Here is a 55,058-nt window from a genome sequence, read left to right as displayed (position 1 = left end):
CCCTCGGGGCGTGCCCGCGAAGGGCCGCCAGGCGGCGGAGCGGGAGGCGTGCGAGTGGGCGGGCGGAGCGAGGGCCTGTGGCTGGACGCGGCGGACCTGGGGGCGGAACTGGGCGCGCGCGCCACGCTCGTGCAGTTCTCCAGCGCCTTCTGCGCCCCTTGCCGGGCCACCCGGCGGGTACTCGGCGAGGTGGCCGGCATGGTCCCCGGCGTCGCCCACGTCGAGCTGGACGCCGAGGCCCGGCTGGAGCTCGTCCGCGCGCTGGACGTGCTCAAGACCCCGACCGTGCTGGTCCTCGACGCCGAGGGCCGCGTCGTGCGGCGGGCCGTGGGCCTGCCGCGCAAGGCGGACGTGATCGCCGCCCTGGGGGAGGCGGTGTGATCATCGCCACGCCGTCGGTGAGGCGTTCTCCACAGCTTCCGGATCCCGGGACGTATTTGACTGTGTGTACCACCCATCGTCACCCTGCCCGTATGCCCTCGCTCCCCCCTCCCCGGACCGAGGCGCACGGCGGAAGGACATCCCGCATGACGGCCACATCCGACCTCGCCGCGCCCCGGACCGCCGCGGGCGGCGACCTCCTGCGGTCCGTCTTCCGGCGGCACGCGGCCGGCGTGGCGGTGATCACCGCGCGCGGCGACGCGGGTCCGGTCGGCTTCACGGCCACCTCCCTCACCTCCGTGTCCGCCGAGCCGCCGTTGCTCTCCTTCGGCATCGGCACCGGCTCCTCCAGCTGGCCCACGGTGTCCGGCGCCGAGTACGTCGGGGTCCACCTGCTCGGCGAGCACCAGCAGGAGCTGGCCGCCACCTTCGCGCGCAGCGGCGCCGACCGCTTCGGCGCGCCCACCGTCTGGCGCGAGGGTCCCGAGGGCGTCCCCGTGCTGGACGGCGTCCTCGCCTGGCTCGTGTGCCGGGTCGTCGGCCGCGTCCCCGCGGGGGACCACCGCATCGTGCTGGGCGAGGTGCTCCTCGGCGACCCGACGGGTGCGGGCCGCCCGCTGCTGTACCACCAGGGGCGCTTCGGCGGTCTGCGCGACTGAGGGCTCCCCGGGCTCCTTCGGGCCCCGTCGTCCTCCTTCTGCGGAACGGTCGAGTTCCGGTTACGCTGCGTTGCGAAGGTCACAGTTCAAAGCGCTTGCTTAGCGGGAAAGAACTGGGTGTACTGACGAGTAACGTTCCGGGTGGAAGCGTGGATCGCCCCGACCGGAATCGGCCGCTTGAGGCGCCTATGCTGCCTGCAAGCAGGCAGCACTGAAATGACGATGCAGTAGGAGAGCCGGCGTGAGCTTGAGGATCGTTGTCACTGTGAAGTACGTGCCCGACGCCACTGGCGACCGGCGCTTCGCCGATGACCTGACCGTCGACCGTGACGATGTGGACGGTCTGCTCTCCGAGCTGGACGAGTACGCGGTCGAGCAGGCGCTGCAGATCTCGGAGAACTCGGACGACGACGTGGAGATCACCGTCCTGACGGTGGGTCCCGAGGACGCGAAGGACGCGCTGCGCAAGGCGCTGTCCATGGGCGCGGACAAGGCGATCCACGTCGAGGACGACGACCTGCACGGCACCGACGCCATCGGCACCTCCCTGGTCCTGGCGAAGGCGATCGAGAAGGCCGGCTACGACCTGGTCGTCTCCGGCATGGCCTCCACCGACGGCACCATGGGCGTCGTCCCCGCGCTGGTCGCCGAGCGCCTCGGTGTCCCGCAGGTGACGCTGCTGTCCGAGGTCTCGGTCGAGGGCGGCGTCGTGAAGGGCCGCCGCGACGGCGACTCCGCCACGGAGCAGCTTCAGGCGCAGCTTCCGGCGGTCGTGTCGGTCACCGACCAGTCGGGCGAGGCGCGTTACCCGTCCTTCAAGGGCATCATGGCGGCCAAGAAGAAGCCGGTGGAGTCCTGGGACCTGTCCGACCTCGACATCGACGAGGACGAGGTCGGTCTCGAGAACGCCTACACGGTCGTGGAGTCGGCGGCGGAGCGTCCGGCGCGCACCGCGGGCACCATCGTCAAGGACGAGGGCGAGGGCGGCAAGCAGCTCGCCGAGTTCCTCGCGGGCCAGAAGTTCATCTGAGCCCCGCTGGTTCCGCAGACCGCCCCTCACATCTCGCAAGCAGGAGAGAAGAAGTCCCATGGCTGAAGTTCTCGTCTACGTCGACCACGTGGACGGTGCCGTCCGCAAGCCCACCCTGGAGCTGCTGACCCTGGCCCGCCGCATCGGCGACCCCGTCGCCGTCGCGCTGGGCGACGGCGCCGGTGACACCGCCGCCGCCCTCGCCGAGCACGGCGCGGTCAAGGTCCTCACCCACGAGGCCGCCGAGTACGCCGACTACCTGGTCGTGCCGAAGGTCGACGCCCTCCAGGCCGCCGTCGCGGCCGTCTCCCCGGCCGCCGTGCTGGTGCCGTCCTCCACCGAGGGCAAGGAGATCGCCGCCCGTCTGGCGCTGCGCATCGGTTCCGGCATCATCACCGACGCCGTCGACCTGGAGGCCGGTGACGAGGGCCCGGTGGCGACCCAGTCGGTGTTCGCCGCCGCGTTCACCACCAAGTCCCGCGTCTCCAAGGGCACCCCGGTCATCACGGTCAAGCCGAACAGCGCGGCCGTCGAGGCGGCCCCGGCCGCCGGCGCGGTCGAGGCCCTGTCGGTCACGTTCTCCGACGCCGCGACCGGCACCAAGGTCACCTCGCGCACGCCGCGCGAGTCGACCGGCCGTCCGGAGCTGACCGAGGCCGCGATCGTGGTCTCCGGCGGCCGTGGCGTCAACGGCGCGGAGAACTTCGGAATCATCGAGGCGCTCGCCGACTCGCTCGGCGCGGCCGTCGGCGCCTCGCGCGCCGCGGTGGACGCGGGCTGGTACCCGCACACCAACCAGGTCGGCCAGACCGGCAAGAGCGTGTCGCCGCAGCTGTACATCGCCTCCGGCATCTCGGGCGCGATCCAGCACCGCGCCGGCATGCAGACCTCGAAGACGATCGTGGCGATCAACAAGGACGCCGAGGCCCCGATCTTCGACCTGGTCGACTACGGCGTCGTCGGCGACCTCTTCGACGTCGTCCCGCAGCTCACCGAGGAGATCAAGACCCGCAAGGGCTGAGCGTCCTTGCCGGAGACCGGCCGAGGCCCCCGCGACCGTCCGTGGTCGCGGGGGCCTCGTCGTGTACGCGGAACGGCGGGGCCCGCCGGGCGTCGCCGGGGGACGGTTGACCGGGGCAGAGGCGACAGATAACTTCGCTCTACGGATTATTGATTCCGTTCAGCGGAAAATAGGAGAGTGTGGGATGGGTCAGCAGGAGAAGGTGGCAACGAGTCTCGCGGGCGCCGTCGGCGAGGAGATCAGTGCCTCCCTCGCACCGGTCGACGCGGAGCTGGAGCGCCGCTACCCCGGGGACCCGGGCACCCGCCAGCCCGTCCACACCGTCTACGTCCCCGGTGACGTCTTCGCCGCCGACACGATCCGCTCCTGGGGGGACCGGGCGCTCACCGCGCTCGACGAGCACGCCCCCGACGCCGCGTCCTTCGCCGCCGTCCTCGGCCTGTCCGACGAACTCGCCGAGCCGGTGTACTCCCGGGTGCGCGCCAAGCTGGAGCGGGAGCCGATCGAGGACCTGCGCATCGACTTCGAGGACGGCTACGGCAACCGGTCCGACGCCGAGGAGGACGAGGCCGCCGCCCGCGCGGCCCGGCTCGTCGCCGAGGCCTACGAGCAGGGCACCGCGGCCCCGTACATGGGCATCCGCATGAAGTGCATGGAGGCCCCCGTGCGCGCCCGGGGCATCCGGACGCTCGACGTCTTCCTCAGCGGCCTGATGGAGGCCGGCGGCCTGCCCGACGGGCTGGTCCTCACCCTGCCGAAGGTGACGTATCCCGAGCAGGTCACCGCCATGGTGCGGCTCCTGGAGGCCTTCGAGAAGGCACGGGGCCTGGAGCCCGGCCGGATCGGCTTCGAGATCCAGATCGAGACCAGCCAGTCCATCCTCGCCGCCGACGGCACCGCCGCCGTCGCCCGCATGATCCAGGCCGCCGAGGGCCGCGCCACCGGACTGCACTACGGCACCTTCGACTACAGCGCCTGCCTCGGCGTCTCCGCCGCCTACCAGGCGAGCGACCACCCGGCCGCCGACCACGCCAAGGCGGTCATGCAGGTCGCCGCCGCCGGCACCGGCGTACGCGTCTCGGACGGCTCCACCAACGTCCTGCCGGTCGGCTCCACGGAGAAGGTCCACGACGCGTGGCGCCTGCACTTCGGTCTCACCCGCCGCGCCCTGGCCCGCGCCTACTACCAGGGCTGGGACATGCACCCCGGCCACATCCCCACCCGGTACGCGGCCGTCTTCGCCTTCTACCGCGAGGGCTTCGAGCAGGCCGCCGCCCGCCTCGCCCGCTACGCCAACCAGGCGGGCGGCGACGTCATGGACGAGCCCGCCACCGCCAAGGCACTCAGCGGCTACCTGCTGCGCGGCCTGGACTGCGGTGCCCTCGACACGGGCGAGGTCGCCCGGCTGACCGGCCTGACCCGCGCCGACCTGGAGAGCTTCTCCTCGCCCCGGCGCGGCGACCTCACGGCCTCGGCGCAGTAGGCGCCCCGTCCGCGTCGGCCGACCGTCCGGGCCCGGAGCGCACCAGCCGCTCCGGGCCCGGACGCCGTCACCCGCCCGTGCGGACGCCGGCCGGCCGCACGGGCGCGGTCTCGGCCCGCCCGCTGCCCGTGCCGCGCGGGGCGACCTGCGCACCGTGCGTCCCCCGAGCCGGTCCCCGTGCGACCGCGTCCGTCCAGGCGGCCCCGGCCGGCCCGCGGGGGGACTCGGCCGGAGCCGGGGTCCGGCACGGCTCGCCGGACCGCTCAGTCCGCCGGCGGCAGTTCGCCCGAGCCGCGGGTGATCAGACGGGTCGGCAGTTCGACGCGCTCGGGGGCGAGCAGGGTGCCGTCGAGCTGCCGGAAGAGCCGTTCGGCCGCCGTGCGGCCGAGGGCCGCCGCGTCCTGGGCGACCACGGTGACGCCCGGCCGCAGCAGGTCGGCGAGCTCGATGTCGTCGAAGCCGACGAGGGCGACGCGCCGGGTGTGCTCGGCGAGGACGCGGATCACGGTGACCGTCACCCGGTTGTTGCCGGTGAAGATCGCGGTCACCGGGTGGTGCGGGTCGGCGAGCATCTCCTCGGCGGCCCGGCGCACCCGCTCGGGGCCGGTGACGCCCAGCGACATCCAGGAGTCCTTCACCGGTATGCCCGCGTCCTCCATGGCGGCCCGGTAGCCGCGCAGCCGCTCGGCGGCGGTGTGGATGCGGGGCATGTCGCCGATGAAGCCGATCCTGCGGTGCCCGTGCGCAATCAGATGGGCCACGCCGTCACGGGCGCCGCCGAAGTTGTCGGAGACCACCACGTCCGCGTCGATCCGCCCCGCGGGACGATCGACGAACACCGTGGCCACGCCGGCCTTGAGCTCGGGCTCCAGGTACCGGTGGTCGTCCCCGGCGGGGATCACCAGCAGCCCGTCCACGCGCCGCGCGCACAGCGCCAGCACCAGCTCCTGCTCGCGGTCCGGGTCCTCCGCGCTGGAGCCGTTGATCAGCAGGGCCCCGTGGGCGCGGGCCACCTCCTCCACCGCACGGCTCAGCGGCCCGTAGAACGGGTCCGCGAGGTCCTCCAGCACCAGCCCGATGCTCGCCGTACGGCCCTTGCGGAGCACCCGCGCGCTGTCGTTGCGGCGGAAGCCGAGCGCGTCGATGGCCTCCTGGACGCGCCGCTCGGTCTCCGGGGTGACCCCCGGCTCCCCGTTGACCACCCGGGAGACGGTCTTGAGCCCGACCCCGGCGCGGGCGGCGACGTCCTTCATGGTGGGGCGGTTGCCGTAGCGGTTCCCGGGAAGCCGGTCTGCGCGGCGGGGCGTGTCGGCCACGGTGCGGTGTCCTGTCCTGTCGTTCACGGGATCGCGTCGGCTCCTGTCGTCCACGCCGGACGCGGTGCTCGTGCGCTTGTATGAGGATGTGGCGTCGAGCATAGAGCCTGGACAACGTTGTCAGATGCGCGAGACACTGACCACCGCACTCTTCGGTCCGCGTCCCCACCGCACGGCCGGCCTGCTGCTCCCGTTCGCGTCCCTCGCTTTCCCGACTTTCCGCACTTTTCTGATTTTCCTTGTTTTTGCTGCTTTCTTCACCTTTCCTTCGGTCGACGGGGAGATCCGACTCTGATGCACACCGACCTCGTGGCAGCGCTGGACATCGGCGGCACCAAGATCGCCGGGGCGCTGGTGGACGGCCACGGCCGGATCCAGGCCCGCGCGCAGCGTGCGACGCCCGCCCAGGAGGACGGCGAGACCGTGATGCGGGCCGTGGACGCGGTCCTCGCCGAGCTGGCCGTGTCACCGCTGTGGGAGCGGGCCAGGGCGGTCGGCATCGGCAGCGCCGGACCGGTGGACGCCTCCGCGGGCACGGTCAGCCCGGTCAACGTGCCCGGCTGGCGCGACTTCCCCCTCGTCCGGCGCGTCCGCGCCGTCGCCGGTGACCTGCCCGTCGAGCTGATCGGCGACGGGGTGGCGATCACGGCGGCCGAGCACTGGCAGGGGGCGGCCCGCGGGCACGACAACGCGCTGTGCATGGTCGTCTCGACGGGTGTCGGCGGCGGTCTGGTCCTGAACGGCGCGCTCCATCCCGGCCCGACCGGCAACGCGGGACACATCGGGCACATCAGCGTGGACCTGGACGGCGACCCGTGCCCGTGCGGTTCGCGCGGTTGTGTGGAACGCGTGGCCAGCGGCCCCAACATCGCGCGGCGTGCGCTGGCCGACGGCTGGCGGCCGGGCCCGGACGGCGACACCTCGGCCGCCGCGGTGGCCGCCGCCGCCCGCCTGGGCGACCCGGTCGCCGTGGCCTCCTTCGAACGGGCGGCCCAGGCGCTGGCCGCCGGCATCGCCGCCGCCGCCACCCTCGTGGAGATCGACATCGCCGTGGTCGGCGGGGGAGTGGGCAAGGCGGGCGAGGTGCTCTTCGGCCCGCTGCGCAAGGCCCTGGCCGACTACGCGACGCTGTCCTTCGTGCGGCGCCTGACGGTCGTGCCCGCCCGGATGGGCACGGACGCGGGACTGGTCGGGGCCGCCGCGGCAGCGCTCACCAGGACGGCGGGCGTGACCGCGGCGGGGGTCTGAGCCGCGGCCGTGGATCGGCGGGCCGGTTCCGCGCCCGGCCGGAGCGGCACCGGCGCGGCCGGCGTACGCCCTCAACTGGGCCTGGTTTCCGTGGCAGGGTGAAGCGGGCAAGCCACAGGGGGCCAAGACAAGAGGGGGACCTGTGACCGTCGTCTGGATCAACGGCGCGTTCGGTGCGGGGAAGACCACCACCGCACGGGAACTGATCGAACTGATCCCGAACAGCACGCTCTTCGACCCCGAGGTCATCGGCGCGGCACTCGCACACCTGCTGCCGCCCAAACGCCTCGCCGAAGCGGGCGACTTCCAGGACCTGCCGATCTGGCGGCGCCTCGTGATCGACACCGCGGCCGCGATGCTCGCCGAACTCGGCGGAACCCTCGTGGTCCCCATGACCCTGCTGCGCCAGGAGTACCGCGACGAGATCTTCGGCGGCCTCGCCGCCCGCCGGATAGCGGTCCGGCACATCCTCCTGGCTCCGGCGGAAACGATCCTGCGGGAGCGGATGGCGGCCCGCGAGGCGCCCGAGGCGGCGGACGGGGAGATACGTGTACGGCAGTGGTCGTACGACCACATCGAGCCGTACCGGGCCGCCCTCGCCTCCTGGCTGACGGCCGACGCCCATCCGGTCGACACCAGCGCCCTCACCCCGTACGAGACCGCAGCCCGCATCGCCGAGGCCGTCGGCACCGGGGCGGCGCCCGCCTGCGACATCGTGCAGACCCCCGAGCCCACCGGCGAGACCCTGGCCGCCGGCGTCCTCCTCTTCGACGAGCAGGACCGGGTGCTGCTCGTCGACCCCACCTACAAGCCCGGCTGGGAGTTCCCCGGCGGCGTCGTGGAACCCGGCGAGGCGCCCGCCCGCGCCGGGATGCGCGAGGTCGCCGAGGAGACCGGCATCCGTCTCGACGAGGTGCCCGCCCTGCTGGTCGTCGACTGGGAGTCACCCGCGCCCCCCGGCTACGGCGGCCTGCGCCTGCTCTTCGACGGCGGCCGGCTCGACTCCGCGGAGGCCGGCCGGGTGCTGCTGCCGGGGCCCGAACTGCGCGACTGGCGCTTCGTCAGCGAGGACGAGGCCGCCGCCCTGCTGCCCCCGGTCCGCTACGAGCGTCTGCGCTGGGCCCTGCGGGCCCGGGAACGCGGGGCGGCACTGTACCTGGAGGCGGGCACACCGGTCGGCTGACACCGGCCGGCCGCGGCGCACGTCCACGCCCGGGGCGCCTTTCCGGGACGACCGCGGGGACGGCGCGCGTCCCGTGACGAAGGCCGTCCGCCGTCGTGCGGAGCGCGAACGGGCGGCGCGCTCAGCTCGCCGCGTAGTTCCGCAGGAACAGGGCCTCCGCCACCGACAGCCGCTCCAGCTCCTCGGGGGACACGCTCTCGTTCACGGCGTGGATCTGCGCCTCCGGCTCGCTCAGGCCGATCAGCAGGATCTCCGCCTCCGGGTAGAGCGCCGCGAGGGTGTTGCACAGCGGGATGGAGCCGCCCTGTCCGGCGTACTGCATCTCCTGGCCCGGGTACGCCACCGCCATCGCCTCCGCCATCGCCTGGTAGGCCGGGCTGGTGGTGTCGGCGCGGAACGCCTGGCCCTGGCCGATCTGTTCGACCTGCACCCGTGCGCCCCACGGCGTGCGCGTCTCCAGGTGGGCCCGGAGCAGCTTGGTGGCCTCGGCGGCGTCCACGCCCGGCGGCACCCTCAGGCTCACCAGCGCCCGGGCGCTCGCCTGCACCGACGGGGTCGCGCCGACCACCGGCGGGCAGTCGATGCCGAGCACCGTCACGGCGGGGCGCGCCCAGATGCGGTCGGCGACCGAACCGGAGCCGATCAGCTCGACGCCGTCGAGCACCTTGGCGTCCCGGCGGAACTGCTCCTCGTCGTAGGCCAGGCCCTCCCAGGTGCTGTCCGACGCCAGACCGTCCACGGTCGTCGAACCGTCCTCGGCGCGCAGCGAGTCCAGCACGCGGACCAGCGCGGCGAGCGCGTCGGGGGCCGCGCCGCCGAACTGGCCGGAGTGCAGGTTGCCCTCGAGCGTGTCGACCTTCACGCGGAGCAGCGTCATGCCGCGCAGCGTCGAGGTGACCGTCGGCAGACCGGCGCGGAAGTTGCCGGCGTCGCCGATGACGATGGCGTCCGCCGCCAGCAGCTCCGGGTGCGCCTCGGCGTACCGCTCCAGACCGCCGGTGCCCTGCTCCTCGGAGCCCTCGGCGATCACCTTGACGTGCACCGGCACACCGCCGTTCGCCTTCAGCGCGCGCAGCGCGAGCAGGTGCATCAGCACGCCGCCCTTGCAGTCGGCCGTGCCGCGCCCGTACCAGCGGCCGTCGCGCTCGGTCAGCTCGAACGGAGGCGTGTCCCAGCCCGCCTCGTCCAGCGGCGGCTGCACGTCGTAGTGGGCGTAGAGCAGCACGGTCCTGGCACCCTCGGGGCCGGGCAGGAAGCCGTACACCGACTGGGTGCCGTCCAGCGTGTCGAGCAGTGCCACGTCCTCGAAGCCCTCGGCGCGCAGCGCGGACGCTATCCAGTCGGCGGCGCCCGCGCTCTCGCTGCGCGGGAACTGGTCGAAGTCCGCCACCGACTTGAAGGCCACCAGCGCGGTGAGCTCCTCCTTCGCCCTGGGCATCAGGGAGGAGACGGTCTCGGCGACCGGATTCGACGACATGGGCACGCTCCTTGTAGGTGCGACGTTGTACCGATCGGTACATGAGCGGGCGCTGCTGACGAGTGCCCGCGCGTACCGCTGTGTACGGGTGATCGTGCGGGGTGCGGACACCTCCCGGTGTGCGGGTGGCGTCCGCCGCCGATCCTCCCACAGTGGCCTGCGGCGATGCCCGCCGTAGGATGCGGGGGTCAGGTGCGGCATGCGGTTTGATCGGAGCAGTAGACCATCGTGAGCAGCGAGAACTCTTCGGCGGACGACACGCGTCAGGTCTGGGACGTCGTCGTGGTGGGCGCGGGACCGGCGGGGGCCTCGGCCGCCTACGCGGCGGCGGTCGCGGGGCGGCGCGTGCTGCTGCTGGAGAAGGCGGAGCTGCCCCGCTACAAGACGTGCGGCGGCGGCATCATCGGCCCCTCGCGCGACACCCTGCCCCCCGGCTTCGACCTGCCCCTGCGGGACCGCGTGCACGCGGTGACGTTCTCCCACAACGGCCGCTTCACCCGCACCCGGCGCTCCAAGCAGATGCTGTTCGGCCTGGTCAACCGGCCGGAATTCGACCAGCAACTCGTCGAGCACGCCCAGAAGGCGGGCGCCGAGCTGCGCACCGGGGCTACGGTGACGCGGGTCGAGCAGCACGGGTCGGCCGTGCCGGACCGGCGCACGGTCGCCGTCGTCCTCCAGGGCGGAGAGACGGTGCTGGCGCGGGCCGTCGTCGGCGCGGACGGCAGCGCGAGCCGGATAGGCGCGCACGTCGGGGTCAAGCTCGACCAGGTCGACCTCGGCCTGGAGGCGGAGATCCCGGTGCCCGAAACGGTCGCCGACGACTGGAAGGGCCGGGTGCTCATCGACTGGGGGCCGCTGCCGGGCAGTTACGGCTGGGTCTTCCCCAAGGGGGACACGCTCACCGTCGGGGTGATCTCGGCGCGCGGTGAGGGAGCGGCGACCAAGCGGTACCTGGAGGACTTCATCGGCCGGCTCGGACTCGCCGGGTTCGAACCGAGCATCTCCTCCGGCCACTTGACGCGCTGCCGCGCCGACGACTCGCCGCTGTCCCGGGGCCGGGTGCTGGTGTGCGGGGACGCGGCGGGGCTCCTGGAGCCGTGGACGCGCGAGGGCATCTCGTTCGCGCTGCGCTCGGGGCGGCTCGCGGGGGAGTGGGCGGTGCGCATCGCGGAGGCGCACGACGCCGTGGACGCGCGCAAGCAGGCCCTGAACTACGCGTTCGCCGTCAAGGCCGGGCTGGGCGTCGAGATGAGCGTCGGCAAGCGGATGCTGGCGGTCTTCGAGCGCCGCCCGGGGCTCTTCCACGCGGCGCTGACCGGTTTCCGCCCCGCCTGGAGGGCGTTCAGGGACATCACCCAGGGCTCGACGTCGCTGGGCGAGCTGGTCCGCAGCCATCCGCTGGCGCAGCGGGCCCTGTCGGCCGTGGACCGGCGCAGCACGGAGCCCGCGGCCGGCGAGACCGGCTCCTGACCTCGGCCCGGCGCCCCGGGCGGCCGGCGGCGGGGGCCGGTGGCACCCGCGCAGGGCACGGGCGTCGTGGGCGGGCGGGCCGGCCGCTCCCGCGGCACGGGAGCGGACCTCCGCGCCCGCCCCGGGCAGTGGCCCCGCCCCGGGCAGTGGCCCCGCCCCGCCGACGGCCGCGGACCGGCCTCCGGGCCCGCCGAGCGGTGGGCCCGCCCCGTGTCGCCGCCCGCCGTCGCGGACCGGCCCCCGGGTCCTTTGGGCCGCAGTCCCGACCCGCCTCACCGGCCGTCGCCGTACTCCCCCGGGAGTACGTGCGGTCACCGCGCGCGGGTGACGCCGCCCGGTGCGCGCGGCGTCTAGCGTGGCGGGCATGGACGGACAGCACGAGCACGGGGGCGGGCCGCCACGGTGGTGGCGGTACGGGCCTGCGTGGTGGGACCACCGGGGCGACGAGGAGCGCGGCCCCCGCCCGCCCTGGCTCTCCACGGCGCTGATCACGGCCTTCGTGCTGCTCGGCTCGGACTTCGCCGCCCACGCCCAGGCGGGGGAGCGGACCCCGCTCGATCCCTTCGCCCGCCTCCTGCTGCTCGTGACCGGCCTCGCCCTGCTGGGCCGGCGGCGGTACCCCGTGGCCGTCGTGTCCGGCACGGCCGCCACCACCCTGGTCTACCTGGGCGCCGGATACCCCTACGGGCCGGTGTTCCTGGCCGTCGCGGTGGCCTGCTTCAGTGCCGTCGTCGCCGGGCACCGCGGGGCCGCGTGGGCGGCGATGGCCGCGCTGTGGGCCGGGCACGTCCTGCTGGCCCACTGGCTCTACCGGTGGCTGCCGCCGTCCGGGGACCCGGCCGCCTCCTGGGGGCAGGAACTGGTCGTCGCCACCTGGGTGGTGGCGATCGTCGCGCTGTCGGAGCTGGCCCGGACCCGGCGCGAGCAGTGGGCGCGGGAGCGGGCCGAACGGACCCGGGCCGCCAAGCGGCGCGCGGACCGGGAACGGCTGCGGATCGCCCGCGAACTGCACGACGTCCTCGCGCACAGCATCTCCGTCATCAACGTGCAGGCGGGCGTCGGTCTCGCCCTCCTGGACAGCGACCCCGAACAGGCCCGCACCGCGCTCACCACCATCAAGGACAAGAGCAGGGAGGCGCTCGGAGAGGTCCGTCAGGTCCTCGACACCCTCCGCGCGCCCGGCGACGCACCGCGCGCACCGGCTCCCGGCCTGGACCGGCTGCCCGAACTGGTGGACCAGGCGGCGAGCGCCGGGCTCACCGTGGAGGTCGAGGGGGAGCCGCCGCGCCTGCCGCCCGGCACCGACCTCGCCGCGTTCCGGATCGTCCAGGAAGCCCTCACCAACGTCGTGCGGCACTCGGGTTCGCGCCGCGCCCGCGTCCGCCTCGCCGGGGGCGGCGGCACCCTGCGGCTGCGCATCGACGACGACGGACCCGCGACCGGCGCCGACGCCGGGGGCAGCGGCAACGGGCTGGCCGGAATGCGCGAGCGGGCGGCGGCGCTCGGTGGCACCATCGAGGCGGGCCCGCGTCCCGACGGCGGCTTCCGGGTGCTCGCTTCCCTGCCGCTCACCGTGCGGCACGCCGAGGAGGAGGACCGGTGATCCGCGTACTGCTCGCCGACGACCAGTCACTGGTACGGGCCGGCTTCCGGGCGCTGCTGGACGCGCAGCCGGACATCGAGGTGACAGGCGAGGCCGCCGACGGCGAGGAGGCGGTGCGCGCGATCCGCGAACTGCGCCCCGACGTCGTCCTGATGGACATCCGCATGCCCGCCCTCGACGGCCTGGCCGCCACCCGCCGGGTCACCGGGGACGAGGGGCTGAAGGACGTGAAGGTGGTCATGCTCACCACCTTCGAGCTGGACGAGTACGTCTTCGAAGCCATCCGCTCGGGCGCCTCCGGGTTCCTGGTCAAGGACACCGAGCCCGACGAACTCCTGCGCGCCGTGCGGGCGGTGGTCGCCGGGGACGCGCTGCTCTCACCGGGGGTGACCCGCCGCCTGATCGCCGAGTTCGCGGCGCGCTCCAAGGAACCCGCCGCCGCCGACGCGCTGTCCCGCCTCACCGAGCGGGAACGGGAGGTGATGGCCCTGGTCGGCATCGGCCTGTCCAACGAGGAGATCGCCCGCCGCCTGGTCGTCAGCCCTCTCACCGCCAAGACCCACGTCAGCCGCACCATGGTGAAGCTGGGCGCCCGCGACCGTGCCCAGCTCGTCGTGCTCGCCTACGAGTCGGGGCTGGTGCGGCCGGGCTGGCTGGGCTGATCCCCGCGCCCGAACCGGACCAGCACGCTCACCACCCGGGCGACGAACACCACGACGGCCGGCACCGCGCCCGTGCCGACCAGTCCGCCCCGCACGCCGGCCGGCGGCCCGAAGGCGTGGGCCGGCCCCGCCACGGCCCCGGACAGCACCGCCGCCGCGAACGCCGCGCTGCACAGCGCGTGTCCGGTCTCGACGGTCACCGCATCCCGCTCGCCCCGTACCGGCGGGCGTCCCGCCCGGCCTCAGGTCACGGCCGACCTCTCCCGCCACAGCGCGGCGAGCGAGGCGTCCCCGGTGACGTGCGGGAACGGCAGCCGGTTCCACAGCGACAGATACAACCGCTCCGCCGGTCCGGCCACTTCGCAGTCGGCGTCGCCGGTGTCCCCCCGCTCGGCCGCGGGCGGCTCCGCCGAGAGCCGTACGGTCCACACGGCGCCGCCCGGGTCCGTCGCCCGTACCCGCAGCACACGGGGCTCCGCACTGCGGACCCCGCTCTTCGCGCGGGCGTGGAAGCCGCGCAGCAGCTCGTCGATGCCGTCCACGGCGAAGCCGGCGTCGATGCCGGCCGGATCGCCGCCCCTGGCCGACTCCGCGTCGAACCGGTGGACGGTCGTCTCGTGCGCCTGCCGTCGTGCCCAGAACGCCAGCGGCGACGGCGCGGGCAGGAAGTGCCAGCACTCCACGTCGGGCGCGGCACCGGCGAGGGTGCCGACGAGCTGCCGGTGCCCCTGCCGGAACCAGGCCACGAGTTCGGCGCCGTCGAGGTCCGGCGCCCCTCCGTCGGGTTGGTACGAGGTGTGGCCCTCGGCGACGAACGCCGCCGCCCAGCGGTGCACCGCCCCGGTGTGCCGCAGCAGGTCCCGCACCTGCCAGCCGGGGCAGGTCGGCACCTCGGCGCCGGTCCCCGCCTTCTCCGCGGCGGCGGCCAGCAGCTCGCCCTCGCGGTCCAGTGTCTCGACGAACGTGATGGTCTCCATGGCGGAGAGTCTGCACGATGGAGCGCGCTCCGAGGGAGGGCCGCCGTCCCGTCCCGGGCCGGCCGCCAGGGCACGGGGGCGACGAGCGTCGCCACGGCCACCGGCACCGCGACGCCGGTGAGCGCGGCCGGCCGCGGGAACCGGCCGGCCGCGCGGCACCTCACCCGCGGTGCGCGGCGATCAGGTCCCGGTACCAGCGGTAGCTGTCCTTCGGTGTGCGCCGCTGGGTGTCGTAGTCGACCCGCACGATGCCGAAGCGCTTGTCGTAGCCGAACGCCCACTCGAAGTTGTCCAGCAGCGACCACACGTAGTAGCCCCGCACGTCCACCCCCGCGTCCATCGCCGCCCGCAGGGCCGTCAGGTGGTCGCGCAGATAGGCGACCCGGTCGGTGTCGTGCACCGCGCCGTCGACGGCGACCGTGTCGTCCTCCGCCGAGCCGTTCTCCGTGATGTGGACGGGCGGCAGCGCGTCACCGTACTGCTTCTTCAGCCGGACGAGCAGGTCGGTGAAGCTGTCGGGGACGACCGGCCAGCCCATGGCGGTGTGCCGGACGCCGGGAAGCCGCACCTCCTCGTAGCGGTTGTCCGTCGCCACCCTGCGCGCCGGGTCGGCCTCGCGGTGCGGGGCGTCGGCGACCACGATCGGCCGGTAGTAGTTGATGCCGAGGAAGTCCAGCGGCTGGGAGATCAGCTCCAGGTCGCCGTCCCGCCGGAAGTCCTCGCCGGTGATCAGCTCGCCGAAGGTCTCCTCCTCCGTCGCCGGGTACCTGCCCGCCAGGATCGGCTCGGTCCACACCAGATTGTGCTGGGTGTCCGCGCGGACCACGGCCGCCAGGTCGGCGGGGGAGCCGGTGGCCGGCAGGTTGCGGTCGAGGTTGAGCGTGATGCCGGCCTCGCGCACCCCGGCCGCCCGCAGCGCCTTCACCGCGAGACCATGGCCGACCAGCAGGTGGTGGACGGCGGCCAGGGCACCCCGGCCCTCCTTGGCCCCGGGGGCGTGACGGCCGACGGAGTAGCCGAGGAAGGCGCTGCACCACGGCTCGTTCAGCGTGATCCAGCGCGGCACCCGGTCGCCCAGGTGCTCGGCGACCACGGCCGTGTACTCGGCGAACCGCTCCGCGGTCTCCCGCACCCGCCAGCCGCCCCGGTCCTCCAGGGCCTGCGGCAGGTCCCAGTGGTAGAGGGTGGCGGCCGGCTCGACGCCCGCCGCGAGCAGTTCGTCGACGAGGCGTGAATAGAAGTCCAGTCCCTCGGTGTTCACCGTGCCCGAGCCCTCGGGGACGATCCGCGGCCAGGCGATCGAGAAGCGGTACGAGTCCACGCCCAGGTCGCGCAGCAGCGCCACGTCCTCCCGGTAGCGGTGGTAGTGGTCGCAGGCCACGTCGCCGGTGTCGCCGTTGGCCGTCAGGCCGGGGGTGTGGCTGTAGGTGTCCCAGATCGACGGACCGCGGCCGCCCTCCCGCGCGGCGCCCTCGATCTGGTAGGAGGCGGTCGCGGCGCCGAAGACGAAGCCGGGCGGGAAGCGGGGGAAGTCGCTCATACGGGAAGGCCCCTCTCCTGGTGTGCGGTGGTCACTTGACGGAACCGCCGGTGATGCCGGCGGCGATGTACTTCTGGGCGAGGACGAGCAGGATCGCCGCCGGGACCGCGGACAGCACGGAGGCGGCCATCACCGAACCCCAGTCGCCGACGTGCGCGCCGATGTACTGGTAGATGCCCAGCGTGACCGGCTTGACCTCGTCGGTGGTGTTCAGCGTGAGCGCGAACATGAAGTCGCTCCACGAGAACAGGAACGCGAACAGGCCCGAGGTGATCAGGGAGTTGCGGCTCATCGGCAGCACCACCCGCAGGAACGTCCGCACCGGTCCGGCGCCGTCCATCTGCGCGGCCTCGATCACCTCGCCGGGGATCGACACCATGAAGGACCGCATCAGGACGATGGAGAACGGGATGCCGAGCGAGGCGTCCGCCAGCATCAGGCCGAAGTAGGAGTTGACCAGGCCCAGGTCGACGTAGGAGTTGTAGAGCGCGTTGGCGATGACGATGCCCGGCACCATCTGGGTGATCAGCGTGCCGAACACGATGGTGCGCGAGCCGCGCAGCCCGAACCGCGCCAGCCCGTAGGCCGCGGGCGCCGAGACCGCCAGGCAGATGACGACCGCGCCGAGCGAGACGGCCAGCGAGGTCAGCAGGTGGCCGCCCTGGTCGCTGATCGCCCTGGAGAAGCCGGACAGGTCCAGGCTGCCCGGCACCGGGTCGACCTGGAGCAGCCCCGACTCGGGCTGGAGCGCGGTGTTGAGCATCCAGTAGAGCGGGAACAGCATCACGCACAGGACGAGCACACCGGCGACGGTGGAGCCCCAGCGGCGCCGGGACGCGGCGGGAGTGCGGTCGGCCATCGTCGGTCACTTCCCTTCGGAGCGGTTGGCCCGCAGGTAGAACACCGCGAACACGGCGGAGATCAGGATCAGTACGTTGCCGACGACCGCGCCCGCGCCGAAGTCCAGCTGGACGAACGAGTTCTGGTACGTGAGCGTGCCCAGGGTCTGGGTGGAGTCGGCGGGACCGCCGTCGGTCAGGGCGAGGATCAGGTCGAGGATCTTGACCGTCGACATGAAGCCGAGCACGAGCACGACCGTGATGACCGGCTTGAGCATCGGCAGGGTCACGGAGCGGAAGGTCCGCCAGGCGGAGGCGCCGTCCAGGGAGGCCGCCTCGTGCAGCTCCTTCGGGATCTCCTGGAGACCGCCGTACAGGATGACCATGTTGAACGGGATGCCGATCCAGATGTTGACCAGGACGACGGACAGCAGGGCCATGTGCGGACTGGTCAACCACGGTGTGTGTCCGCCGAGACCGAGGGTGTCCAGGAACGAGTTGAGCACGCCCGTGTCCTGGTCGAGGATGCGCCGCCAGACGATGCCGGACACCACCATGGGCACCAGCCAGGGCAGCAGGATCAGCGAGCGCAGCACACCGTTGAGCGGGAAGCGCCGGCTGAAGAACACCGCGAGCGCCAGTCCGATGCAGAACTGGCCGAGCAGCGAACCCGCGGTGAAGACGAGCGTGTGCCACAGCGCCTTGCCGAACAGGGCGTCGTGGAAGACGGTGGACCAGTTGTCGGTGCCGTTGAAGGGCGCCTCACCGGTGAAGAAGGTCTTCGGCGTGTAGTGCTGGAAGCTCATCACGACGTTGCGGACGAGCGGGTAGCCGAAGAACAGCAGCATGAAGACGACGGCGGGGGCGACGAACCCCCACTGGGAGAGCCTGCGCCGGCGCGTGGTCCGGGCCGGGTCCGGCACGGCCTTCGCGGACGCCTCGGCGGGTGTCTGTGCGGTGACGGTGGACGTGGTCATGGGTGCGCTCCCTCAGTTCCCGCTCGTGGCCCGCTGCTGGGCGCGCTTCAGGGCGGCCTCGCTGGACTGGCCGGTCAGGGCGGACTGGAAGGCGCTCTGCAGGGCGAGCGACACGCCCGGCCAGCCGGCACCGAGCTTGGCGGTCCGGGACCGGGCGGTGGCGACCTGGTCGGCGAGTGCGTCCAGCTCGGGCACCCGCTCGCGCCACACGGCCGCGGCCTTGGCGTTCGCCGGGACCATCCAGCTGTTGAGCGCGTAGGTCAGCTGCTCCTTCTCGCCGGCCAGACAGGCGACGATCCTGCCGGCGGTCTTCTCCCGCGCGTCATCGCCCGTTCTCGGCACGGTGAGCACCGCACCGCCCAGCGGACCCACCGAGTCGTCCCCGGCCTTCGGCACCGGGATCTGCGCGATGCCCCAGTGGAGAGACCTGTCGGTGTTGAGGGTCTCCACCTGCCACGGACCGTTGATCATCATCGCCGCGTTGCCGGCCATGAACTGGTCGTTGACGTCGGCCTGTGTCCAGTTGACCGTCGACTTCGACAGCGACCCGTCCTTCAGCAGGCTCTTCCAGTAGTCGAGCGCCCCGGCGACCTGCGGGCTGTCCAGCTTCGTCTCGTCGCCGCCGTTGGACCACATGAACGGCGTGAACTGGAAGACGCCGTCCTCGGCACCGCCCGCGCTGAGCGCCAGGCCGTACTGCTTGCCCCGCGTGAGCGTCCTGGCGGCCTCGCGCAGCTCGGCCCAGGTGCTGGGCACCCGGACACCCGCCTTGTCGAGCACGTCCTTGTTGTAGAAGAGGGCGAGCGTGTTCACGGACCGGGCCGCGCCGTAGTACGTCCCCTCGTACGAGCCGAAATCGACGATGCCCTCGGGGATGCCGTCGGTGCTCAGTCCGAGCGTCCGGAGGTCGACGAGGCCCCCGGCGTCGGCGAACGTGGGCATCTCGGAGGCGTCGAACTGGACGATGTCCGGCAGCGACCCGGACGACGCCATGCGCAGCGCCTTCGTCATCACCTGCGCCGCGGGGACGCTCTGCTGCTCGATGGTGACGCCCAGCCGCTCCCCGCAGCGGGCCATCGCCTCCGCGTCCCAGCGGTGGTACGACTCGTCGGTCGAGGAGTTCATCACGGTGTACACGTCGGCGTCGCGCTGCTGCCCGCAGCCGGTCAGCGCCGTACCCGCGACCAGGACGGAGACGGCGGCGAGCGGGGCGAAGACTCTGCGTGAGCGTTCGTGCCCTCGATGCGCGGCGTTGAAGCGCTTCGACATCATGCGGCCCTTGCTGTCGTACGGTCCGGCTTCCTTGCCGGACTGTTTTGTTTGTTGTGATGACTAATACGTCAGGGGTGGGCTGCGGCGCTAGGGGCAAGTGCCCCCCATCTCGTCGCCCGCCGCGTGAAGGAAGTGTTCTTTTCGGTAATCGTGCCTGTTCAACGTGGTTCTCATCGCGAGGGGGCCTCGGTTTCCCGATGTGTTCTGTGTACGATCAAAACGCTGTGGGAGGGCCTTCGCGCACCCACTCGACCGCTCCCGCCCCACCCAAGGAAGATCATGAAGTTCACCGACGGCTTCTGGCTCATCCGCGAGGGCGTGCATCTGTCGTACGCCACCGAGGTACGCGCTGTACGCACCGAATCGAAGCGCTTCACCGCCCATGCCGCCGTGAAGAAGGTGACGCGGCGGGGCGACACGCTCAACGCCCCGCTCCTCACGGTCGAGTGCTTCTCCCCGGCCGAGGGCGTCATCGGCGTGCGGGTCACCCACCACGCCGGCAAGCACCGCCCCGGCCCCGACTTCGCCCTCACCGGCACGCCCGACGGCGCGGGCGAGGTGCGCCAGGACGGCACGGTCACCGAGCTGACCAGCGGCCCGCTGACCCTGCGCCTGGACGGCGAGGGCCCCTGGGGCCTCACCTTCCACGACGCCGACGGACGCGAGCTGACCCGCGCGAACGCCAAGAGCACCGCGTTCGCCACCACCGGCGACGGCGCCCACCACATGCTGAGCCGGCTCGCCCTCGGCGTCGGCGAGCAGATCTACGGCCTCGGCGAGCGCTTCACCCCGTTCGTGAAGAACGGCCAGGTCGTCGACGTATGGCAGGCCGACGGCGGCACCAGCAGCGAACAGGCCTACAAGAACATCCCGTTCTACCTCTCCTCACGCGGCTACGGCGTCTTCGTCAACCACCCCGGCGCGGTCTCCTTCGAGGTCGGCTCGGAGTCCGTCGGGCAGGTCCAGTTCAGCGTCGAGGACCAGACGCTGGAGTACTACGTCGTCGCCGGGCCCACCCCCAAGGACGTCCTCGCCCGCTACACCGCCCTCACCGGCCGCCCGGCCCTGCCGCCCGCCTGGTCCTTCGGCCTGTGGCTCACCACGTCCTTCACCACCTCCTACGACGAACGGACGGTCACGTCGTTCGTCGACGGCATGGCCGAGCGCGGCATCCCGCTGACCGTGTTCCACTTCGACTGCTTCTGGATGCGCGAGTACCAGTGGTGCGACTTCCAGTGGGACCCGGAGGTCTTCCCCGACCCGGAGGGCATGCTCGCCCGGCTCAAGGCCAAGGGCCTGAAGGTCAGTGTCTGGATCAACCCCTACATCGCCCAGAAGTCCCCGCTCTTCGACGAGGCCGCCGCGCTCGGGCACCTGGTGCGCCGGCCGAACGGCGACATCTGGCAGTGGGACCTGTGGCAGGCCGGCATGGGCCTGGTCGACTTCACCAGCCCCGCCGCCCGCGAGTGGTTCGCCGGCAAGCTCAAGCCGTTGCTGGACCAGGGCGTGGACTGCTTCAAGACCGACTTCGGCGAGCGCGTCCCCACCGACGTGGTGTGGCACGACGGTTCCGACCCGGAGCGGATGCACAACTACTACACCCACCTGTTCAACCGGACCGTCTTCGAACTCCTCGAGAAGGAGCGCGGACAGGGCGAGGCCGTCCTCTTCGCCCGCTCCGCGACCGCGGGCGGCCAGCAGTACCCCGTCCACTGGGGCGGCGACTGCTGGTCCTCCTTCGAGGCGATGGCCGAGTCGCTGCGCGGCGGCCTCTCCCTGTCCCTGAGCGGCTTCGGCTTCTGGAGCCACGACATCGGCGGCTTCGAGGGCACGCCCGACCCGGCGGTCTTCAAGCGCTGGCTGGCCTTCGGCCTGCTCTCCTCGCACAGCCGCCTGCACGGCTCCTCGTCGTACCGGGTGCCGTGGGAGTTCGGCGACGAGGCCGTCGACGTGGCCCGCCGCTTCACCCTGCTCAAGCACCGCCTGATGCCCTACCTGTACGGTGCCGCCGCCGAGGCCCACCGCACCGGCGTGCCGGTGATGCGGCCCATGGTCCTGGAGTTCCCGCAGGACCCGGGCTGCCGCACCCTGGACCGTCAGTACATGCTCGGCCCCGACCTGCTGGTCGCCCCGGTCTTCACCGAGGACGGCGAGGTCGAGGTCTACCTCCCCGAGGGCACCTGGACGCACCTCCTGTCCGGCGAGCGGGTCACCGGTCCGGCGTGGCGCACCGAGAGGCACGGTTACGACAGCCTCCCGCTGTACGTCCGCGAGGGCGCCGTCCTGCCGCTGGCCCGGGACGACCGGCGTCCCGACGGCGACTGGCTGGACGACCCGGTCCTCCTGGTGCACCCGACCGCCGCGCCCGGGTACGCCGCCGAGGTCACCGTGCCCGACCTGCTGGGCGCGCCGGCCGCGACCTTCCACGTCCGGCGCGAGGGTGACGCCCTGCGGGTCACCGCGAGCGGCACCGACCGTCCGTTCACCGTGCGCGTCGCGGGCGGGGCGAGCGCGGAGGGCAGCGGCGAGGTGACCGTGCCCCTGGGGTGAGGCGGCGTCAGCGGGGGAGGCCGCCCAGCGCCGTCAGCAGCCGGTCCACGTCGTCCGCGCTGCTGTACGGCGCGAGTCCGACCCGGACGCCGCCCTCGTCGCCCAGCCCCAGGCGGCGGGCGGCCTCCACCGCGTAGAACGACCCGGCGGGGGCGTCGACCCCCCGCTCGGCCAGCAGGCGGCAGACCTCGGCGGGGCTCAGGCCCGCCACGGTGAACAGCAGGGTCGGCGTGCGCCGCGCGGCCCGGGAGTACACCGTGATCCCGCCGAGCTCGGCCAGTCCCCGCTCGATCCGCTCGCGCAGAGCGTCCTCGTGGGCCTCCAGCGCCGCGAAGGACGCGAGCAGCCGCTCCCGCCGCCCGCCGGGGGTGCCGGGCACCAGATCCGCGAGGAAGTCCACCGCCGCGCGGGCGCCGGCCAGCAGCTCGTACGGCAGCGTGCCCAGCTCGAAGCGCTCGGGGACGGCGTCGCTGGACGGCAGCAGCTTGTCCGGGCGCAGGGTCCGGAGGAACTCGGGCCGGGCCGCCAGCACGCCCAGGTGCGGACCGAGGAACTTGTACGGCGAGCACACCAGCGTGTCCGCGCCGAGCGCCGCCAGGTCGACGGCGGCGTGCGAGGCGTAGTGCACCGCGTCGACGTGGAGCAGTGCTCCCGCGCCGTGCACCAGGCGGGCGAGGGCCGGCAGGTCGGGCATGGTGCCGATGAGGTTGGAGGCGGCCGTGACCGCGACCAGCCGGGTGCGCGGGGACAGCACCGCCTCGACGTGCTCGGGGAGCAGCTCGCCGGTGGCCGGGTCGAAGTCGGCCCACCGCACGGTCGCGCCCACCGCCTCGGCCGCCTGCGTCCAGGGCCGGATGTTGGAGTCGTGCTCGAGGCGGGTGACGACCACCTCGTCGCCCGGCCCCCATCCCTTGGCGAGTGTCCGGGCGAGGTCGTACGCGAGCTGCGTGGCGCTGCGGCCGAAGACGACGCCCCGCGGGTCGGCGCCGAGCAGGTCGCCCAGGGCGGCACGGGCCCGCGTGACGATCCGGTCCGCGTTGCGCTCACCCTCGGTGACCTGCCCCCGATTGGCCAGGGGAGCGGCCAGGGCCTCGGCGACGGCGTCGATGACGGGCTGCGGGGTCTGGGTGCCGCCGGGCGCGTCGAAGCGGGCGGTGCCGGACTTGAGGGCGGGTGTCTGCGCGCGGATCGCGTCGACGTCGAGGGCCATGTGCACTCCAACCGGTGGCGGGGACTCCCGCCTCATGATCGCAGCAGCGCGGCGGCCGGACCAGGTCCCGGGGGCGGGACGGACACCGGGTCAGGACTCGGCGTGCGCCGGGTGTTTCTCGCGTCCGCCGGGGTGACGGTGCCGCCAGGTCCAGAACACGGCGCAGGACAGCAGCGCCCACCCGCCCAGCACCAGGTACGGGAAGAGGTGCTGGTGCCCCTGGAAGTACACCGCCGTGTGCTGCGCGTTGACCGAGGCGCCGGGCGGCAGCCACCGGCCGATCTCGCCCAGCGGGGACGGCAGCAGCGGCCAGGACACCGCGCCGCCGGACGAGGGATTGCCGAGCAGCACCATGAGCCCCCAGGTCGGCAGCATCGCCCAGCGGCCGAACAGGGTGTTGAACATCGTGAAGACCATGCCGCTGGTGAACAGGGTGAACGCGAGGATCAGCCACGACTCGACGAACGGCAGGTCGAGCGCGCCCAGCAGCCAGTCCACGGTCGCGGCGATGGCGAAGCCGCCGAGCAGCGCGTAGGCGATCGTGAAGAGGATGCGCTCGAACGGGGTCAGGGCCCGCGCGTGCACGCTGAGCTGGATCGCCCCGACGAAGCCGATGATGACGGCGGCCAGGGAGATGTAGAAGATCGCCAGACCGCGCGGGTCGCCCTCCTGCAGGGGGTTGACGTCCCGGACGGTGAGGGCGACCCCGGTCTTCTTCCCCACCTCCGGTGCCGTCTGGGCCAGCACCTCGGCGACCGAGGCGCCCGAGGCGCTGGACAGGTCGAGGACGGCCGACCGCCCGTTCCCGCGCAGCTCGAAGATCGCGAAGACCTCCTGTTCCTCGACCGCGTCACGCGCCTCGGCGGTACTGCCGTAGGGGTGCACCTTCACCGAGGCGTTCAGCGCCTGCTCCAGGCCGTCCAGGAAGGCCTTGCCGCGCCCCTGTTCGTAGGAGCCGACCACGGCCGTGGGGAGCGAGTGCGGCGTCGGGTCCGCCATGGAGTAGGTGTACGAGCCCGCGAAGAGTCCGGCCGCCGCCGCGAGGATCAGCACCAGCACGGTGGCCGGCCAGAACGGCGACTGCCGGAACGCGGACCACTTCTGGCCGCGCGTCGGAGGCTGGGCGTGGGCACCGTGGGAACCGGAGGACATGTGGGCCATAGGAGGACACTTCCACAGCGTGGGTGAAAGGGCATCGAGAGGGCGCTCCGCCCACGGCGCGCGGGGAGTGCGGGGCGGCCGTGGACGCGGAACGGACCGGCCCCGGACGGGAGGTGTCCGGGGCCGGCGCGCTACGGCCGGTCAGGCGTGCACGAGAGGCGTGTCGACGAGGTGCTCCGCCAGGAACCAGGCCTGGAGCTCGTTGGTGCGCACGACCTCGGAGACCAGGAGGTCGTTCGTGCCGTCGTCGCCGAGCTCCTGGGTGCGGGCCGCGGCGTCGTGGCAGTCGGTGAGGATCAGCTCATGGGCCTCCAGCAGCCGCGAGAGCATCGCCGGCACCTCCTCCACGCCGTCCGGCGGACGCGGCACCGCGGTGATCTCCGCGACGTGCCGGGGGTCGCCGACGGCGACGCCGCCGAGCGTCTGGACGCGTTCGGCGACGGTGTCGATCAGCTCCAGCTGTTCGCCGGCGTGCTTGTCCAGCAGCAGGTGCAGTTGGTAGAACGTCGCCCCGCGCATGAGCCAGTGGTACTTCTTGTACAGGTCGTGCAGGATGCGGGTGTCCGCCAGGACCTTGTTGAGCCGCTGGCACGAGTAGAGGCGGGTCTCCATGGACAGCGCCACGGGGAACTGCTTGACGGTGCCGAACTCCTGGATGGTCCGGCCCCTCTGGTGCAGCCAGGGCTGGCTGCCGTCGGAGCTGTGCCCGGGTGCCGGCGGATTCGGGGTGTTCACGCCAGGACTCCTTCCGGAGGAAAGCTGAGTGTCCGCACCGGCGCGGTGCGACCGGCCCGCCCCCTGCGACAGTCGACCAGCCGCACGCCGGTCCCGCAAACGCTGGGGCCCGAGCCGGCGCCCGCCCCCGCTCCCCGCGGGGGGTTGTCCGGTCCTTCCCCCGCGCTCTAGGGTCTGCGGGAGTGCAAGCGCTTTCTAAAGGTCTCCGAGGGGTACGCACGGGCGGCCCGAGCGCGTGCCGCCCGTCACCGTCCGAGGAGGACCGCATGTCCCCGCACCCCGCCCGCCGCCGCGTCGCCGTGGTCGGCACCGGCGCCGTCGTCGTCGACAGCCACCTGCCCGCGCTCGCGGCCCACGCCGACCGCGTGGAACTGGTCGCCGCCGTCGACGTGGACCCGTCCCGGCTGGAGGCCTTCCGGCGGAGCGCGGGCGGTGACGTCGCCGGCCACACCTCGATGGAGGCCATGCTGGACGCCGTGCGCCCCGACCTGGTGCTCGTCGGCACGCCGCCGTCCCTGCACCGGGAGCAGACGGTGGCCGCGCTCGAGGCCGGCGCGTGGGTGCTGTGCGAGAAGCCGCTGTGCCTCTCGCTCGCCGAGTACGACGACATCGCCGCGGCCGAGGAGGCCTCCGGGGGGTACGCCTCCGTGATCTTCCAGCACCGGTACGGCTCCGGTGCCGCGCACGCCCGGGAGCTGATCGCGGGCGGCGAGCTCGGCGCACCGCTGGTCGCGCACTGCCAGACCACCTGGCACCGCGACGCCGCCTACTACGCGGTGCCCTGGCGCGGACGCTGGGCCACCGAGGGCGGCGGACCGACGATGGGCCACGGCATCCACCAGTACGACCTGCTGCTGCACCTGCTCGGGCCGTGGCGGGAGATCCGGGCCATGGCCTCGCGCCTGGTCCACGGCACCGAGAGCGAGGACGTCTCCACGGCCCTGGTGCGGTTCGCGAACGGCGCCCTCGCCACCGTCGTCAACAGCGTCCTCTCCCCGGACGAGGTGAGCCGCGTCCGCGTCGACTGCGCCGACGCCACCGTCGAGCTCACCCACCTGTACGGGCACCGCAACGACGACTGGACCTACACCCCGGCCCGGCACGTCGACCCGGCACGCGCCGCGGCCTGGCGCACCCCGGCGGCGGACGTGCCCAGTTCCCACACCGCTCAGCTCGGCGCCGTGCTGGACGCCTGGGACGCCGGTGCCAGGCCGCCCGGCAGCGGACCGGAGGCCCGCGCCACGCTGGAGTTCGCCGCCGCCCTGTACAAGGCGGCGTTCACCGGCCGGCCGGTACGCGCGGGCGAGATCGGCCCCGGTGACCCCTTCTACCCGGCCATGCACGGCGGCCACCCCGGCTGGGCCCCCGAGGAGCGCGCGTGAGCACCCTGAGCGTCACCCACACCCACGGCGACCACATCGCCGTCACGGCGTCGAACGGCACCGAGATCCTCCGCTACGTCTACCGCCCCGACCCCGACGCCTTCGAGTCCCGCAAGCCCTACGCCCATCCCGTGCGAACCCTCGCCGGACACGTCGTCACCGGCTACCGGCCCAGCGACCACCGCTGGCACAAGGGCGTGCAGATGACGGCCAGCCACCTCTGCGGACAGAACTTCTGGGGCGGCAACTCCTACGTCCACGGCGAGGGCTACCTGCCCCTGCCCGAGCGCATCGGCTCGATGCGGCACGACGGCTTCCCGGGCTTCACGGCCGGTGACGACCGGCTCGACGTCACCGAACACCTGACCTGGGTCGAGAACGGCGGTGCCGAGTGGGCCCGCGAGGAACGCGGGCTCACCGTCCACTCGGTCGACGAGGACGCCGGCGCCTGGTCGCTGGACTGGTCGATCCGCCTCACCAACACCCGGGCCGAGCCGCTGGTCTTCGGTTCGCCGACCACCGCGGGCCGGGAGATGGCCGGTTACACCGGCCTCCAGTGGCGCGGTCCCCGCGACTTCACCGACGGCACCGTCTTCGCTCCGGGCACCACCGGCGGGGCGGAGAGGCTGATGGGCGCACAGAGTCCGTGGCTCGCCTTCACCGCGGAGCGCGACGGGAGCGACGGCCACTCCACGCTCGTCTTCGCGCACGCGCCGGAGAACCTGGACGACAGGAGCGCGATCCATCCCTCCCACTGGTTCGTGCGGGCCACGCCGGTGCCGACGGTCGCGTTCTCCTGGGCGTTCTTCGAGGAGTTCGAGCTGCCGCCCGGCGAGTCCTTCGCCTACCGCTACCGCCTGGTGATCGCCGACGGGGCCTGGGACGGCGACCGGGTCGGCGCCTACCTGGAGGACCTGCCGTGGTGAGCGCGCCGCTCCCGGGCGGCGCTGCCCGTCACCGCCCGGAAGCCGACGGCCCGCCGGGACGGCGCGGGTGCGAAGGGACGGCCGAGACGCGCGTTCTCCTGGCCCAGACCTGTGGCCCGAGGGGCGGGCCGCCGCCTCATGGAGGTGTGGGACGCGCCGCGGACTCGCCGCCTCGGCCACGGCCGTGACCGCCGACGCCGGCAGCGCCTTCCACGAGGACCTCGAGCGCGTCTGCACCCGCTGCGGCGGAGGCGCGAAGACCGTCCGCACCGGCACGGTCCGGACGTGCCACCAGGCGGTGAGGGCGTTCGGCCGGCGGACGCGTCCCGGACACGGGCAGACCATCAGCTGGTGCCCGCGCGGGCGCCGGCTGACAGTCTGGGCACAGGCACGCCTTCGAGGAGGAGTTCACCCGTGATCGATGTGACGCACCAGATCGACTCCGTGCGCCGGCAGGTCGGCACGCGTGCCTTCAAGGCGGGTGAGGCCCGCGTCCTCACGGTGGGCCGTACCTACGACACCCCGCTCGACGACCTGTGGGAGGCCTGTACCGACCCCCGGCGCATCCCGCAGTGGTTCCTCCCCGTCTCCGGCGACCTGCGGCTGGGCGGGCGTTACCAGCTGGAGGGGAACGCGGGCGGCACGATCGAGAGCTGCGAACCGCCCAGGGGCTTCGCCGCCACCTGGGAGTACGCCGAGGAGGTCAGCTGGATCGAGCTGCGGCTGACGCCCGGCGGGGGCGGCACCCGCTTCGAGCTGGACTACCTCGCCCACGTCGACGACGAGCGGTGGGCCGCGTTCGGTCCGGGCGCGGTCGGTGTCGGCTGGGACCTGATGCTCGTCGGCCTCACCATGTACCTGTCGAGCGGCGGCACCCCCGTGGACCCCCAGGAGGTCGCGGCCTGGTCGGCCTCGGAGGCGGGACGGCGGTTCGTGCTCTCCAGCGGCGAGGCCTGGTACGGGGCCGACGTGGCGAGCGGCACCGATCCCGGGACGGCGCGCGCGAGGGCGGACCGGACCGCCGCCTTCTACACGGGCGCGGACGGGACGGGCGGCGCCACCGGGTAGACCGTCCGCAGAACGGGCACCGGAGCGGCCGCGGCCAGCGCCAGCACGGTGGCCGCCCCGGCGACGCCGAGGACGGCGCCCGCCACCACGTCACCCGGATAGTGCACACCGGTGTGGACGCGGGAGTACCCCACGGCGGTCGCCAGCGCGCCGAGGGGTGCGGCGGCCGCCGGCAGGACCACGCCGACCGCCGTGGCGAACGCGACCGCCGAGGCCGTGTGACCGGACGGGAACGACGCCGACGCGGGCATGGGCACGTACCGGTCGACCGTCACGCGGGCCGCCTCCCGGTCGGGCCGGGGCCTGCGCACCAGGCGCTTGCCGAGCAGGTTCGCGGCCGTGGAGGTCACGGCCACCGCCCCGACCCCGACGAGCGCCGCGTCGCGGGCCCGCCCTCCGCCCAGGGCGAGGACGGCGGCGATCCCGAGCGAGATCCTGGAGTGGTCGGCGGCGCGGGACAGCCGCCGCAGGGACCGGTCCAGCGCGGGCGTGTGCGTGGAGGCCACCGCCGCGTACAGCGCACCGTCCACGGCACGCAGGTCTGCGAGCACGGCGGCGAGGCCACGACGGCGGGGACGCGGCGGCCCCGCGGCCGGTGCGAGCGGGCCGCCGGCGTCTCCGCCGTCGTCGGTCGGTTCGGTCATGGGCTCCTGCTCCGTGAGGCGGTGGCGTCCGGGTACGGGCGGTTCCCGCCGCCCCGCCGGTGGCGGTGGGCGGGACCCGTCCGCCGGACCAGCCTCGTCCCTGTCCCGCCGTACGGCGTCCCGGCGGCACCCGTCCGGGCGAGCGCGAGGCGGTCCGGAACGCGGGAACGGGGTGGGGGCGGACCCTGTGGTCCACCCCCACCCCGTGCGCGAGCGTGTCAGTTCGCGGCCTTGAATCCGCGCAGCCGCAGGGAGTTGCCGACGACGAAGACGGAGGAGAAGGCCATGGCCGCTCCGGCGAGCATCGGGTTGAGGAGCCCGGCGGCGGCGAGGGGGAGCGCGGCGACGTTGTAGGCGAAGGCCCAGAAGAGGTTGGACCTGATGGTGCCCAGGGTCCTGCGGGCCAGCCGGATGGCGTCGGCGGCGGCGCGCAGGTCGCCGCGGACGAGGGTGAGGTCGCCGGCCTCGATGGCGGCGTCGGTCCCGGTGCCCATGGCCAGCCCCAGGTCGGCCCGGGCGAGCGCGGCGGCGTCGTTGACCCCGTCGCCGACCATCGCGACCGAACGGCCCTCGTCCTGCAGCCGCTTGACGACGTCGACCTTGTCCTGCGGCATGACCTCCGCGACGACGTGCTCCGCGTCGATGCCGACCTCGCGGGCGACGGAGGCGGCCACGGCCTTGTTGTCGCCGGTCAGCAGCACCGGGGTGAGGCCCAGGGCCCGCAGCCGGGTGATGGCCTCGGCGCTGGTGTCCTTGACCGCGTCGGCGACCTCCAGGACCGCCCTGGCCTCGCCGTCCCAGGCCACGGCGATCGCGGTGCGGCCCGCCGCCTCCGCGTCGGCCTTGGCGCGGGCCAGGTCCGCCGGGAGGCTCATGGCCCACTCGGCGAGCAGCTTCTCGCGGCCGACGAGGACGGCGTGGCCGTCGACGACGCCCTGCACACCCAGTCCGGCGACGCCTGCGAAGTCCTCGGGCGTCGGCAGGGTGCCCAGCTTCTCCAGGGCGCCGTCGGCGACGGCGCGGGCGATCGGGTGCTCGGAGGAGTGCTCCAGCGCGCCCGCGAGGCGCAGCACCTCGGACTCCTCGGTGCCGGCGGCGGTGTGCACGGCGAGCAGGGTCATGCGGCCGGTGGTGACGGTGCCGGTCTTGTCCAGGACGATGGTGTCGACCCTGCGGGTGGACTCCAGGACCTCGGGGCCCTTGATGAGGATGCCGAGCTGGGCGCCGCGCCCGGTGCCGACCATGAGCGCGGTCGGCGTGGCCAGGCCCAGGGCGCAGGGGCAGGCGATGATCAGGACCGCGACGGCGGCGGTGAACGCGGCGGTGAGCCCGGCGCCGTTGCCGGTCCAGAAACCGAGCGTGGCCAGCGCCAGGGCGATGACGACCGGGACGAAGACCCCGGAGATGCGGTCGGCGAGCCGCTGGGCGGCGGCCTTGCCGTTCTGCGCGTCCTCGACCAGCTTCGCCATCCGCGCGAGCTGCGTGTCGGCGCCGACCCGGGTGGCCTCGACCACCAGCCGGCCCCCGGCGTTCAGGGTGGCGCCGGTGACGCTGTCGCCGACGCCGACCTCGACCGGCACCGACTCGCCGGTGAGCATCGACGCGTCCACGGCCGAGGCGCCCTCCACGACCGTGCCGTCGGTGGCGATCTTCTCGCCCGGACGGACCAGGAAGCGGTCGCCCACCGCCAGTCGCGCCGTGGGGATCGTCCGCTCGCCGCCGTCCGGGTCCAGTACGGTGACGTCCTTCGCCCCCAGCTCCAGCAGGGCCTTCAGCGCGGCACCGGCCTTGCGCTTGGAGCGGGCCTCGAAGTAGCGGCCGGCCAGGATGAACGCGGTCACTCCGGCGGCGGCCTCCAGGTAGATGTTCCCGGAACCGTCACCGCGGGCGATGGTCAGCTCGAAGGGGTGCGTCATGCCCGGTGTGCCCGCGGTGCCGAAGAACAGCGCCCACAGCGACCACAGGAACGCCGCCGAGGTGCCGACCGAGATCAACGTGTCCATGGTCGCCGCGCCGTGGCGGGCGTTGGTGAACGCGGCCCGGTGGAACGGCCAGGCGGCGTAGGTGACCACGGGCGCGGCCAGGGTCAGCGACAGCCACTGCCAGTACTCGAACTGCAGCGCCGGCACCATCGCCATCGCGATGACGGGAACGGCCAGCAGCACCGAGGTGACCAGCCGCTGCCGCAGCGGCCGCAGCCCGTCCGCCTCCTCGGCCTCCGTGGCCCCCGGCGCCGGCTCCGCCCGCACCGGCTCGGGCTCGCGGGCGGTGTAACCGGTCGCCTCGACCGTGGCGATCAGCTCCGGGACGGACACCCCGCCCGTGAAACTGACCTTGGCCTTCTCCGTCGCGTAGTTGACGGTCGCGGTGACCCCGTCCATCCGGTTCAGCTTCTTCTCGATCCGGGCGGCGCACGAGGCACAGGTCATCCCGCCGATGGCGAGCTCCACCTCGGTCGGTGCGCTGGTCGTACTGGTGGTCATGACTGCTCCTGATGCGGGGTCGTCGGCCGGGAGCCGGGGGCCGGGTCCCGGTGGTGCGGTGGTGCGGCTTGCGCGGGGGAGCGGGGGGCCGGTCAGACGCGGCCGGTGAGCTCGTAGCCGGCCTCGTCGACGGCCTCCGTGATCGCGGCGTCGTCCGGCTCGGCGGTGCCGGTCACGGTGACCCGGCCGGCGGCGACCTGGACGTCGACGGCGGTGACGCCGTCCAGCTCGCCGATCACCCGTGTGAGCGTCGCCTTGCAGTGGCCGCAGCTCATTCCGGAGACGGCGTAGGTGGTGCTGACGGCGCCGGCGGTGGAAGCCATGGGTGTCCTCCTGCGGGAACGGCCCGAAATACGGGGCGGGGGTGTGTCTGCCGAGATCCATATATACCCCTAGGGGGTATGGGACGCAACCCCTGGCCGAGCTTGACTGTGTACCCCCCAGGGGTATTGTGAAGTGCATGGAGAGGCGTCCGCAGGACCGGGCGCCGGGAATCGAGGAGACGACCGCCATGGGTACGGGACCGAGCACCGGACTGAAGATCACCGCATTCGCCGCCGCACTGGCCGCGACCTTCGGTACGGCGTACGGCGTCGGCAGGGCCGTCGACCCGGTCGTCGCGGACGCCCCGTCCGCCGCGCACGGGGCGCACGGGAGCGGGCCGTCGGCGGATCCGGGTGGCGGCGACGGCCACGCGGGCCACGAGAGCGAGCCGGCCGGCGGCCTGCGGGTCTCCGAGAACGGCTACACCCTCGACCTCGCCACCCCGAGCGTCACCGCCGGCCGGCGCACCGAACTGCGCTTCACCGTCCGCGACGACGACGGCAGGGCCGTCACCGCGTACCAGCGCGAGCACGACAAGGAACTCCACCTCATCGTCGCCTCACGCGATCTGGCCACCTACCGCCACCTGCACCCCACCCGCGCCGCCGACGGTACCTGGAGCACTCCGGTCGACCTGCCCCGCGCGGGCGGTTACCGCGTCTTCGCCGACTTCACTCCGGCCGGGAAGGGCGCGGAGAACCTCACCCTCGGCGCGGACCTCGCGGCCGGCGGCACCTACCGGCCCGTGGACCTCCCGGCGCCGGACGACACCGCGCGGACCGACGGCTACCAGGTCGAACTCGCCGGGTCCCTGAGCCCCGGCAAGGCGGGCGAGCTGAAACTGAAGGTCTCCCGCGACGGCCGCCCCGTCACCGACCTCCAGCCCCATCTCGGCGCCTACGGCCACCTCGTCGCCCTGCGCTCCGGCGACCTCGCCTACCTCCACGTCCACCCGAACGGCGAACCCGGCGACGGCACCACGAAGCCCGGCCCGGAGATCTCCTTCACGGCCACCGCGCCCAGCGCCGGCGCCTACCGCCTGTTCCTGGACTTCCGGCACCGGGGCGAGGTCCACACCGCGGCCTTCACCGTGCGGGCCGGATCGGCGCCCGCCGGCCAGGACCCCGCGCCGGCCGCCACGCGGGGGCACACCGACGGTCACGGGCACTGACCGAGGCCGCCTACGCCAGGACGACCCGGATCCCCGCCTCCTCGAACGGGCGCAGGGCGTCCGGGTCGGCCGCGCCGTCGGTGACCAGCGTGTCCACCGCGTCCGCGGCGCAGATCCGGGCGAACGCCCGCCGGCCCAGCTTGCTCGAGTCCGCGGCCACCACCACGCGCTCGGCCCGCTCGCACAGCAGCCGGTTGATCGCGGCCTCCGCCTCGTCGTGGGCCGCGGCGCCGTGCGCGAGGTCGAAGCCGACGACGCCGAGCACCGCCACGTCGAGCGTGACCTGGCCCAGCACCCCGTCCGCGAGCGGTCCGATCAGCTCGTACGACTGCGCCCGGGCCACCCCGCCGGTCACCACGATCTTGAACTGCGGCCGTACCGCCAGCTCGTTGGCGATGTTCAGCGCGTTCGTGACCACGGTCAGCGCGGGTGTGCCGGAGGCCAGGTCGGGGCGCACGGCCAGGGCTCGCGCCACCTCGGTGGTGGTCGTGCCGCCGGTCAGCCCCACCGCCTCGCCCGGCGCCACCAGCGCGGCGACGGCCTGCGCGATGCGCTGCTTCTCCGAGGCCCGGCGAGCGGTCTTGTAGCGCAGCGGCAACTCGTACGACACGCCGTGCACCACCGCGCCACCGCGCGTGCGCACGAGCATCTGCTGCTCCGCCAGCCGGTCGAAGTCGCGGCGGATCGTCGCGGCCGACACCTCCAGCTCGGCCGCCGCCTCCTCGACGTCCAGGCGGCCACGCTCGACGAGCAGCTCCAGCAGTGCCTTCCAGCGGGCGTCGCGCGACATCCGCGCCTCCGTTCTTCGCTCTCCCGCCGACCCTAGCGCACGGCTCTCCTTCGTTGATTGCTTGATAGTGCTCGAAAGTTCGCTATATCTTGCATGAACAATCAAGCGAGCCAGGTCTGCTCAGAGACCGGTCGGGAGTGTGCGGCATGACGTACGTCGAGGACGAGCTCAACAGCCAGCCCGAGTGCTGGACACGCGCCGCCGCCGAGGCGCCCGGACACGCGGCGGTGCTGCCGGCGGCGGGGGAGCGGGTGGCGATCGTCGGCTGCGGCACCTCGTACTTCATGGCCCAGTCGGCGGCGGCGCTGCGCGAGGAGGCGGGTCTGGGCGAGACGGACGCCTTCGCCGCCTCCGAGTTCCCGCGGGGCCGCGCCTACGACCGTGTCGTCGCCCTCACCCGCTCCGGCACCACCACCGAAGTGCTCGACCTGCTCGGCGCGTTGAAGGGCCGCACCCGCACCGTCGCGCTCACCGCCGACCCGGACACGCCCGTCATGACCGCCGCCGACGACGTCGTCGTCCTCGACCACGCGGACGAGCGGTCGGTCGTGCAGACCCGGTTCGCGACCACCGCCCTGACCCTGCTCCGCGCCCACCTGGGCCTGCACACCGAGGCCGCCGTCGCCGACGCCCGCACCGCGCTCGCGGCCGAGCTGCCCGAAGGACTCGTCGACTGCACCCAGTTCACCTTCCTCGGCCGCGGCTGGACGGTGGGTCTGGCCAACGAGGCCGGGCTGAAGATGCGCGAGGCGTCCCTGTCCTGGACCGAGGCGTACCCGGCGATGGAGTACCGGCACGGTCCCATCAGCATCAGCACGGCCGGCACGGCGACCTGGATGTTCGGCGAGGCCCCCGGCGGACTGGCCGAGCAGGTCCGGGACACGGGCGCGCTGTGGGTGGCCGCAGGCCTCGACCCGCTCGCCGAACTGGTCCGCGCCCAGCGGCTCGCCGTCGCCGTCGCCGCCGCCCGCGGCCTCGACCCGGACCGGCCCCGCCACCTCACCCGCTCGGTGATCCTCGCCCCCTGACGCCCGCCCGACGCCCGAGAAGGACCGGGAAAGACCGGGGATAGGAGACTCCGTGCCCCTCGCCACCACCGGCGACCTGATCACCCGCGCCGCCGCCGCGCGTTCCGCCGTCGCCGCGTTCAACGTCATCACCCTGGAGCACATCGAAGCCGTCGTCGCCGGCGCCGAGTCCGAGCGCGCACCCGTGGTGCTCCAGGTCAGCGAGAACGCGGTGAAGTTCCGTTACGGCCGCCTGCTGCCGCTGGCCCGCGCCGCCGTCGCCGCCGCCGAGGCCGCCGCCGTGCCCGTCGCCCTCCACCTCGACCACGTCCAGAGCGACGCCCTGCTGCGCCAGGCCCCGGACGCCGGATTCAGCTCCGTGATGTACGACGCCTCACGGCTGCCGTACACGGAGAACCTCGCCGCGACCCGGGCCGCCGCCGACTGGGCCCACGCCCAGGGGCTGTGGATCGAGGCCGAGTTGGGAGAAGTGGGCGGCAAGAACGGCGAGGCGCCGCTCGACGCGCACGCGCCCGGCGCCCGCACCGGCCCCGCCGAGGCCCGTGCCTTCGTCGCCGACTCCGCGGTGGACGCCCTGGCCGTCGCCGTCGGCAGCAGCCACGCCATGACCACGCGGACCGCCGCCCTCGACCACGACCTGCTCAAGGAGCTGTCCGGAACGCTGGACGTGCCGCTCGTGCTGCACGGCTCCTCCGGACTCCCGGACGGCGAACTCGCCGCGGCGGTCGCGGGCGGCATCGCCAAGGTCAACGTCGGCACCGCGCTCAACATCGCCATGACGGGCGCGATCCGGGAGTACCTCGCCTCCCACCCGGACGCCGTCGACTCGCGCCGCTACCTCACCGTGGGAAGGGAGGCCATGGTGCGGACGGTGGCGGCACTCGTCCGGGTGATCGCCGGCCCTACCGCTTGACGGCCTTCAGCACCACGAACTTGCGGTCGCTCGCCACCAGACGGCTGTTGCCGAACAGCCGCCGCAGCTTGACGTGGTAGCCGAGGTGCCGGTTGCCGACCACCCACAGTTCGCCGCCGGGGCGCAGCACGCGCTTCGCCCCGGTGAACATCCGCCACGCCGTGGCGTCGGTCGTCGCCTGGTGGGAGTGGAACGGCGGATTGTTGAGCACCAGGTCCACGCTGCCGTCCGGCACCCCGGCCAGCCCGTCGCCGACCCGGAACTCCGCGTGCCCCGGCACCCCGTTCGCCCTGTACGTGGCCTCCGCCGAGGCGACGGCCTGGAACGACTCGTCGGTGAACAGCACCTCGGCGTCCGGATCGGCCAGCGCCACCGCCGTACCGACCACGCCGTTGCCGCAGCCCAGGTCCACCACCCGCCGGGCGCCCCCGCCGTCCGGCAGGTGCCGGAGGAAGAACCGGGTGCCGATGTCGAGCCGGTCGGCGCAGAAGACGCCGGCGTGGTTGACGACCGTCCGCCCGGAGAGCACGCCGATGCCGTCGGGGAGCGCGTAGCTGAGCGGCCACGGACTGGCGGGCCGTTCCCGTGCGGGGTCGGGCGTGCAGAGGACCAGCCGCGCCTTCTTCTCGGCGAGCGAGGTGCGGGTCGGGCCGATGATCCGCTCGAACAGCGCGAGCGTCGAGGTGTGGATCTCCTTGACCATCCCGGTGCCGACGACGACCGTGCCCTCGTGCACGGCGGGCGCCAGCCGCAGCAACTGGTCCTCCAGCAGCGCCAGGCTCTTCGGCACCCGCACCAGCAGGACGTCGATCCGCCCGGGCGGCGGGTCCTGCGTGGTGAGCAGCCGCACCGAGCCGGGCGCCACGCCGTTGCGCGCCAGGTTGGCGCGGGTCGCCTCCTGGGCGAGGTGGGAGTCGGTGATCTGCACCGGCCGGTGCGCCGCCAGCGCCGTCACCAGCGCCCCCCACCGGTCGCCGACGACCACGACCGTGCCGGACAGCGGGACGTCCTGGTCCGCCAGATGCCGGAGCAGGTACTCGTCGGAGGCGTCCCAGGCGCGCAGCAGGTCGCGCGGATCCTCGGGGAAGCGGGCCAGCGCGAGCTCGCCCCACGGAGTCGTCATACGGTCGCTCGGGTCGTTCATCGTGCGTCCAGGCTAGCGGAGCCGCAGCTCAGGCCGTGTCGCGGCGGTCGGGCAGGATGGAGGCATGGACGCCGAGCTGTTCCCGAGGTCCCGCACCGAGGTCGCCCCGGGCGCGGTGCACCTGCCGGACTGGCTGGACGCCGGCCGGCAGCGCGAGCTGCTGCGCGCCTGCCGGGAGTGGGCCCGCGCGCCCGCCGGACTGCGCACCGTCCGCACCCCCGGCGGCGGCACGATGACCGCCCGGCAGGTGTGCCTCGGCTGGCACTGGTACCCGTACGCCTACGCCCGCACCGTCGTCGACGGCGACGGCGCCCCGGTGAAGCCCTTCCCGGCCTGGCTCGGCGACCTCGGGCGCCGGGCGGTGACCGACGCGCTGGGCGCGGCGGCGGCCACGGCGGCGTACGACATCGCGCTGATCAACTTCTACGACGCCGGCGCCCGCATGGGCCTGCACCGCGACGGCGACGAGCGGGCGGACGCGCCCGTGGTCTCCCTGAGCCTCGGCGACGCCTGCGTCTTCCGCTTCGGCAACCCCGACACCCGCGCCCGCCCCTGGACCGACGTCGAGCTGCGCAGCGGCGACCTGTTCGTCTTCGGCGGTCCCTCCCGGCTCGCGTACCACGGGGTGCCGCGGGTGCACGCGGGCACCGCACCGCCCGAGTTGGGGCTCACCGGGCGGCTGAACATCACGCTCCGGGTCAGCGGCCTCCAGGCTCCCCGGGCCGGCGGCCTCTAGGCCTCCCGGGCCGGCGGATCATGGGAGACTCCCCCTCATGAGCGGCAAGGCGGACCCCCGTACGGCGGGGGAAGGGACCACCTCGAGGACGCGGCTGGACCGGGGGCGCGGCGCGCTCGGACCCGCGTTGGAGCTCGTGCACACCGGACGCGCCCCCACCCGGGCCGTCCTCACCGCCGAGCTCGGCGTGACCCGGGCCACGGCCGGCGCCGTCGCCGCCGAACTGGAGGCACTCGGCCTGATCCGGGTCGACGCCCGCCCCGGCGCGGCGGGAGGGGCGCAGGGCCGCCCCTCGCACCGCCTCGCGGTCGCCGAGGACGGCCCCGTCGCCCTCGCCGCCCAGATCCACGCGGACGGCTTCCGCGCGGCCCTGGTCGGCCTCGGCGGCCGGCTCGTCGCCACCGCCTCCGGCCGCGAGGTCGTCGACGCCGACCCGGCGAAGGTGCTCGGCTCCGTCGTCGAGACGGGCGCCGGACTGCTGCGGCAGACCGGGCGGCGCTGCGTCGGCGCGGGACTCGCCGTGCCCTCCGCCGTCGCGGAGCCGGAGGGACTGGCCCTGAACCCGCTGCACCTGGCCTGGCCGGCCGGCGCCCCGGTGCGGCGGATCTTCGCCGAGCAGGTGCGTGCCGCCGGCATCGAAGGTCCCGCCTTCGCGGCGAACGACGTCAACCTCGCCGCCCTCGCCGAACACCGGCACGGCGCCGGACGCGGCGCCCGCGACCTGCTCTGCGTCGCCACCGGTCACCGGGGCGTCGGCGGCGCGCTGGTCCTCGACGGGCGCCTGCACAGCGGCAGTTCCGGTCTCGCGCTGGAGGTCGGCCACCTCACCGTCAACCCCGAGGGCCGTCCCTGCCACTGCGGCAGCCGGGGCTGCCTGGACGTGGAGACCGACCCGCTGGCCTTCCTCACCGCGGCCGGACGCGAGCCCGGCCCCGAGGTGTCCCTGCTCCAGCAGTCCAACGACCTGATCCGCGGCCGGTACGACGACCCGGCCGTCCGCACCGCCACCGGGGCCCTCATCGACCGTCTCGGCCTGGGCCTGGCCGGTCTGGTGAACCTCCTCAACCCGGACCGGATCGTCCTCGGCGGACTGCACCGCACCCTGCTGGACGCCGACCCCGAACGGCTGCGCGCGGTCGTCGCCGACCGCAGCCTGTGGGGGCAGAGCGGCAGCGTGCCGATCCTGCCCTGCACCCTGGACCACAACAGCCTGGTCGGCGCGGCCGAGTTGGCGTGGCAGCCGGTGCTGGACGACCCGCTGGGGGCGCTGGTGTGAGCCGTCCCGGTCAGGGCGTCGGCGCGTGGCCGAGGTCGATGACGCAGAACCTGTTGCCGTCCGGGTCGGCGAGGACCACGAAGTCGGGGTCGGACGGGTACAGGTCCCAGTCGACGGCCCGCGCGCCGAGCCCGATCAGCCGCCGCACCTCGGCCTGCTGCTCCTCCGCCGTGTCCGTGAACAGGTCCAGGTGCAGGCGGGGGCGCGGCTCGGCCGGGGACTCGCTGCGCATCACGGCGAGGACCCGGCCGGAGCCGTCGGCGTGCTCGAGCGTCCGCCAGGTCTCGCTCGCCCGCTCCTCACTGGCGACCAGGCCGAGCGCAGCCGTCCAGAACGCCACCGCGCGGGGCACGTCCGTGACACCGATGACAGGGAACCCGAGTCTCACCATGGGCCGACCCTAAGGCTTTTCCCGCGAAGCTCTTCCCGGACGGCCCCTCCTCGCGCCGGGCAGGGCCGCCGGCCGCACGACGCGACGCGCTCCGGGCCACCGGCCGAGGCGGGTCGGCGCGGTCGGTACGGGAGCCGCTCCGTTCTCGCGGGCGAGACGGCCGGCGACGCGGCGCGTACGGGTCTGGCGGGACGGGTCGCCGACAGCGCGGCGCGGTGCGTCGGCCAGGAGGGGAGCGGTCAGCCGCTGGTGCGGGACGCGGGCGGGCGTGCTTCCCGGGGCGGCGGGCCGGGAGGCCCGGAAGCGCTGATCGAGCCGACGGGCACGGGTGCGGCCGGCGCTCCCGCCCCGGGATCGGCCGCGGTGGTGCCCGCACCGGCGTGGTGGACCACGGCGGCCGTGCGGGGCAGGAGCCGGCCGTGCGGCACCCCGGCGACGGTGAGGACGTCCTCGCCCTCGACGTGCAGCCCGCTCCAGCCCGGCTGCACGATGCCGCGCGGCCCCGCCGTCCGCAGGGCCTCGGCGACCAGGACGCTCCGTCCCTCCGCGTCGGTGCCCGCCGTGCTGCCGGAACCGCCGGCGAACCGGAGACGGGGGGGCCGGGGCCGCCTCGTGACCGGCCCGCCTCGGCCGGAGCCCCGGTCCGAGGAAGGGGCGACGTCTCCCCAGGTGCCCACCGTGACGATCAGAACGCGCGTGGAACTGAGCACGTCCGCGCGGCGGGCCTCCCCGGTGGAGCCGCGTCGACACGGGCACCCGGGTCCTCACCACTGGCGCCCTCGGGGCAGCCGGTCCCGTCCCGGAGCGGACACGTGCAGCACCTCGAACACGTCCCCCTCGGCCCCGGCCGCCGCGTCGCCGTGGACGAAGAGGGTGAAGTGGACCAGCTCCCACCGGCTGGTGTCCACGACCGCCGCCGACAGCACCACGCCGTCCAGCGCCGCCAGCCGCCCGTTCTCCCGCACCGCTTCCGCCGCCACCCCCGCGAGCGGCACTCCGTCGGGCACCGGCCGGCGGCCGCGCACCGCCACCCGCGCCGGGGAACCGGCGGCGCCGCCCTCCTCGTACGCCAGGCCCGTCCACTGCCGGACCGAGGGCCGTCCGAAGTCGTCGGTGGGCCGCTGGAAGGCGCCCTGCCACAGGAAGGAGTTCATGCCCTCCACGGTGTTCCACAGGTAGAACGGCGCGTACTCGTTGACCGCCGAGCCGCGCACCCCGCGCTCCCGCATCAGGTACGCCTTGATCCCGAGGCCGGTCCAGTCGTCGAGCAGGTGCCCGGTCCGGGCCACCCGCTCCCGGACGACGTCCATGGAGTAGTCGGCGGGCAGGGTGAAGGCGTACTGCATGGCGTGCATGTGATGGTCCCTCGGTCGTCAGCGGGCGGTGGCCGGTGCGAGCAGCGACAGCAGCCCCCGGACGGCCGCGTCGAAGGCGGCGGGCGAGCCGGACGCGCGGGCGAGGACGTAGCCGCCCTGGACGGTCGCGACGACGGCCGCCGCGATCTCCTCACCGTCCAGTGAGGGCGCGAACTCGCCCTGCTCCCTGCCCTCCTCGACGATCTGCGCGAGTCGCTCCCGCAGCCAGTCCAGCGTCTCGTCGACCGGAGCGCGCAGGGCCGCGTCGGCGATCACGTCCGGGTCCATCGTCAGCCGCCCGACGGGGCAGCCGCGCAACACCTCGCGCTCGCGCCGCAGATACGCCTCGACGCGCTCGTACGGCGTCCCGGGGCCGTCGAGCACCGCCTCGGCGGTGGCCCGCATCTCCTCGGCCGTCCGCCGGATCGCGGCGAGCGCCAGATCGGGCTTGCCCTTGAAGTGGTGGTACATGCTGCCCTGCCCGGCGCCCGCGCGCTCCAGGATCGCCTTCGGGCTGGTGCCCACGTAACCGCGCTCCCACAACAGCTCGCGCGTGGACTCGATCAGCCGCTCCGAGGTGCTCATGCGCCCACTGTACATACTAGTAGTTACAGAAGTCGAGGGCGGAGGGAGCAGGCGCGGCTCGTCGTCCTGCTCCCTCCGCGGTACGCACACCGCCGCCGGCCGTACGACGACCCGGGCCCCCTGCCGGGGCGACGCTCGGAAGCGACACACAGGACATCGCCACCGAGGAGCTGGACGACATGCAGACCCTGGCACACTTCGCCGACGGCGGGCCCGGCCCGTGGATCCTTCTCTTCCCGCTGGTCTGGGCGCTGGTCGTCGCCGCCGGCGTCACCCTGCTGCGCCGCACCGCGTGGCGCGGCCGCCGCGGCGCCTGGCGCCCGCCCGTCGTCGAGGACCACTCACCCATCGTCGTGCTCGGCCACCGCTTCGCCTCCGGAGAGATCGACGAGGACGAGTACTGGCGCCGGCTGTCCGTGCTCGACGAGCGGTTCGGCCGGACGGGCGGGGGAGGTGCGGCATGACACGACGACCGCCGCCCGGGGCGTCGACGCCGTGAAGCCGTACGGCCGTGGCGGCACCGCCGTGCGCGCCCTGGACGGGGCCGGCGTGGACCTTTCGGCCGGGCGCTTCACCGCCGTCGGCCTCGCCGCCGGCGCCCGGGCCGTCGCCACCGAGCGACGGGCCCGAGGCCCTGGGAGACCGGGGAGTCCCCCGTCCGCTCCCGCGACCGGTCGCTCCCGACCCGGGGCGGGAACGGCCGGCCGGGCCCGCGGCGGCGAAGGATCACCGCCCGGTCAGCCGACAACGGCCGGCCGGGCGGGAGCGGGTTGCGGTCTGCCCAGCTCGACGGCGCGTTCGGCCTCCGCGAACGCGCCGACGGACACCTCGCCGGCCAGGCGGCGCGGCGGACGCGCGGCGACGGGAGCCACGGCGGGGGCCGTGGGGAGCGTGAACCAGACGACCTTTCCGGACTCGCCGTCCGGCCGGGCGCCCCAGCTCTCACTCATCGCCGCCACCATCGCGAGCCCGCGCCCGCAGGTGGCGAGGGGCTCGGCGTCGTCCACCACGGGCAGACGCGGATCGTGGTCGCGCACCGAGACCGTGAGCCGGTCCAGGAGGAGTTCTATCTCCACGGTGCAGGTCTTGTCGGGCGCGGCGTGCAGGTGGACGTTGGTCAACAACTCCGTCACGCCGAGCGCCGCCCGGTCGATCAGGGAATCCATATGCCAGTAGCGCAATTGCGCAGATACGATTCTGCGGACCTGGCCGATCCGCGACGGCAGGGCTTGGAGCTCCACCGTGCAGTGTCTGCTTGGGTGACTGATCACGGCTGCGACTCCCCGACATAGAGGTCCGGAAGAACACGGAGTTCGGATCCAGCAGGGCGCACGCGGCGCATCGCCGCCTGCTGTCATGGCCGGCGGGCTGGTTCGCAGCGTTATCGCCGGTAAACCCAGAGTGACGTGAGACCAGAGTGGCGCAAGGGGTGGGGCACCGCAAGTCACGGTCATCTCAGCCGTTGCGCCCCGCGGCCCTGCGCACGGCCTCGATGAAACGGCGTGCGGCGGGCGGGCCCGGCTCGCCGGGAGCGGGGTCGCGCTCGCCGAGGGTCAGCAGGTACCGCTTGCCGTCGAGGTCGGCGAGCGCCCGGTCCTGGGAGGCGAACCAGGGCCGGGCGGCGCGCACGGCCCGCACCGGCGCGCTGTCTATCTCGCTGCCGTAGCTGGTGAGCAGCTCCAGCCTGCCGTCCCTGATCCGGACCTGCCCGGCCCGGGTGAGCGAACGCAGCCGCTTGCCGATCCGCACCCCCGTGGCCGTGAACTCCGGCTCCGCCATGCCGTCGCCCCCTCGTGCGCGTCGGACCGCCGGACCATGGCACCGCGAGGGCCCCCGGCACCGGCTCGTGTCGTGCTCCAGTGTGCGCCCGTGACGGGACTCCGGTCCCGCCGCGTGCAGTCTGCCCGCCCTCGGCGCCGAGCACCAGTGCGCGCCGCCCCTTTCCGGAGGCGCCCGGAGCACTCGCGCGAATGCGCCCCCACGCGGCCACAGCCCTTGCCCCAGGGCGTCTTTGAGGCCCTCAAAGGTGTGTTTATGCAGGTGAGAAGCGTGTGGAAGGTGCCTATGATCGGTGTGCCGGCCGCGCGAGGCGCCGTCGGAGCGCAGCGTAAGGAGCCCCGCCGTGAGCACCCCTCAGCAGTCCCGGACCGGCGCCACCCTCGACGTCGACCACAGCGACGCCGACTACCGCGCCTGGCTGAAAGAAGCCGTGCGCAAGGTCCAGGCCGACGCCAACCGGTCGGCCGACACCCACCTGCTCCTGTTCCCGCTGCCGGAGCGGTGGGGCATCGACCTCTATCTGAAGGACGAGTCGACCCACCCGACGGGCAGCCTCAAGCACCGGCTCGCCCGCTCGCTCTTCCTCTACGGCCTGTGCAACGGCTGGATCCGGCCGGACCGGCCCGTGATCGAGGCGTCCAGCGGTTCGACGGCCGTCTCCGAGGCGTACTTCGCCTCGCTCATCGGCGTCCCCTTCATCGCCGTGATGCCGCGTACGACCAGCGCCGAGAAGATCCGCCTGATCGAGTTCCAGGGCGGGCGGTGCCACTTCGTGGACGACCCGCGCAGGATGTACGAGGAGTCCGCCCGCCTCGCGGCCGAGACCGGCGGCCACTACATGGACCAGTTCACCTACGCGGAACGGGCCACCGACTGGCGCGGCAACAACAACATCGCCGAGTCGATCTTCCGGCAGCTGCGGCTGGAGCGCTTCCCCGAGCCGGCCTGGATCGTCGCCACGGCCGGCACCGGCGGCACCTCCGCGACCCTCGCGCGCTACGTGCACTACATGCAGTACGACACCCGCGTCTGCGTGGCCGACCCGGAGAACTCCTGCTTCTTCGACGGCTGGACCACCGGCGACCCGGACGTCACCTGCGACTGCGGCTCCCGCATCGAGGGCATCGGCCGGCCCCGCATGGAGCCGAGCTTCGTGCCCGGCGCGATCGACCGCATGATGAAGGTGCCCGACGCCGCCAGCGTCGCCGCCGTACGGGCCCTGGAGCGGGCCATCGGCCGCAAGGCCGGCGGATCGACGGGCACCGGACTGTGGAGTGCGCTGAAGATCGTCGCCGAGATGGTGGCCGAGGGACGCCACGGCAGCGTGGTGACCCTGCTGTGCGACCCGGGCGACCGGTACCTCGACAAGTACTACTCCGACGCGTGGCTCGCCGAACAGGGCCTGGACATCCGTCCGTACGCCGCGGCCATCGACTCGCTCCTGGCCACCGGCGCCTGGCCCGAACGACCGCGGGCGGACCTGGACGGACGGACGGACCGCGCGGACGCGTCCTAGCGCACGGCCAGCCGCCGGTCCAGTGCCGCGACCGCGTTCCGGAAGGCCCGCCCCAGCGCCGGGCCGCCCAGGCGCACGACCCGGCGGAAGGGCGCCGTGCCGTCGGCGGCGAACGTCCACCGCACGCGCGTCCCGGTGCCGGCCGGCGCCAGCCGCCACTCCTCGGCGATCGCCCGGGCCCCCGGCGCGTTGGTGACGTCCACGCGGTACGCGTACACCTCGCAGGGCCGGGCCGCCAGCACCGCCTCCAGGAAGCGCCCACCGCCCACGAGCCGTATCTCGCGGCCCGCTCCCTCGGCGATGGGCCGCGCGGAGGTCACCGCGGAGAACCACGCGGACCAGCCCGGCACGTCCTCGGCGAGCGCGCGGTAGACCTTCTCGGGCGCGGCGGCGGTCTCCGCCGAGAACACCAGACGCACGGGTGCCGACTCGACGAAGTCGAGCCCCACCGGACGCAGACGGCGAGCCATGGACGACGACCCCCTCGTGACGAGCCGCGGACGCGGACGACCCGCGAAGTCCCGTCACCCTAGCGGCGGACTCGCCCGCTGTCAGCAGGGCCTCAGCCGTCGCTGTCCGGCTCGCCCGCCACGACCAGCCGCAGATGCTCCGCGATCTCCGCCCGCGCGTCCGCCGGCAGACCGCCGTCGGTCACCAGCGTGTCGACCTGTTCCAGCGCCGCGAACGAACTCAGGCCGACCACGCCCCACTTGGTGTGGTCGGCGACCACCACCACCCGCCGCGCCGACTGCACCAGCCGCCGGTTGGTCTCCGCCTCCGCGAGGTTCGGCGTCGACAGACCGGCCTCGGCCGATATCCCGTGCACACCGAGGAACAGCACGTCGAAGTGGAGCGCCGCGATCGCCTGGTCGGCGACGGGCCCCACCAGTGAGTCGGAGGGCGTGCGCACACCGCCGGTCAGCACCACCGTGGCCGTGCCCTGCCGCGCGCCCGAGGCGCGCTGCGCCACGTGGAACACGTCGGCCACCCGCACCGAGTTGGTCACCACGGTCAGATCCGGCACGTCCACCAGCCGGTGCGCCAGCGCGTACGTCGTCGTACCGCCCGACAGCGCGATCGCGGCCCCCGGCGCGACCAGCTCGGCCGCGGCCCGCGCGATGTCCTCCTTGGCGGTCGGCTCCAGACCCGACTTGGCCTCGAACCCCGGCTCGTGCGTGCTCGCCTCGACCACCGGCACCGCACCGCCGTGCACCTTCTCCAGCACGCCCTGCCGCGCCAGCGCGTCGAGGTCGCGGCGGACCGTCATGTCCGACACGCCGAGCTTGCGGGTCAGTTCGTTGACCCGGACGCCACCGCGGCGGCGCACCTCGTCGAGGATCAGGGCGCGCCGCTGCTCCGCGAGGAGGTTCGGATTCTCACTCACGTACGCCTCGGTCCCTTCGCCGCCAAACCGTCCGACACGCCCGCCCACCGGCTCCGACGAGGAGTTCTCCCGGTCCTGCGCGCGGCCGTCCCATCCTCGCACGCCACGCCGCGGGCCGCGCCACCGGCTGCCGGAGCCCGCCCGCCACGACGTCCGGCCCGTCACACGGTTCGGGGAGATTCCGTGCGCAGGGGTGTACGACGCCCGCGAACCGGAGATCCTGTGCCCGCACGGACACGGCCGACGGCGCGTCACGGGGGGTGCGGGCAGTGGAACAGGCACAGGAACGGACCGGAGCCGGCGACGGGAGCGACCCCGCCGTCCCCGGCCCGCGGTCCCGGGAGACCGGCACCGCGCTGGAGCTCCTGGTGCACGGCGTGGGCGGCACGACACCCGCCCAGATGCTGGACGACCCGCGCACCGTGCGCGTCACCGGCGACCACACCGCGGCCGTCTTCCGGCGCACCGAGGACGCCGACGCCGAGTCCCGGCCCGGGGACTACCGGGGCCGGCCGGTGCCCGAGGCCTACGTATGGTGCAACCTCACCTCCGGCAACGGCACCCGCGCCCTGTGGCTGCTGCTCCTGCCGTTCATGGTCGTCAACCTCGCCCACTGGATGCGGCCCGCCGCGCACGGCCGGATCCGGACGGTCCGGCTCTACGGGCTGCTGGTGCGGCTCGCCGGACTGACCCTGACCGTGCTGCTGGTGGCCGCGGCCTGCGAGGTCGCGATCGACCTCGTCGCCTGGCAGTGCGCGGGCACGCGCGCGTGCGCCCAGCGGCACTCCTGGCTGGGCTTCCTGTCGCCGGCGATGCCGGACGGCGGCTGGTGGAGCACGCCCGGCCGCAGGCTCGCCCTCGCGGCCGCCGTGCCCGCCGCGCTCACCGGCCTCCTGTGGTACCTGTCCCTGCGCACCTGGCGGGCGTACGAGTCCCAGCAGCCGATGGAACGCGCCGCCGACCCCGAGGGCGACCCCGGCCCCACCGCCCTGAACCGGCCCGGGTTCTGGTACGGGCGGCGCCTGGTGGCCCGGTTGCGCGCCGCGCACACCGCGGCGGGCCTGCTGACGGTCGCCGCCGCGGTCGGCGTGCCGGCGGCCCGCTTCGACCGCGCGCCCGGCGGGCCGGCGCTGCTCGACACGCTCGGATGGCTGCTGCAGGGCGCGCTGGCCGTCGGCGCGATCGCGGCGGTGGGCGTGACCTGCCGCCGGGGCCGCAGCGAGAACCGCCTCGACCGGGAACTCGACCGGCACGTCGTACGGCGCCTGCCGCTCACCGCCCTCGCCCTGCTCGTGTTCGCCCTGGTGTACGGCGGCTGGGCCCGCCCGGGGTGGACGTCGGCGGGCCGGCTGCCCGGGGACACGGCCTTCGGCGGCATCGCCCTGGTGCAGGGACTGCTGGTGATCGTCCTCGGTGTGGTCGCCCGTGCGCTGCACCGCGCCCGCCCCGACCCGCGCGCCGCGATCCGCGGCCTCGGCGGGCCCGCCGTCGCCATGCTGGCCTGCGCGCTGGGGGGCGTGATGTCCGGCGGCGTGGCGCAGCGGGTGTCGGACTGGCTGGACGGCACCGGCACCTCCATCGACGGGCCGCCCGTCCTGCTGACCTGGCAGGCGTCCGTCATCCCGCCGCTGCTCGTCGTCGTGCTGCTGCTCTGCGCCGGCCTCGCCCGGCGCACCTGGCTCCTCGCCCGGGCGGAGCGGGACGCGGTGGAGCGCGAACACCCCGAAGGGGCCGGGGACCCGGGCCGCACCCGCCGCATCGCGACCGCCCGCGCCATGGCCGCCCTCACCGACCGGGGCCCGCTCGTCGTCGCCGTCACCTCCGTCGCCACCCTGCTGCTGGGCGCGGCGGCCCTCGCGGGCGCCCTGACGACCGACCGGGTGCCGGCCGAGGCCGCGCGCGGGACGTACGCCGTCGTGCAGGGGGCCGCGCAGACCGCGCAGGCGCTGGGCTCCTGGCTCATCGGCCTCGGCTTCGTACTCTTCGTCACCTGGGGCAGGCGCGCCTACAAGGACGCCTCCGCGCGGCGCACCATCGGCATCCTGTGGGACGTGGGCACCTTCTGGCCGCGCGCCGCCCACCCCTTCGCACCCCCCTGCTACGCCGAGCGCGCGGTGCCCGACCTGACCTGGCGCATGGCGACCTGGACCCGTGTCACCGGCGGGCGGCTGGTCATCTCCGGGCACTCGCAGGGCAGCGTCCTCGCCGCCGCGGCGGCCTGGCAGCTCGCGCCCTCCGCCCGCAGACGGGTCGCCCTGCTGACCTACGGCTCCCCGCTGGAACGCCTCTACGGCCGCTGGTTCCCCGCCCACTTCGGGCCCGACGCGCTCGGCTCCCTGCACCGGGACGTCGACTGCTGGCGCAACCTCCACCGGCGCACCGACCCCATCGGAGGTCCGGTACGGCTGCCCGGCGACTGCGGTCCGGCCGTGGACCGCGAACCCCTCAAGGACCCGCTGACGTACGGCCGCACCGATCTCCACCCGCTGCCCGCGCCGATCCTCGGCCACTCCGACTACCAGGCCGACCCGGCCTTCGCCGAGGAACGGCGACGGCTGCTGGCCCGGCTGCGTCCGGAGGCGCCGGCACCGTGCCACACCGGCCAGGCACCCCCCGTCCCGGGCGCGGACGGCGGCCCCGGCGGCTGCTAGGGCCTGCCCCGGCAGCTCCTACCGGGGCAGCTCCGGCAGGTCCTCCTCGTAGAGCAGGCTCAGGTCGTCCGTGCTCGGGTCCGCCAGCTGGGCGACGCGGCTCGCGTGCCGCTCCACCATCGCCTCGAAGGTCTGGCGCGCGGTGCGGCCGTTGCCGAAGGCCGGGCCCTTGGGGAGCGCCGTGAAGTACCGCGTCAGAGCCTCGGGCACGCCCGGCGCCAGCCGGTACTCGTGCTCCTCGGCCTGCTGCTCCACGATCCGCAGGAGCTCCTCGGGGCCGTAGTCGCCGAAGGTGATGACCCGCGAGAAGCGGGACGCCACTCCGGGGTTGACCGACAGGAACCGCTCCATCTCCGCCGTGTAGCCCGCGACGATCACCACGACCGCGTCCCGCTGATCCTCCATCAGCTTCACCAGCGTGTCGATGGCCTCCTTGCCGAAGTCCCGGCCCGCGTCCTCCGGCGAGAGCGCGTACGCCTCGTCGATGAACAGCACACCGCCGTGCGCCCGCTGGAACGCCTCCTGCGTGCGGATCGCCGTGGAGCCGATGTGCTCGCCGACCAGATCGACGCGGGACACCTCGACGAGGTGGCCCTTCTCCAACACGCCCAGGGAGGCCAGGATCTCGCCGTACAGCCGGGCGACCGTCGTCTTGCCGGTGCCGGGGGAGCCGGTGAAGACCAGGTGCCGTTTGACCGACGCGGCCTTCAGCCCCGCCTGCTGCCGGCGCCGTCCCACCTCGATCATGTCGGTCAGGGCGCGGACCTCGCGTTTGACGCTCTCCAGGCCGACCAGCGCGTCCAGTTCGCCGAGGACGGCCTTCGACGTCCGCGCGGGCTCACCGGGCCCGGGGCCCGCGACCAGCGGCTCCTGCTCGGTGCTGCGCTGCCCGGGGATCGAGCCCAGCAGACCGCCGGGGGAGTGGCCCGCCGTCTGCACGGCCGCCTCCCGCGCCGGGGGCGGCGCCAGACCGCCGCCGCTCTCGTCACTGGCGCAGTCCTCGACGAGCGGCCCCGAGTCGGACGACGCGTCCGGGCCGCCGTCCGCGAACTCGAAACCGCCGCGCGCGCACCGCTCCGTACGGCACTTCCTCAGCGTCGTGCGACAGCCGTCGATCACGTGGAAGCCGTAACCGGCGCTGCCCGTCACCCGGCAGTTCAGGAAGCTGCCGCGGCCGCCCGCCGACACGTAGACCCCGGCCTCGGAGGGGGAGTCGACCGTGCAGCGCTCGATGGTGGGGTCGGCGCCCTTGGTGACGATCACGCCGGTGCGGTTGCCGTCCAGGGCGCAGTTGTTCAGGGTGCCGCCGCTGCCGTGGTCGCGGAACCACGCGCCCGTCGCCGCGTCCCGGATGCGGCAGTCGTCGAGCTGCGCGGTGGCGCCGTCACTCACCGACACCGCCGTGTTCCGCACCTGGGACAGATCGCTGTCGACGACGTCCACGCGCGAGCCGCGGTCCAGCACGAACAGCGCGTCCGGCACGTCGTGCACCCGGCAGGAGTCGAGCACCGCGGTGGCGCCGTCGCTGACCCAGACCGCCGGGTAGTCGCCCGTGCTGTCGAAGATCTCGCACTGGTTGGCGTCCACGCGCGTGCCCGGGTCCCACACCGACAGGCCGTTGCGCCCGAACTGCCGCACGCTGGTGCGGGTCAGGGTGAGCACGGAACGGGAGCGCAGGTCGACCGCGTTCTCCGGGATGTCGTGGATACGGCAGTCGGCGAGCGTGAGCACGGCGTCGGTGTCGAGCGTGACGCCGTCGCCGGTGGTGCGGTGCACGTCGCAGTCGGTCAGGTGCGCGGTGGCCCGGCCGGAGACCTGAACGCCGCTGCCCCGCACCTCGTAGACCTCGCACCCCACCGCCTCCAGCGCGGAGTGCTCACCGGTCGCCGTCAGCCCCGATCCGGCGGCGTGGTGGATCCGGCAGCGTTCCAGCCGGGGGCGTGCGCCGGAGCGAACGGCGACACCCGCCTGGCCGGCCGAGACGACCTCGCACTCCTCGAACACCCCGCCCCCGCCGTCGAGGACGGCGATGCCGACGCCCGCCGGGTTGTCGACGGTGCAGCGGCGCACCGTGGGCCGGGCGCTGCCGCGCACCTCGATGCCGGACGCGGACCGCGTGACCACGCGGACGTCCAGCAGTTCCGGGGTGCCCTCCTCGACGAGCACCGCGGGCGCCGCCGCGTCCTGGCCCTCGACGTGCAGGTCCTGGACGACGGCCGAGGCACGCACCGTCAGCGGCACCCCGTCGACGGGCGCGATGCGCACCGAACCCTGGGCCCCCTCGGGCCCGCGCAGGGTCACCGCCCGCTGGACGACGAGATTCTCCCGGTAGGTCCCGGGGGCGACGGTGAGGACGTCACCGTCGGCCGCGGCCTCCAGGGCGGCGGCGAGCGATGCGTACTCACCCGTGCGGCGCCGCCACCGCGAGGTGCCGGTGTGCGTCACCTGGACCGTGCCCTGTGCCATGGCGTTGCTGTGCCCCCACCTCGTCGTACTGATGGCTCGTTCGCCGTCGGGGACGCCCCGGCCGGGGCGGGACCCCGCCCGCGCCCGTGGGCCCGTACGCGCTCCCGACACCGGCGCGCACCTGTGGCTTCCTCACGCGCGGGTTGTCGCCGATTGGTTCGGCCGGTCCACCGTAGCGTGCGCGCGGACGGTGGGTTGACCAGAGGCGGAAGCCCGTCAGCTGCCCGTGCCGGTCAGGCCCCAGTCCGGGCCCACCCGGCCCCACTCCCGCTCCCAACGGTCGTAGCGGCGGCGGACCATGCGCCACACGACGATCCGCCGGCCCGCCTCGGTCAGGACCGCGGTGGCCAGGGCGGCGCCGATGCCGGCGAGCGCGGCGTGCGTCGTGGCGGTGGAGGAGTCCAGCGGGCGGGGCACCAGCCGGCCCTGCCCGTCGGTCCATATCCGGAAGTGGTCGCCGCCGTGCGGGTCCCGCAGGCCCGTGAGGACGGAACCGCGGTGTTCGGAGCCGTCCGGCGCCTCCCACCGGGCGAGGACGCGGCTGCGCAGGTCCCCGGCCGAGACGCCCTCCGGATCGGCGTTCGGCGGGGAGCGCCTCAGTTCGCGGACGACGGAGGCCGTCACCTGGTGCCGGGACTCGCGCTGGGCGCGGACCGACCGCTGGAGGGCGTCCTGCGCGGCTCCTCCGACGAGCGCGCCGACCAGGGGCGCGACGGAGAGGATCAGCAGCAGGCCCGCCAGGGCGACCCAGGCCTCGACCAGGTCGGTCGTGCGGCGCAGTGGATTGTGCCGCCAGCGCCAGAGTCCCCTGATCGCCCGCACTGCCCGGCCCCCTTCCCGCTCCTGCCGCCCCTGGTCGATCCGTTCGTCCACGAGCCGGTCCGGGAGGGCCGGCGCGTCTCGCGCCGGCGTCCTCGGCCGTCTCTTCCCACCTGTCTCTCACACCGGCCAACGCGCGTACCGGTGACCGGGTTCCCGGTCACCGGTACGTGGGCGCGTCGCTTGCGTCACGCGACGATCCGCACCGGGTCGCCGACCCGGATCGTGCCGGGACCGAGGGGCACGAGGTTCTGCCCGAAGACCAGCCTGCGGCCGATGAGGCGGTGGCGCCCGAGGCTGTGCAGGGGCTCTCTGCCGCGGAGGGCGGTGTCCTGGTCGGTGGTCGTCACCACGCAGCGCCCGGACGGTTTGGCGACACGGAAGCCGACCTCGCCGACGACGAGGCGCGACCAGCCGTCCTCCGCCCACGCGTCGGTGCCGGTGACGACCAGGTTCGGCCGGAAGCGGTTCATGGGCAGCGGGCCCTCCGCCGCGTGCTCCCCCTGTGCGATCAGGGAGTTGAGGGCGTCGAGGGACGCCGTCGTCGTGAGCAGCAGCGGAAAGCCGTCGGCGAAGGAGACGGTTTCGTCCGGCAGCGCGTACGCGGGGTCGACGGGCCGGCGGGTGGCGGGATCGTCCAGGTGCACCAGCCGTACGTCCGCACCGAGAAGGGCGCTGCACCAGGCGTGCGCGGCGTCCCCCTGCGCCGGGACCGCCTCGACCTTGTCGCCGAAGAGCCGCACCGGGACCGTGCTCACCGCGTGCGGGACCGGGACCGTCAGCGGGCGGCGGCCGGACGCGGACAGCCGGATGCCGCCGCCGGGCAGGAGCTCGGCGGCGGCCAGGGCGAGGCGCGGCTGCTCGCGCTGCGTGACGACCTTTCCCCCGTCGTCGACCAGCATCCAGCGGCGGTCTCCGGCCAGCCCCCAGGGCTCCACGACGGCCTCCCGGGGCGCGAGGCCCCGGAACGCCTTGACCGGATGGACGTGAATCGACTGCAGTCGCGCGTTCCCCATGGAGTCATGGTGCCAGGCGGCACCGGCCCCAGGGGAGACGGCTCAGTACCCGCGGTACTGCTGGTTGTTGTACGGGTCCTGATAGGGCGCCGGGGCGGGCCGCGAGGCCGCTGGGCGCATCGCCTCGTACCCCGCGGGGCCGGGCGCGGCCGGGCGGGGCTGCTGCGGCTGCTGGGGGCCGGGGTAGCCGCGCGGGGCGCTCGCCTGCTGGGGGATATAGGGGGCGGGCGCCTGCTGCGGGATGTACGGGGCGGGCGCCTGCTGCAGCGGGGCGGGCTGCTGCATCTGCTGCATCTGCTGCGGATAGCCGTAGGAGGGCTGGGAAGGGGCCGCCGGGAGGGCGGGCAGGGCCGAGGGGAGCGCCGGCAGGTGGCTGCCCGGCGCGTCGTACTCGGCCGGAACCCGGATCGGGGCGATCTGCGGGGTACCGCGCTCGGCGACGAGCGAGTCGTAGATCGGGGTGTCCGGGAAGGAGGCGGAGTAGTAGCCGCCACCATAAGTGGAGCGGGGGGAGGTCATGGCACATAAGTTAAGCCCACGATGTGCTGGTTGGGGAGACCGATAAGAGGGTTGTTTTCCGTGCTCGCGGTGACCTGAGATCCCCAATCAGAGTGAAAACGGCAAAAAGGGACGGCACGGGGCGCGATCTTGGTGTAAAGGCCGAGTTTCGGGCGGGTTACCGGCGGTCGGCCGACGGTCTGCGTGCACTCCTCGTGAGCGGTGCGCGCAGACGTGAGCGGTGCGCGGAGAGGGGAATAGGTTGGGCGCGGAAGACTCGACGAACCGCCGGGACGCGGCCCGGCGCGGTGACACGTGATGGGGGCGGACATGTCCATGCCGAAGGGCTCGAACACCCCGGTGCCGGCCACGGCGCTGCGGGTCGAACTGGGCTGGCGGTCCGGCCCCGGCGTGCCCGACGCGGACGCCTCGGCACTGCTCCTGGTGGCGGGAAAGGTCCGTTCCGACGCGGACTTCGTCTTCTACAACCAGCCGGCGCACTCCTCCGGCGCGGTCCGGCACGAGGGCAAGCGGGACGCCGGCGGCAGGGTGACCGACAGCCTGCTGGTCGACCTCGCGCGCGTGGAACCCGCGATCGAGACGGTGATCGTCGCCGCCTCTTCGGACGGCGGGTCGTTCGGCCAGGTCCCCGACCTGTACATCGAGGTGCGGGACGCGGTGCGGAACACCGTCGTCGCCCGCTTCGACAACCCCGGCGCCACGGTCGAAACGGCTTTCGTGCTAGGCGAGTTCTACCGTCGGCAGGGCGCCTGGAAGTTCCGCGCCGTCGGGCAGGGCTACGACAGCGGTCTCGAGGGCCTGGCCACCGACTACGGCATCACGGTGGACGAGCCGCAACAGGCCCCGGCGACCCTCACGCCACCGCCACCGCCCCCGGTCCCGCCCATGACGCGGCCCGCGGGCACCCCGCCGCCCCCTGCGACGGCGCCCTCCGCCGAACCGGTCCGCCTGACCAAGGTCACGCTCACCAAGGCCGCGCCCTCCGTCTCCCTCACCAAACAGGGCGGCACCTCGGGCGCCATGCGCGTGAACCTCAACTGGCAGGTGCGCAAGCAGTTCTCCGGCTGGGCCCGCAAGCTGGGCCGCCCGGTCGCCATGCACGACGACCTCGACCTCGACCTGTGCTGCCTGTACGAACTGAGCGACGGCAGCAAGGGCGTCGTCCAGGCCCTCGGCAACGCCTTCGGCTCCCTGAGCCAGCCGCCGTTCATCCACCTCGACGGGGACGACCGCACCGGCGCCGTGTCGACCGGCGAGAACCTGACCGTCAACCTCGACCACCAGAAGCACTTCCGGCGCATCCTCGTCTTCGTCACCATCTACGAGGGAGCGCGCTCCTTCGCCGACCTGCACGCCACCGTCACCCTCCAGCCGCAGTACGGCGCCCCGATCGACTTCTCGCTCGACGAGTGCACGGTCCCCTCGACGGTGTGCGCCCTCGCCCTGATCACCAACACCGGCGACGACCTCGTCGTCCAGCGCGAGGCCCGCTACCTGGTGCCCGAGCGGGGCGTGAGCCCGCAACGCACGGTCGACCACGCGTACGGGTGGGGCATGAACTGGACGCCGGGCCGCAAGTGAACCCTCCCGGCGCGGGCGTTCAGCCCTCGTCGGGCAGGGCGCCCGGCCGGGCGTAGGTGCGGCCCTTCCAGGCCGCACCGCGCCCCCGGTGGTGCTGCACCGCGGAGTCGACCGTCATCAGGAGGTACAGGAACGCGGTGAACGGCAGCAGCGGGGCGAGCCACAGCGGCTGGCGGTAGTACCGCAGCATCGGCACGTACGTCCCCGCCATCACCAGCCACGCGGCGGCTCCGCACGCCGCCGTCGCCGTGTCGCCGGCCGCCGTGCCCGCGACCGCCGCCGCCGGCGGCACCAGATACACCAGCGCCAGGCCGGCG

The 55,058-nt window shown here is 74.0% G+C and carries 53 protein-coding genes (1 of these 53 cut by a window edge); 24 read left to right on the top strand and 29 right to left on the bottom strand.

From position 1 onward, the window contains the following. Positions 1-48: 48 nt before the first annotated feature. From ACZ4V6_RS10755 to ACZ4V6_RS10735, 5 genes are all read left to right on the top strand, one after another. Entirely contained in the window at positions 49-381 is a 333-nt protein-coding gene (locus tag ACZ4V6_RS10755) for a TlpA family protein disulfide reductase (protein WP_467824935.1), read from the top strand. A gap of 146 nt (positions 382-527) precedes the next feature. Then, positions 528-1,040: a flavin reductase family protein gene (locus ACZ4V6_RS10750; RefSeq protein ID WP_467824933.1), complete on the top strand. Its 513-nt coding sequence runs from the start codon at positions 528-530 to the stop codon at positions 1,038-1,040. 241 nt (positions 1,041-1,281) lie between these two features. Next, positions 1,282-2,070, top strand: coding sequence for an electron transfer flavoprotein subunit beta/FixA family protein (locus ACZ4V6_RS10745; protein WP_467824930.1), 789 nt, complete (start codon positions 1,282-1,284; stop codon positions 2,068-2,070). A gap of 58 nt (positions 2,071-2,128) precedes the next feature. Next, positions 2,129-3,091: an electron transfer flavoprotein subunit alpha/FixB family protein gene (locus ACZ4V6_RS10740; protein ID WP_467824927.1), complete on the top strand. Its 963-nt coding sequence runs from the start codon at positions 2,129-2,131 to the stop codon at positions 3,089-3,091. 184 nt (positions 3,092-3,275) lie between these two features. Continuing rightward, complete coding sequence (locus tag ACZ4V6_RS10735; protein WP_467824924.1) at positions 3,276-4,574, top strand: DUF6986 family protein; 1,299 nt, start codon at positions 3,276-3,278, stop codon at positions 4,572-4,574. A 263-nt stretch (positions 4,575-4,837) separates the two neighbouring features. Here ACZ4V6_RS10735 and ACZ4V6_RS10730 read toward each other — a convergent pair whose 3' ends face one another. Next, the gene (locus ACZ4V6_RS10730; protein ID WP_467824921.1) at positions 4,838-5,917 is read right to left on the bottom strand and encodes a LacI family DNA-binding transcriptional regulator; all 1,080 of its coding nucleotides are present in this window, start codon (positions 5,915-5,917) and stop codon (positions 4,838-4,840) included. 97 nt (positions 5,918-6,014) lie between these two features. Here ACZ4V6_RS10730 and ACZ4V6_RS10725 point away from each other — a divergent pair, with 97 nt between their 5' ends. The 3 genes from ACZ4V6_RS10725 (at position 6,015) to ACZ4V6_RS10715 (ending at position 8,321) form a co-directional block, all read left to right on the top strand. Then, positions 6,015-6,185, top strand: coding sequence for a hypothetical protein (locus ACZ4V6_RS10725; RefSeq protein WP_467824918.1), 171 nt, complete (start codon positions 6,015-6,017; stop codon positions 6,183-6,185). Further along, complete coding sequence (locus tag ACZ4V6_RS10720) at positions 6,185-7,138, top strand: ROK family protein (protein WP_467824916.1); 954 nt, start codon at positions 6,185-6,187, stop codon at positions 7,136-7,138. Before ACZ4V6_RS10725 ends, ACZ4V6_RS10720 begins: the two co-directional genes overlap by 1 nt. 142 nt (positions 7,139-7,280) lie before the next feature. After that, a complete protein-coding gene (locus ACZ4V6_RS10715; protein ID WP_467824913.1) occupies positions 7,281-8,321 on the top strand; it encodes an NUDIX hydrolase in 1,041 nt (346 codons plus the stop codon). Positions 8,322-8,442: 121 nt separating this feature from the next. Here the strand turns inward: ACZ4V6_RS10715 and ACZ4V6_RS10710 are convergent, their stop codons facing one another. After that, positions 8,443-9,798: a M20/M25/M40 family metallo-hydrolase gene (locus ACZ4V6_RS10710; protein ID WP_467824911.1), complete on the bottom strand. Its 1,356-nt coding sequence runs from the start codon at positions 9,796-9,798 to the stop codon at positions 8,443-8,445. A gap of 228 nt (positions 9,799-10,026) precedes the next feature. On the opposite strand from ACZ4V6_RS10710, the gene ACZ4V6_RS10705 reads away from it, so the two are divergent. The 3 genes from ACZ4V6_RS10705 (at position 10,027) to ACZ4V6_RS10695 (ending at position 13,533) form a co-directional block, all read left to right on the top strand. Beyond that, entirely contained in the window at positions 10,027-11,268 is a 1,242-nt protein-coding gene (locus ACZ4V6_RS10705) for a geranylgeranyl reductase family protein (protein WP_467824909.1), read from the top strand. Between the two features lie 364 nt (positions 11,269-11,632). Next, positions 11,633-12,871: a sensor histidine kinase gene (locus tag ACZ4V6_RS10700; RefSeq protein WP_467824907.1), complete on the top strand. Its 1,239-nt coding sequence runs from the start codon at positions 11,633-11,635 to the stop codon at positions 12,869-12,871. After that, complete coding sequence (locus ACZ4V6_RS10695) at positions 12,868-13,533, top strand: response regulator (RefSeq protein ID WP_467824902.1); 666 nt, start codon at positions 12,868-12,870, stop codon at positions 13,531-13,533. The genes ACZ4V6_RS10700 and ACZ4V6_RS10695 overlap by 4 nt, the downstream gene beginning before the upstream one ends. Here the strand turns inward: ACZ4V6_RS10695 and ACZ4V6_RS10690 are convergent. From ACZ4V6_RS10690 to ACZ4V6_RS10665, 6 genes are all read right to left on the bottom strand, one after another. Next, positions 13,494-13,733, bottom strand: a complete 240-nt coding sequence (locus ACZ4V6_RS10690; RefSeq protein ID WP_467824899.1) for a DUF6332 family protein — start codon at positions 13,731-13,733, stop codon at positions 13,494-13,496. The two genes, ACZ4V6_RS10695 and ACZ4V6_RS10690, sit on opposite strands and share 40 nt — an antisense overlap. A gap of 42 nt (positions 13,734-13,775) precedes the next feature. Further along, complete coding sequence (locus ACZ4V6_RS10685; protein ID WP_467824896.1) at positions 13,776-14,510, bottom strand: maleylpyruvate isomerase family mycothiol-dependent enzyme; 735 nt, start codon at positions 14,508-14,510, stop codon at positions 13,776-13,778. A 160-nt stretch (positions 14,511-14,670) separates the two neighbouring features. Beyond that, positions 14,671-16,050, bottom strand: coding sequence for a GH1 family beta-glucosidase (locus ACZ4V6_RS10680; protein ID WP_467824893.1), 1,380 nt, complete (start codon positions 16,048-16,050; stop codon positions 14,671-14,673). A gap of 31 nt (positions 16,051-16,081) precedes the next feature. Then, the gene (locus ACZ4V6_RS10675) at positions 16,082-16,909 is read right to left on the bottom strand and encodes a carbohydrate ABC transporter permease (protein ID WP_467824890.1); all 828 of its coding nucleotides are present in this window, start codon (positions 16,907-16,909) and stop codon (positions 16,082-16,084) included. A gap of 6 nt (positions 16,910-16,915) precedes the next feature. Beyond that, a complete protein-coding gene (locus ACZ4V6_RS10670) occupies positions 16,916-17,866 on the bottom strand; it encodes a carbohydrate ABC transporter permease (RefSeq protein ID WP_467824887.1) in 951 nt (316 codons plus the stop codon). A gap of 12 nt (positions 17,867-17,878) precedes the next feature. Further along, the gene (locus tag ACZ4V6_RS10665) at positions 17,879-19,135 is read right to left on the bottom strand and encodes an ABC transporter substrate-binding protein (protein WP_467825614.1); all 1,257 of its coding nucleotides are present in this window, start codon (positions 19,133-19,135) and stop codon (positions 17,879-17,881) included. Positions 19,136-19,417: 282 nt separating this feature from the next. Here ACZ4V6_RS10665 and yicI point away from each other — a divergent pair, with 282 nt between their 5' ends. Then, positions 19,418-21,688, top strand: a complete 2,271-nt coding sequence (gene yicI, locus ACZ4V6_RS10660) for an alpha-xylosidase (protein ID WP_467824884.1) — start codon at positions 19,418-19,420, stop codon at positions 21,686-21,688. Positions 21,689-21,695: 7 nt separating this feature from the next. On the opposite strand, the gene ACZ4V6_RS10655 is transcribed toward yicI, so the two are convergent. From ACZ4V6_RS10655 to ACZ4V6_RS10645, 3 genes are all read right to left on the bottom strand, one after another. After that, a complete protein-coding gene (locus ACZ4V6_RS10655) occupies positions 21,696-22,898 on the bottom strand; it encodes a cysteine desulfurase-like protein (protein ID WP_467824882.1) in 1,203 nt (400 codons plus the stop codon). 90 nt (positions 22,899-22,988) lie between these two features. Further along, positions 22,989-24,059, bottom strand: coding sequence for an ABC transporter permease (locus tag ACZ4V6_RS10650; protein ID WP_467824879.1), 1,071 nt, complete (start codon positions 24,057-24,059; stop codon positions 22,989-22,991). Positions 24,060-24,200: 141 nt separating this feature from the next. Continuing rightward, complete coding sequence (locus ACZ4V6_RS10645; RefSeq protein WP_467824878.1) at positions 24,201-24,794, bottom strand: Dps family protein; 594 nt, start codon at positions 24,792-24,794, stop codon at positions 24,201-24,203. Between the two features lie 266 nt (positions 24,795-25,060). On the opposite strand from ACZ4V6_RS10645, the gene ACZ4V6_RS10640 reads away from it, so the two are divergent. From ACZ4V6_RS10640 to ACZ4V6_RS10630, 3 genes are all read left to right on the top strand, one after another. After that, positions 25,061-26,176 carry a Gfo/Idh/MocA family protein gene (locus ACZ4V6_RS10640; RefSeq protein WP_467824875.1) on the top strand — a complete coding sequence of 372 codons (1,116 nt, stop codon included), beginning with the start codon at positions 25,061-25,063 and terminating at the stop codon, positions 26,174-26,176. Beyond that, complete coding sequence (locus tag ACZ4V6_RS10635) at positions 26,173-27,102, top strand: DUF6807 domain-containing protein (protein WP_467824872.1); 930 nt, start codon at positions 26,173-26,175, stop codon at positions 27,100-27,102. Before ACZ4V6_RS10640 ends, ACZ4V6_RS10635 begins: the two co-directional genes overlap by 4 nt. Before the next feature lie 414 nt (positions 27,103-27,516). Further along, entirely contained in the window at positions 27,517-28,170 is a 654-nt protein-coding gene (locus ACZ4V6_RS10630) for an SRPBCC family protein (protein WP_467824869.1), read from the top strand. On the opposite strand, the gene ACZ4V6_RS10625 is transcribed toward ACZ4V6_RS10630, so the two are convergent. From ACZ4V6_RS10625 to ACZ4V6_RS10615, 3 genes are all read right to left on the bottom strand, one after another. Next, on the bottom strand, positions 28,131-28,814 hold the full coding sequence (locus ACZ4V6_RS10625; protein ID WP_467824866.1) for a phosphatase PAP2 family protein: 684 nt from the start codon (positions 28,812-28,814) through the stop codon (positions 28,131-28,133). The genes ACZ4V6_RS10630 and ACZ4V6_RS10625 overlap by 40 nt on opposite strands. A 218-nt stretch (positions 28,815-29,032) precedes the next feature. Beyond that, on the bottom strand, positions 29,033-31,297 hold the full coding sequence (locus tag ACZ4V6_RS10620; protein ID WP_467824864.1) for a heavy metal translocating P-type ATPase: 2,265 nt from the start codon (positions 31,295-31,297) through the stop codon (positions 29,033-29,035). Between the two features lie 92 nt (positions 31,298-31,389). Beyond that, positions 31,390-31,620 (bottom strand): heavy-metal-associated domain-containing protein, encoded by a 231-nt coding sequence (locus ACZ4V6_RS10615; protein WP_467824861.1) that lies wholly within the window; start codon positions 31,618-31,620, stop codon positions 31,390-31,392. A gap of 188 nt (positions 31,621-31,808) precedes the next feature. On the opposite strand from ACZ4V6_RS10615, the gene ACZ4V6_RS10610 reads away from it, so the two are divergent. Continuing rightward, complete coding sequence (locus tag ACZ4V6_RS10610; RefSeq protein ID WP_467825612.1) at positions 31,809-32,792, top strand: hypothetical protein; 984 nt, start codon at positions 31,809-31,811, stop codon at positions 32,790-32,792. Between the two features lie 10 nt (positions 32,793-32,802). On the opposite strand, the gene ACZ4V6_RS10605 is transcribed toward ACZ4V6_RS10610, so the two are convergent. After that, positions 32,803-33,582 carry a DeoR/GlpR family DNA-binding transcription regulator gene (locus tag ACZ4V6_RS10605; protein ID WP_467824859.1) on the bottom strand — a complete coding sequence of 260 codons (780 nt, stop codon included), beginning with the start codon at positions 33,580-33,582 and terminating at the stop codon, positions 32,803-32,805. Between the two features lie 146 nt (positions 33,583-33,728). Between ACZ4V6_RS10605 and ACZ4V6_RS10600 the strand changes: the two genes are divergently transcribed. Then, complete coding sequence (locus tag ACZ4V6_RS10600; protein WP_467824856.1) at positions 33,729-34,610, top strand: SIS domain-containing protein; 882 nt, start codon at positions 33,729-33,731, stop codon at positions 34,608-34,610. 52 nt (positions 34,611-34,662) lie between these two features. Further along, positions 34,663-35,523, top strand: coding sequence for a class II fructose-bisphosphate aldolase (locus tag ACZ4V6_RS10595; protein ID WP_467824853.1), 861 nt, complete (start codon positions 34,663-34,665; stop codon positions 35,521-35,523). On the opposite strand, the gene ACZ4V6_RS10590 is transcribed toward ACZ4V6_RS10595, so the two are convergent. After that, positions 35,513-36,646, bottom strand: a complete 1,134-nt coding sequence (locus ACZ4V6_RS10590) for a methyltransferase (protein ID WP_467824851.1) — start codon at positions 36,644-36,646, stop codon at positions 35,513-35,515. The two genes, ACZ4V6_RS10595 and ACZ4V6_RS10590, sit on opposite strands and share 11 nt — an antisense overlap. An 85-nt stretch (positions 36,647-36,731) precedes the next feature. Between ACZ4V6_RS10590 and ACZ4V6_RS10585 the strand changes: the two genes are divergently transcribed. Beyond that, positions 36,732-37,403, top strand: coding sequence for an alpha-ketoglutarate-dependent dioxygenase AlkB family protein (locus tag ACZ4V6_RS10585; protein ID WP_467824848.1), 672 nt, complete (start codon positions 36,732-36,734; stop codon positions 37,401-37,403). Between the two features lie 37 nt (positions 37,404-37,440). Beyond that, positions 37,441-38,679 carry an ROK family protein gene (locus tag ACZ4V6_RS10580; protein ID WP_467824846.1) on the top strand — a complete coding sequence of 413 codons (1,239 nt, stop codon included), beginning with the start codon at positions 37,441-37,443 and terminating at the stop codon, positions 38,677-38,679. Between the two features lie 10 nt (positions 38,680-38,689). Here ACZ4V6_RS10580 and ACZ4V6_RS10575 read toward each other — a convergent pair whose 3' ends face one another. The 4 genes from ACZ4V6_RS10575 to ACZ4V6_RS10560 all read right to left on the bottom strand — a co-directional run bounded on the left by ACZ4V6_RS10575 (position 38,690) and on the right by ACZ4V6_RS10560 (position 41,010). Further along, the gene (locus ACZ4V6_RS10575; protein WP_467824843.1) at positions 38,690-39,070 is read right to left on the bottom strand and encodes a VOC family protein; all 381 of its coding nucleotides are present in this window, start codon (positions 39,068-39,070) and stop codon (positions 38,690-38,692) included. A gap of 239 nt (positions 39,071-39,309) precedes the next feature. Further along, the gene (locus ACZ4V6_RS10570; RefSeq protein WP_467824840.1) at positions 39,310-39,747 is read right to left on the bottom strand and encodes a hypothetical protein; all 438 of its coding nucleotides are present in this window, start codon (positions 39,745-39,747) and stop codon (positions 39,310-39,312) included. An 87-nt stretch (positions 39,748-39,834) separates the two neighbouring features. Beyond that, positions 39,835-40,425 carry a DUF4865 family protein gene (locus ACZ4V6_RS10565; protein WP_467824838.1) on the bottom strand — a complete coding sequence of 197 codons (591 nt, stop codon included), beginning with the start codon at positions 40,423-40,425 and terminating at the stop codon, positions 39,835-39,837. 18 nt (positions 40,426-40,443) lie between these two features. Beyond that, positions 40,444-41,010: a TetR/AcrR family transcriptional regulator gene (locus ACZ4V6_RS10560; protein ID WP_467824835.1), complete on the bottom strand. Its 567-nt coding sequence runs from the start codon at positions 41,008-41,010 to the stop codon at positions 40,444-40,446. 179 nt (positions 41,011-41,189) lie between these two features. On the opposite strand from ACZ4V6_RS10560, the gene ACZ4V6_RS10555 reads away from it, so the two are divergent. Continuing rightward, positions 41,190-41,474 carry an SHOCT domain-containing protein gene (locus ACZ4V6_RS10555; protein WP_467824832.1) on the top strand — a complete coding sequence of 95 codons (285 nt, stop codon included), beginning with the start codon at positions 41,190-41,192 and terminating at the stop codon, positions 41,472-41,474. A gap of 273 nt (positions 41,475-41,747) precedes the next feature. Here ACZ4V6_RS10555 and ACZ4V6_RS10550 read toward each other — a convergent pair whose 3' ends face one another. After that, positions 41,748-42,281, bottom strand: a complete 534-nt coding sequence (locus tag ACZ4V6_RS10550; protein ID WP_467824829.1) for an ATP-binding protein — start codon at positions 42,279-42,281, stop codon at positions 41,748-41,750. Positions 42,282-42,465: 184 nt separating this feature from the next. Next, positions 42,466-42,789 (bottom strand): hypothetical protein, encoded by a 324-nt coding sequence (locus ACZ4V6_RS10545; RefSeq protein WP_467824826.1) that lies wholly within the window; start codon positions 42,787-42,789, stop codon positions 42,466-42,468. Positions 42,790-43,132: 343 nt separating this feature from the next. On the opposite strand from ACZ4V6_RS10545, the gene cds1 reads away from it, so the two are divergent. After that, positions 43,133-44,305, top strand: a complete 1,173-nt coding sequence (cds1, locus tag ACZ4V6_RS10540; RefSeq protein WP_467824824.1) for an L-cysteine desulfhydrase Cds1 — start codon at positions 43,133-43,135, stop codon at positions 44,303-44,305. On the opposite strand, the gene ACZ4V6_RS10535 is transcribed toward cds1, so the two are convergent. Both ACZ4V6_RS10535 and ACZ4V6_RS10530 read right to left on the bottom strand, forming a co-directional pair. Continuing rightward, positions 44,302-44,775 (bottom strand): SRPBCC family protein, encoded by a 474-nt coding sequence (locus ACZ4V6_RS10535; protein ID WP_467824822.1) that lies wholly within the window; start codon positions 44,773-44,775, stop codon positions 44,302-44,304. The two genes, cds1 and ACZ4V6_RS10535, sit on opposite strands and share 4 nt — an antisense overlap. 92 nt (positions 44,776-44,867) lie before the next feature. Beyond that, positions 44,868-45,689 carry a DeoR/GlpR family DNA-binding transcription regulator gene (locus ACZ4V6_RS10530; protein WP_467824819.1) on the bottom strand — a complete coding sequence of 274 codons (822 nt, stop codon included), beginning with the start codon at positions 45,687-45,689 and terminating at the stop codon, positions 44,868-44,870. Between the two features lie 269 nt (positions 45,690-45,958). On the opposite strand from ACZ4V6_RS10530, the gene ACZ4V6_RS10525 reads away from it, so the two are divergent. After that, on the top strand, positions 45,959-48,340 hold the full coding sequence (locus ACZ4V6_RS10525) for a hypothetical protein (RefSeq protein ID WP_467824817.1): 2,382 nt from the start codon (positions 45,959-45,961) through the stop codon (positions 48,338-48,340). 18 nt (positions 48,341-48,358) lie between these two features. Here the strand turns inward: ACZ4V6_RS10525 and ACZ4V6_RS10520 are convergent, their stop codons facing one another. The 4 genes from ACZ4V6_RS10520 to ACZ4V6_RS10505 all read right to left on the bottom strand — a co-directional run bounded on the left by ACZ4V6_RS10520 (position 48,359) and on the right by ACZ4V6_RS10505 (position 53,160). Then, on the bottom strand, positions 48,359-50,806 hold the full coding sequence (locus tag ACZ4V6_RS10520) for a right-handed parallel beta-helix repeat-containing protein (protein WP_467824815.1): 2,448 nt from the start codon (positions 50,804-50,806) through the stop codon (positions 48,359-48,361). Positions 50,807-51,022: 216 nt separating this feature from the next. Continuing rightward, a complete protein-coding gene (locus ACZ4V6_RS10515) occupies positions 51,023-51,628 on the bottom strand; it encodes an Rv1733c family protein (RefSeq protein ID WP_467825610.1) in 606 nt (201 codons plus the stop codon). A gap of 185 nt (positions 51,629-51,813) precedes the next feature. Continuing rightward, positions 51,814-52,641 carry an MOSC domain-containing protein gene (locus tag ACZ4V6_RS10510; RefSeq protein ID WP_467824813.1) on the bottom strand — a complete coding sequence of 276 codons (828 nt, stop codon included), beginning with the start codon at positions 52,639-52,641 and terminating at the stop codon, positions 51,814-51,816. A gap of 42 nt (positions 52,642-52,683) precedes the next feature. Beyond that, entirely contained in the window at positions 52,684-53,160 is a 477-nt protein-coding gene (locus tag ACZ4V6_RS10505; RefSeq protein WP_467824810.1) for a DUF6643 family protein, read from the bottom strand. Positions 53,161-53,475: 315 nt separating this feature from the next. Here ACZ4V6_RS10505 and ACZ4V6_RS10500 point away from each other — a divergent pair, with 315 nt between their 5' ends. Continuing rightward, on the top strand, positions 53,476-54,741 hold the full coding sequence (locus ACZ4V6_RS10500; RefSeq protein WP_467825607.1) for a TerD family protein: 1,266 nt from the start codon (positions 53,476-53,478) through the stop codon (positions 54,739-54,741). A gap of 19 nt (positions 54,742-54,760) precedes the next feature. On the opposite strand, the gene ACZ4V6_RS10495 is transcribed toward ACZ4V6_RS10500, so the two are convergent. Further along, a protein-coding gene (locus ACZ4V6_RS10495) for a glycosyltransferase (protein WP_467824809.1) crosses the window boundary here: on the bottom strand, positions 54,761-55,058 show its end. Its footprint extends 929 nt past the window's final position; only the last 298 of its 1,227 coding nucleotides appear in the window; its start codon lies beyond the right edge, outside the window; its stop codon occupies positions 54,761-54,763.

It is taken from the genome of Streptomyces sp. NPDC029152 (assembly GCF_055564355.1).
The sequence above is the reverse complement of the archived record's forward strand: the minus strand, read 5'-3'. Positions and strand labels throughout refer to the sequence as shown.

Excerpts from the sequence above, each read along its gene's own strand:
- ACZ4V6_RS10750 (WP_467824933.1), top strand. The coding sequence starts at position 528 with ATGACGGCCACATCCGACCTCGCCGCGCCCCGGACCGCCGCGGGCGGC.
- ACZ4V6_RS10740 (WP_467824927.1), top strand. The coding sequence starts at position 2,129 with ATGGCTGAAGTTCTCGTCTACGTCGACCACGTGGACGGTGCCGTCCGC.
- ACZ4V6_RS10735 (WP_467824924.1), top strand. The coding sequence starts at position 3,276 with ATGGGTCAGCAGGAGAAGGTGGCAACGAGTCTCGCGGGCGCCGTCGGC.
- ACZ4V6_RS10725 (WP_467824918.1), top strand. The coding sequence starts at position 6,015 with ATGCGCGAGACACTGACCACCGCACTCTTCGGTCCGCGTCCCCACCGC.
- ACZ4V6_RS10720 (WP_467824916.1), top strand. The coding sequence starts at position 6,185 with ATGCACACCGACCTCGTGGCAGCGCTGGACATCGGCGGCACCAAGATC.
- ACZ4V6_RS10710 (WP_467824911.1), bottom strand. The coding sequence starts at position 9,798 with ATGTCGTCGAATCCGGTCGCCGAGACCGTCTCCTCCCTGATGCCCAGG.
- ACZ4V6_RS10700 (WP_467824907.1), top strand. The coding sequence starts at position 11,633 with ATGGACGGACAGCACGAGCACGGGGGCGGGCCGCCACGGTGGTGGCGG.
- ACZ4V6_RS10685 (WP_467824896.1), bottom strand. The coding sequence starts at position 14,510 with ATGGAGACCATCACGTTCGTCGAGACACTGGACCGCGAGGGCGAGCTG.
- ACZ4V6_RS10680 (WP_467824893.1), bottom strand. The coding sequence starts at position 16,050 with ATGAGCGACTTCCCCCGCTTCCCGCCCGGCTTCGTCTTCGGCGCCGCG.
- ACZ4V6_RS10675 (WP_467824890.1), bottom strand. The coding sequence starts at position 16,909 with ATGGCCGACCGCACTCCCGCCGCGTCCCGGCGCCGCTGGGGCTCCACC.
- ACZ4V6_RS10670 (WP_467824887.1), bottom strand. The coding sequence starts at position 17,866 with ATGACCACGTCCACCGTCACCGCACAGACACCCGCCGAGGCGTCCGCG.
- ACZ4V6_RS10665 (WP_467825614.1), bottom strand. The coding sequence starts at position 19,135 with ATGTCGAAGCGCTTCAACGCCGCGCATCGAGGGCACGAACGCTCACGC.
- yicI (WP_467824884.1), top strand. The coding sequence starts at position 19,418 with ATGAAGTTCACCGACGGCTTCTGGCTCATCCGCGAGGGCGTGCATCTG.
- ACZ4V6_RS10655 (WP_467824882.1), bottom strand. The coding sequence starts at position 22,898 with ATGGCCCTCGACGTCGACGCGATCCGCGCGCAGACACCCGCCCTCAAG.
- ACZ4V6_RS10650 (WP_467824879.1), bottom strand. The coding sequence starts at position 24,059 with ATGGCCCACATGTCCTCCGGTTCCCACGGTGCCCACGCCCAGCCTCCG.
- ACZ4V6_RS10640 (WP_467824875.1), top strand. The coding sequence starts at position 25,061 with ATGTCCCCGCACCCCGCCCGCCGCCGCGTCGCCGTGGTCGGCACCGGC.
- ACZ4V6_RS10625 (WP_467824866.1), bottom strand. The coding sequence starts at position 28,814 with ATGACCGAACCGACCGACGACGGCGGAGACGCCGGCGGCCCGCTCGCA.
- ACZ4V6_RS10620 (WP_467824864.1), bottom strand. The coding sequence starts at position 31,297 with ATGACCACCAGTACGACCAGCGCACCGACCGAGGTGGAGCTCGCCATC.
- ACZ4V6_RS10615 (WP_467824861.1), bottom strand. The coding sequence starts at position 31,620 with ATGGCTTCCACCGCCGGCGCCGTCAGCACCACCTACGCCGTCTCCGGA.
- ACZ4V6_RS10610 (WP_467825612.1), top strand. The coding sequence starts at position 31,809 with ATGGGTACGGGACCGAGCACCGGACTGAAGATCACCGCATTCGCCGCC.
- ACZ4V6_RS10605 (WP_467824859.1), bottom strand. The coding sequence starts at position 33,582 with ATGTCGCGCGACGCCCGCTGGAAGGCACTGCTGGAGCTGCTCGTCGAG.
- ACZ4V6_RS10600 (WP_467824856.1), top strand. The coding sequence starts at position 33,729 with ATGACGTACGTCGAGGACGAGCTCAACAGCCAGCCCGAGTGCTGGACA.
- ACZ4V6_RS10590 (WP_467824851.1), bottom strand. The coding sequence starts at position 36,646 with ATGACGACTCCGTGGGGCGAGCTCGCGCTGGCCCGCTTCCCCGAGGAT.
- ACZ4V6_RS10585 (WP_467824848.1), top strand. The coding sequence starts at position 36,732 with ATGGACGCCGAGCTGTTCCCGAGGTCCCGCACCGAGGTCGCCCCGGGC.
- ACZ4V6_RS10580 (WP_467824846.1), top strand. The coding sequence starts at position 37,441 with ATGAGCGGCAAGGCGGACCCCCGTACGGCGGGGGAAGGGACCACCTCG.
- ACZ4V6_RS10575 (WP_467824843.1), bottom strand. The coding sequence starts at position 39,070 with ATGGTGAGACTCGGGTTCCCTGTCATCGGTGTCACGGACGTGCCCCGC.
- ACZ4V6_RS10565 (WP_467824838.1), bottom strand. The coding sequence starts at position 40,425 with ATGCACGCCATGCAGTACGCCTTCACCCTGCCCGCCGACTACTCCATG.
- ACZ4V6_RS10560 (WP_467824835.1), bottom strand. The coding sequence starts at position 41,010 with ATGAGCACCTCGGAGCGGCTGATCGAGTCCACGCGCGAGCTGTTGTGG.
- ACZ4V6_RS10555 (WP_467824832.1), top strand. The coding sequence starts at position 41,190 with ATGCAGACCCTGGCACACTTCGCCGACGGCGGGCCCGGCCCGTGGATC.
- ACZ4V6_RS10545 (WP_467824826.1), bottom strand. The coding sequence starts at position 42,789 with ATGGCGGAGCCGGAGTTCACGGCCACGGGGGTGCGGATCGGCAAGCGG.
- ACZ4V6_RS10535 (WP_467824822.1), bottom strand. The coding sequence starts at position 44,775 with ATGGCTCGCCGTCTGCGTCCGGTGGGGCTCGACTTCGTCGAGTCGGCA.
- ACZ4V6_RS10520 (WP_467824815.1), bottom strand. The coding sequence starts at position 50,806 with ATGGCACAGGGCACGGTCCAGGTGACGCACACCGGCACCTCGCGGTGG.
- ACZ4V6_RS10510 (WP_467824813.1), bottom strand. The coding sequence starts at position 52,641 with ATGGGGAACGCGCGACTGCAGTCGATTCACGTCCATCCGGTCAAGGCG.
- ACZ4V6_RS10505 (WP_467824810.1), bottom strand. The coding sequence starts at position 53,160 with ATGACCTCCCCCCGCTCCACTTATGGTGGCGGCTACTACTCCGCCTCC.
- ACZ4V6_RS10500 (WP_467825607.1), top strand. The coding sequence starts at position 53,476 with ATGCCGAAGGGCTCGAACACCCCGGTGCCGGCCACGGCGCTGCGGGTC.